The 57,671-nt window shown below is 45.1% G+C and carries 49 protein-coding genes and 1 riboswitch (1 of these 50 running past the window's edge); of the genes, 48 read left to right on the top strand and 1 reads right to left on the bottom strand.

Going from position 1 to position 57,671, the window contains the following annotated elements; translation table 11 throughout:
• The first annotated feature begins 319 nt into the window (after nt 1-319).
• Together J2T19_RS18910 and J2T19_RS18915 are read left to right on the top strand one after the other, a co-directional pair.
• A complete protein-coding gene (locus tag J2T19_RS18910; RefSeq protein WP_307218437.1) occupies nt 320-1,690 on the top strand; it encodes a transcriptional regulator in 1,371 nt (456 codons plus the stop codon).
• 238 nt (nt 1,691-1,928) lie between these two features.
• The gene (locus tag J2T19_RS18915; RefSeq protein WP_082560566.1) at nt 1,929-2,099 is read left to right on the top strand and encodes an aspartyl-phosphate phosphatase Spo0E family protein; all 171 of its coding nucleotides are present in this window, start codon (nt 1,929-1,931) and stop codon (nt 2,097-2,099) included.
• A 110-nt stretch (nt 2,100-2,209) separates the two neighbouring features.
• Here the strand turns inward: J2T19_RS18915 and J2T19_RS18920 are convergent, their stop codons facing one another.
• A complete protein-coding gene (locus tag J2T19_RS18920) occupies nt 2,210-2,641 on the bottom strand; it encodes a hypothetical protein (protein WP_307218440.1) in 432 nt (143 codons plus the stop codon).
• Nucleotides 2,642-2,818: 177 nt separating this feature from the next.
• On the opposite strand from J2T19_RS18920, the gene J2T19_RS18925 reads away from it, so the two are divergent.
• The 46 genes from J2T19_RS18925 to J2T19_RS19150 form a co-directional block, all read left to right on the top strand.
• Complete coding sequence (locus tag J2T19_RS18925) at nt 2,819-3,289, top strand: GNAT family N-acetyltransferase (protein ID WP_307218442.1); 471 nt, start codon at nt 2,819-2,821, stop codon at nt 3,287-3,289.
• Between the two features lie 109 nt (nt 3,290-3,398).
• The gene (ychF, locus tag J2T19_RS18930) at nt 3,399-4,499 is read left to right on the top strand and encodes a redox-regulated ATPase YchF (protein WP_056702168.1); all 1,101 of its coding nucleotides are present in this window, start codon (nt 3,399-3,401) and stop codon (nt 4,497-4,499) included.
• Nucleotides 4,500-4,683: 184 nt separating this feature from the next.
• Nucleotides 4,684-5,283: an SUKH-4 family immunity protein gene (locus J2T19_RS18935; RefSeq protein WP_307218445.1), complete on the top strand. Its 600-nt coding sequence runs from the start codon at nt 4,684-4,686 to the stop codon at nt 5,281-5,283.
• A 291-nt stretch (nt 5,284-5,574) separates the two neighbouring features.
• Nucleotides 5,575-5,982, top strand: a complete 408-nt coding sequence (locus J2T19_RS18940) for a hypothetical protein (RefSeq protein ID WP_307218447.1) — start codon at nt 5,575-5,577, stop codon at nt 5,980-5,982.
• A gap of 65 nt (nt 5,983-6,047) precedes the next feature.
• On the top strand, nt 6,048-6,452 hold the full coding sequence (locus tag J2T19_RS18945; RefSeq protein WP_307218449.1) for a VOC family protein: 405 nt from the start codon (nt 6,048-6,050) through the stop codon (nt 6,450-6,452).
• 471 nt (nt 6,453-6,923) lie between these two features.
• Nucleotides 6,924-7,991, top strand: coding sequence for a peptide chain release factor 1 (prfA, locus tag J2T19_RS18950; RefSeq protein WP_145406985.1), 1,068 nt, complete (start codon nt 6,924-6,926; stop codon nt 7,989-7,991).
• Nucleotides 7,992-8,015: 24 nt separating this feature from the next.
• A complete protein-coding gene (gene prmC, locus J2T19_RS18955) occupies nt 8,016-8,897 on the top strand; it encodes a peptide chain release factor N(5)-glutamine methyltransferase (protein ID WP_307218666.1) in 882 nt (293 codons plus the stop codon).
• 91 nt (nt 8,898-8,988) lie between these two features.
• Nucleotides 8,989-10,212, top strand: a complete 1,224-nt coding sequence (locus tag J2T19_RS18960) for an FtsW/RodA/SpoVE family cell cycle protein (protein WP_307218451.1) — start codon at nt 8,989-8,991, stop codon at nt 10,210-10,212.
• Nucleotides 10,213-10,451: 239 nt separating this feature from the next.
• Nucleotides 10,452-11,720, top strand: coding sequence for an FtsW/RodA/SpoVE family cell cycle protein (locus J2T19_RS18965; RefSeq protein ID WP_307218453.1), 1,269 nt, complete (start codon nt 10,452-10,454; stop codon nt 11,718-11,720).
• A gap of 1,199 nt (nt 11,721-12,919) precedes the next feature.
• Nucleotides 12,920-13,576, top strand: a complete 657-nt coding sequence (spoIIR, locus tag J2T19_RS18970) for a stage II sporulation protein R (protein WP_307218455.1) — start codon at nt 12,920-12,922, stop codon at nt 13,574-13,576.
• 560 nt (nt 13,577-14,136) lie between these two features.
• Nucleotides 14,137-15,408: an L-threonylcarbamoyladenylate synthase gene (locus J2T19_RS18975; RefSeq protein WP_370874904.1), complete on the top strand. Its 1,272-nt coding sequence runs from the start codon at nt 14,137-14,139 to the stop codon at nt 15,406-15,408.
• A gap of 218 nt (nt 15,409-15,626) precedes the next feature.
• The gene (locus tag J2T19_RS18980; RefSeq protein ID WP_145051569.1) at nt 15,627-16,187 is read left to right on the top strand and encodes a manganese efflux pump MntP; all 561 of its coding nucleotides are present in this window, start codon (nt 15,627-15,629) and stop codon (nt 16,185-16,187) included.
• 243 nt (nt 16,188-16,430) lie between these two features.
• Nucleotides 16,431-17,003 (top strand): low molecular weight protein arginine phosphatase, encoded by a 573-nt coding sequence (locus J2T19_RS18985; protein ID WP_307218458.1) that lies wholly within the window; start codon nt 16,431-16,433, stop codon nt 17,001-17,003.
• A gap of 234 nt (nt 17,004-17,237) precedes the next feature.
• Nucleotides 17,238-17,319: riboswitch (ZMP/ZTP riboswitch) on the top strand.
• Nucleotides 17,320-17,458: 139 nt separating this feature from the next.
• Nucleotides 17,459-18,052 carry a TIGR01440 family protein gene (locus J2T19_RS18990; RefSeq protein ID WP_307218460.1) on the top strand — a complete coding sequence of 198 codons (594 nt, stop codon included), beginning with the start codon at nt 17,459-17,461 and terminating at the stop codon, nt 18,050-18,052.
• Nucleotides 18,053-18,269: 217 nt separating this feature from the next.
• Nucleotides 18,270-19,517, top strand: a complete 1,248-nt coding sequence (gene glyA, locus J2T19_RS18995; protein WP_307218462.1) for a serine hydroxymethyltransferase — start codon at nt 18,270-18,272, stop codon at nt 19,515-19,517.
• 435 nt (nt 19,518-19,952) lie between these two features.
• Nucleotides 19,953-20,582 carry a uracil phosphoribosyltransferase gene (gene upp, locus J2T19_RS19000; protein WP_307218464.1) on the top strand — a complete coding sequence of 210 codons (630 nt, stop codon included), beginning with the start codon at nt 19,953-19,955 and terminating at the stop codon, nt 20,580-20,582.
• A 54-nt stretch (nt 20,583-20,636) separates the two neighbouring features.
• Nucleotides 20,637-21,794: a non-hydrolyzing UDP-N-acetylglucosamine 2-epimerase gene (gene wecB / locus J2T19_RS19005; RefSeq protein WP_307218466.1), complete on the top strand. Its 1,158-nt coding sequence runs from the start codon at nt 20,637-20,639 to the stop codon at nt 21,792-21,794.
• A 187-nt stretch (nt 21,795-21,981) separates the two neighbouring features.
• The gene (locus tag J2T19_RS19010) at nt 21,982-22,236 is read left to right on the top strand and encodes an AtpZ/AtpI family protein (RefSeq protein ID WP_145051553.1); all 255 of its coding nucleotides are present in this window, start codon (nt 21,982-21,984) and stop codon (nt 22,234-22,236) included.
• A complete protein-coding gene (locus tag J2T19_RS19015) occupies nt 22,229-22,606 on the top strand; it encodes an ATP synthase subunit I (RefSeq protein ID WP_145051550.1) in 378 nt (125 codons plus the stop codon). Before J2T19_RS19010 ends, J2T19_RS19015 begins: the two co-directional genes overlap by 8 nt.
• 45 nt (nt 22,607-22,651) lie before the next feature.
• Complete coding sequence (atpB, locus tag J2T19_RS19020) at nt 22,652-23,470, top strand: F0F1 ATP synthase subunit A (RefSeq protein WP_307218470.1); 819 nt, start codon at nt 22,652-22,654, stop codon at nt 23,468-23,470.
• A 77-nt stretch (nt 23,471-23,547) separates the two neighbouring features.
• Nucleotides 23,548-23,772 carry a F0F1 ATP synthase subunit C gene (atpE, locus tag J2T19_RS19025; protein WP_017691934.1) on the top strand — a complete coding sequence of 75 codons (225 nt, stop codon included), beginning with the start codon at nt 23,548-23,550 and terminating at the stop codon, nt 23,770-23,772.
• A 116-nt stretch (nt 23,773-23,888) separates the two neighbouring features.
• Nucleotides 23,889-24,377, top strand: coding sequence for a F0F1 ATP synthase subunit B (gene atpF / locus J2T19_RS19030; RefSeq protein WP_145051547.1), 489 nt, complete (start codon nt 23,889-23,891; stop codon nt 24,375-24,377).
• Nucleotides 24,374-24,922 carry a F0F1 ATP synthase subunit delta gene (locus J2T19_RS19035; RefSeq protein WP_145051544.1) on the top strand — a complete coding sequence of 183 codons (549 nt, stop codon included), beginning with the start codon at nt 24,374-24,376 and terminating at the stop codon, nt 24,920-24,922. Before atpF ends, J2T19_RS19035 begins: the two co-directional genes overlap by 4 nt.
• 16 nt (nt 24,923-24,938) lie before the next feature.
• Nucleotides 24,939-26,453 carry a F0F1 ATP synthase subunit alpha gene (gene atpA / locus J2T19_RS19040; RefSeq protein WP_145051541.1) on the top strand — a complete coding sequence of 505 codons (1,515 nt, stop codon included), beginning with the start codon at nt 24,939-24,941 and terminating at the stop codon, nt 26,451-26,453.
• 171 nt (nt 26,454-26,624) lie between these two features.
• Entirely contained in the window at nt 26,625-27,497 is an 873-nt protein-coding gene (gene atpG, locus J2T19_RS19045) for an ATP synthase F1 subunit gamma (protein WP_307218475.1), read from the top strand.
• Nucleotides 27,498-27,590: 93 nt separating this feature from the next.
• Entirely contained in the window at nt 27,591-28,994 is a 1,404-nt protein-coding gene (gene atpD / locus J2T19_RS19050; protein ID WP_095359962.1) for a F0F1 ATP synthase subunit beta, read from the top strand.
• Nucleotides 28,995-29,057: 63 nt separating this feature from the next.
• The gene (locus J2T19_RS19055) at nt 29,058-29,462 is read left to right on the top strand and encodes a F0F1 ATP synthase subunit epsilon (RefSeq protein WP_307218479.1); all 405 of its coding nucleotides are present in this window, start codon (nt 29,058-29,060) and stop codon (nt 29,460-29,462) included.
• Between the two features lie 631 nt (nt 29,463-30,093).
• On the top strand, nt 30,094-30,351 hold the full coding sequence (locus J2T19_RS19060; RefSeq protein WP_145051535.1) for a DUF1146 family protein: 258 nt from the start codon (nt 30,094-30,096) through the stop codon (nt 30,349-30,351).
• Nucleotides 30,352-30,871: 520 nt separating this feature from the next.
• Nucleotides 30,872-32,218: a UDP-N-acetylglucosamine 1-carboxyvinyltransferase gene (murA, locus tag J2T19_RS19065; RefSeq protein WP_145051586.1), complete on the top strand. Its 1,347-nt coding sequence runs from the start codon at nt 30,872-30,874 to the stop codon at nt 32,216-32,218.
• A gap of 489 nt (nt 32,219-32,707) precedes the next feature.
• Nucleotides 32,708-34,063 (top strand): stage II sporulation protein D, encoded by a 1,356-nt coding sequence (gene spoIID, locus J2T19_RS19070; RefSeq protein ID WP_307218483.1) that lies wholly within the window; start codon nt 32,708-32,710, stop codon nt 34,061-34,063.
• A gap of 1,123 nt (nt 34,064-35,186) precedes the next feature.
• Nucleotides 35,187-35,924 (top strand): M23 family metallopeptidase, encoded by a 738-nt coding sequence (locus J2T19_RS19075; protein ID WP_307218485.1) that lies wholly within the window; start codon nt 35,187-35,189, stop codon nt 35,922-35,924.
• 171 nt (nt 35,925-36,095) lie between these two features.
• Nucleotides 36,096-36,383, top strand: a complete 288-nt coding sequence (gene spoIIID, locus J2T19_RS19080; RefSeq protein WP_024632710.1) for a sporulation transcriptional regulator SpoIIID — start codon at nt 36,096-36,098, stop codon at nt 36,381-36,383.
• A 219-nt stretch (nt 36,384-36,602) separates the two neighbouring features.
• Nucleotides 36,603-37,601: a rod shape-determining protein gene (locus J2T19_RS19085; protein WP_056693831.1), complete on the top strand. Its 999-nt coding sequence runs from the start codon at nt 36,603-36,605 to the stop codon at nt 37,599-37,601.
• Nucleotides 37,602-37,703: 102 nt separating this feature from the next.
• Complete coding sequence (locus tag J2T19_RS19090; RefSeq protein WP_307218488.1) at nt 37,704-38,588, top strand: flagellar hook-basal body protein; 885 nt, start codon at nt 37,704-37,706, stop codon at nt 38,586-38,588.
• A 44-nt stretch (nt 38,589-38,632) separates the two neighbouring features.
• A complete protein-coding gene (locus J2T19_RS19095) occupies nt 38,633-39,472 on the top strand; it encodes a flagellar hook-basal body protein (protein ID WP_307218490.1) in 840 nt (279 codons plus the stop codon).
• Nucleotides 39,473-39,484: 12 nt separating this feature from the next.
• Complete coding sequence (locus J2T19_RS19100; protein WP_307218670.1) at nt 39,485-39,709, top strand: DNA-directed RNA polymerase subunit beta; 225 nt, start codon at nt 39,485-39,487, stop codon at nt 39,707-39,709.
• A 485-nt stretch (nt 39,710-40,194) separates the two neighbouring features.
• On the top strand, nt 40,195-40,626 hold the full coding sequence (gene fabZ, locus J2T19_RS19105) for a 3-hydroxyacyl-ACP dehydratase FabZ (protein ID WP_307218492.1): 432 nt from the start codon (nt 40,195-40,197) through the stop codon (nt 40,624-40,626).
• A gap of 146 nt (nt 40,627-40,772) precedes the next feature.
• Entirely contained in the window at nt 40,773-42,491 is a 1,719-nt protein-coding gene (locus tag J2T19_RS19110) for a phospho-sugar mutase (protein ID WP_307218494.1), read from the top strand.
• A 333-nt stretch (nt 42,492-42,824) separates the two neighbouring features.
• Nucleotides 42,825-44,846, top strand: coding sequence for a DUF5693 family protein (locus J2T19_RS19115; RefSeq protein WP_307218496.1), 2,022 nt, complete (start codon nt 42,825-42,827; stop codon nt 44,844-44,846).
• Nucleotides 44,822-46,012 carry a polysaccharide pyruvyl transferase CsaB gene (gene csaB, locus J2T19_RS19120; protein ID WP_307218672.1) on the top strand — a complete coding sequence of 397 codons (1,191 nt, stop codon included), beginning with the start codon at nt 44,822-44,824 and terminating at the stop codon, nt 46,010-46,012. The genes J2T19_RS19115 and csaB overlap by 25 nt, the downstream gene beginning before the upstream one ends.
• 7 nt (nt 46,013-46,019) lie before the next feature.
• On the top strand, nt 46,020-46,778 hold the full coding sequence (locus J2T19_RS19125) for a WecB/TagA/CpsF family glycosyltransferase (RefSeq protein ID WP_307218498.1): 759 nt from the start codon (nt 46,020-46,022) through the stop codon (nt 46,776-46,778).
• A gap of 394 nt (nt 46,779-47,172) precedes the next feature.
• Entirely contained in the window at nt 47,173-48,300 is a 1,128-nt protein-coding gene (locus J2T19_RS19130; RefSeq protein ID WP_145051510.1) for a glycosyltransferase family 4 protein, read from the top strand.
• Nucleotides 48,301-48,465: 165 nt separating this feature from the next.
• Nucleotides 48,466-52,428: an S-layer homology domain-containing protein gene (locus tag J2T19_RS19135; RefSeq protein WP_307218500.1), complete on the top strand. Its 3,963-nt coding sequence runs from the start codon at nt 48,466-48,468 to the stop codon at nt 52,426-52,428.
• 204 nt (nt 52,429-52,632) lie between these two features.
• Nucleotides 52,633-52,974, top strand: coding sequence for a hypothetical protein (locus tag J2T19_RS19140; protein WP_128103774.1), 342 nt, complete (start codon nt 52,633-52,635; stop codon nt 52,972-52,974).
• A gap of 526 nt (nt 52,975-53,500) precedes the next feature.
• On the top strand, nt 53,501-57,139 hold the full coding sequence (locus J2T19_RS19145; RefSeq protein WP_307218503.1) for an S-layer homology domain-containing protein: 3,639 nt from the start codon (nt 53,501-53,503) through the stop codon (nt 57,137-57,139).
• 489 nt (nt 57,140-57,628) lie between these two features.
• Nucleotides 57,629-57,671, top strand: the beginning of a protein-coding gene (locus tag J2T19_RS19150; protein ID WP_307218505.1) for a hypothetical protein. 2,573 nt of this gene lie beyond the right edge of the window; only the first 43 of its 2,616 coding nucleotides appear in the window; its start codon is at nt 57,629-57,631; the stop codon falls past the right edge of the window.

Raw genomic sequence — 57,671 nt, forward strand, 5'->3', positions numbered from 1 at the left:
CTTTCAAGCGAAACTCAAACAGCGCGCACCGATTGAATATCGATGCGCGCTGGCAGCATAGCTTTTTTCATCTGTCTACTTGACAGGGGTATGACCAGTAAATAGCATGGGGTTATTCCTGTTTTATAAACAATGGCAAGAACATTTCCTATGTGAGTCTCTCTTTATCTAAAAAGTGGTTCTACATAATATCTAATAAAGAGTTCAACTAGATTAAAAATATTGTAGGTATGGCATCAAATATTGGTTCGAAATGTAAATATAATGTATAATTTGTAGATTAAGTTGACCAAGTTTTAAGAGAAAAGGTGAGGTACTCTTGAAGATAAATACCACGATTCGTGATTATTTTGAGGACTATTTAAAAAGTAAACATATGACACTTCATCAGTTTTCACAGTTATCGGGTATTAATTCAGGCACGCTGAGTAGCACGTTAAGTGGACAGCGTCCTATAGGTGTGCAGCAGTTGGATCGACTGACAGAGGGTATGGGCTTAAACGAGGGACACTTCTATGATCTATACATAGTTGAAAGTTTCGCAAATGCAAATCCAGACTGGCGTAGACTAGGCCCATTCCTGTACCGCTGTGCTGAATTAAATAAAGTTGAAAATATAAAAGAAACGCTCAGTCTAGTAATGGATAATCTATCATATTCCCCTCATTTATTTGACTTGGCTGAACAGTTGTTTTCTGAAGAGAAGCTGGAGGCAGCTCGACCTCTCTATCACAGTGTAGCTGAGAGTGAGAAATTGCAACATTCGGAACGATTGGCTCTGAGTCAGTACCGTCTATTCACCATCGGACTTTCAAACGATCAGCAGAATAATCAATCACTTGCTAATCAATTTGAATTGTTTGTAGATCGTCTTGACGAGCCCTATCAGTTGGATGGGTTAAATGACTTAATTAATGTTTTTGGTTCATTACGAAGATGGGATAAGGTGGAGATCCTGGCTGAACAATTGAGAAAAAAAGCAACTATTCAGTACGAATTCAAGAAGATATCTAGGGAGACAGAGACTAGAACTAAAAAGCAGGTTATATTTTATGTTCTATACGCCTATTTGGTGCTTGGTGAAGTTTGTTTCAATAACAAAGAATATGAAGAGGGACTTGAGTATATCCTTTTGTACAAGGATCATAGTTGGGTAAAAAACCCGAGCGATGAAGAAATACGAGTCATCCGTCAGTTTGAGGAATGGGCTGAGGGTAACTACTATTTGTATCAGTTAATGTCTGGGAAGACAGATGTGCTGCCAAGCTATTTAAACTACATTTCAGAAAGAGAAAATGAAGTTTTCCCTGCTTTATGCGCAATAGTATCGGCAGCTAATCAATTTAAAATAAATATCCATTCCATCCTTGAACAGTATGACTCTTATTTTACGTACCGAGAGCAAGTCAGTCATATCGGGAAAATTAATGAACAATATACCAGTGATCAGTATGGATCCCTATTGGCTGGACTAGGAACATATTATTTAACAAATAAAAACTATGATAAAGGCATGGAATATCTTCAACGGGGCTTGGAATTTGCTATGAATAACGGGAATAAGGACGCGATGCTGGACTGTCTTGGGTTATTTGGTGAACTCCGTGATTCTCCTAATGGGGAAGGTAATAGCACCAAAGCAGCAATTCTTTTGGAGAAGATTAGTGAACGATTCTCGCACCCTAGTTAATTCCTTGAAAGCTAGTATCTAGAACAGAAATATGAGGTGTTCCCTATGTGGATGACTTCCTTTATTGAGGAAGCTAGATTATACGGAACGCCTCTTTGTGTTGATTTTTACAAATAAGAATGTAAGGTTTTACGGGGTGGTGCAGAACGGAGTGTAAAATTAAAATCAAGTTGGAGTATATATCCTTTCCCACTAAATAGCAGAATGCTCTAGAATATCACATCAGGGGAGGATGAATATGGAACGAAGTGACTTGATTAGACAGATTGAACTAGCGAGGCAGAAGCTGTATCAGACAAAGCTGAAATATGTAGATCTTCTGCATCCTGATGTCATTAAGCAATCGATGATTCTGGATGAGTTAATCAATGAATATAACCAGGCCAAAACAGAAAAGCCGATCAAGTAAACCATCGACTGTGGCTGAGCTCTTGGCGAGTCGCTCTTCCTATAATTTCATCATAAGTACAGTGTGGACAAGCTATTCATCCGTTGGATGAATGCTACGTACGTACTCGCTCAGGAGCATTCTTCTTTAACAGAGATCGTATCGTTAGTTACCGTTACACGGGTGTGACCAGTTAAGTGTTCGGTATAGCCGCAGACAGTCTCAGTGTAATTTTTCCCGCGGCTGTCCTTGAATTTTAGATATATACTTTCCTCTCCGGACAGCTTAAGCTGGGGAGTGAACTTAATCTTTTTCCCACTGGGCAGATCTAGACCCGGAATGTAGAGTGATTTGTCCTTGACGTTTGCAGTGTTATCAGGCCCGATGAGCCCCGCTTGGATGCCAGTAAGTTCGTAGGTGGACTGATTGTCTATGGTAATGCGGAAGTCTTTGAATCGATCTATTGCATTTTGATAACTGAGATATATGATTACTCCAACAAACATAGCTACAACGAGGCGAATAACAAATTTGGACGTGAACCGTCTGAGACGTTTGTTCATCAATGTTCTCTCCTTTTAGAAAATGGTTATCGTATTAAACGCAGTTCATTGTGTAAAAGTTATATTAGATTCCTACATAGTTAACATAAACAGCTTGTGAATTTTGGAACACCTACGTATGCTGTGATATAGAAGTTATAGCAGAGATTACGATGAAGTAGAAAGAAGGAGAATCGAATGAAACTTGTACCTATGAGTGACCAAGAGTTCGCGAGTTTTCGCGTTCGCTCCATTGAAGATTTTGCACAAGAGAAGGTAGAGGCAGGGACGTGGGCGTCAGAAGAAGCACAGCAACTTGCCGAAGCATCGTATGACAAATACTTACCAGAAGGGTTGAATACCCCTGGTGCTTATGTGTATAACCTCGTTCATGAGGTAGACGGGAACGTAGGTTACATCTGGTTCAATATTACGGATAACCGTCGAGGCAAAGAGGCGTTTCTTCTGGATATCGTGGTTGAAGAAGCGCATCGGGGCAAGGGTTATGGTACAGAAACGATGAAGGCGTTGGAACAGGCTGCTATAGGTCTGGGCGTAGATCGAATCGGTCTGCATGTGTTTGGACATAATGGTCGTGCAAGCAACTTGTATAAGAAGATGGGCTATGAGGTTACAGATCTAACAATGTATAAGGAATTGCGTAAATAATTCCGTTCATATCGAATTAGCGAACTTCCTTGATGCACTGGGGGTTGTCATATATAATGAATAGGATTATTCGAACCGAACAAGTAATGAATGAGGAGTTGTCATATACATGGCTTTGAAAGCTGGAATCGTGGGTCTGCCTAACGTTGGTAAATCTACATTGTTTAATGCAATTACACAAGCTGGTGCGGAGTCTGCTAACTATCCGTTCTGTACAATTGACCCTAACGTAGGGATTGTTGAAGTACCTGATGAGCGTTTGGACAAATTGACAGAACTCGTTGTACCGAAAAAGACAGTACCAACGGCGTTTGAATTCGTAGATATCGCAGGTCTGGTTCGTGGTGCGAGTAAAGGTGAAGGTCTTGGTAACAAGTTCCTTGCACACATCCGTGAAGTAGACGCAATTGTACACGTGGTACGTTGCTTTGTCGATGAGAACATCACACACGTGGATGGTAAAATTGATCCGGTAAGCGATATCCAGACGATTAATCTGGAGCTGATCCTGGCTGATATTGAGAGTGTCGAGAAAAAAATCGACCGTTCTAAGAAAAACATGAAGGGCGGTAACAAAACAGCTGCTCAAGAAGTGGAAGTACTGGAGAAAGTGAAGGCTGTTCTGTATGAAGACAAGCCGGCACGCAGTATGGAGCTTACGGATGAAGAGCGTCTGATTGTTCGCGACCTGCACTTGCTTACCCTCAAGCCTGTTCTGTATGCAGCCAATGTAGCTGAGGACGAAATCGGCGATGTAGCGAACAATGCTTATGTGCAAAAAGTAAGAGAATTCGCTGCTGCTGAAAATGCAGAAGTGGTGCCAATCAGTGCGAAGGTTGAAGAAGAGATCTCCGAGCTGGAAGGCGAAGATAAACAAATGTTCCTGGAGGAACTCGGCATCGAGGATTCCGGTCTGAACCTGTTGATCAAAGCAGCTTACAAATTGCTGGGACTGTACACGTACTTCACAGCAGGGGTACAGGAAGTTCGTGCATGGACAATCCGTAAAGGTACCAAAGCGCCTGGCGCAGCTGGTGTAATCCATACGGACTTTGAGCGCGGATTCATCCGTGCAGAGGTTGTTTCCTATGAGGATCTGGTTGCGGCTGGTTCCATGAATGGTGCCAAAGAACGCGGACAGCTTCGTCTGGAAGGTAAAGAGTATGTTGTTAATGACGGCGATGTTATGCACTTCCGTTTCAACGTATAAACCTCTGAATCACGTATCAAACTTTAAAAAACTGAACCTACCCACGTAGGTTTGTTAAAAATGGCTCTGTTACCTTCTTAAGAAGGTGGCAGGGCTTTTTTTTAACGATGATAGACACTCGAACTTACTGGATTGTCCAGAAGGGGTGGATATAATAAAAGAAAGAACGTTCTGGAGGTGGCCTATGGAACAACAGCTAACCCATGTTCGATACGATAAAGCTCTAGTCGAAGCTGCTCAATTACCGAATGAGATTCAGGAACTGTTGCTGCACTCGGGATTGCCGCAATTCCGTTTGGCAGGTAAGCATGTGCTCGGCGTTCATTTTACACCCCTCACTGATCAAGGACTGGTTCGGACGCCCGATGAACTCGTAACGTTGTTCCCAATCGGGTATGAGTGGGAGGACACATCGACCATATTGGGTCTGGAAACGAAGATCGGCACACTCTACAGGCTGGATGGGCAGACGGGTGAATATAGCGTCATTAACACCAATCTAAGCCTATTTCTGGAGTTCTTACATCAGTACATGACGTTCATTCATGATCATTCCAGAAGTTCCGAGCCGAGTATAATGACGCTGGAACAAGTGCAGGCGAAACTAGAAGCTTTCAGGCGAGGTGAGCTTAAGCCTATAGCACGACCATCTTCTGAATCAGTTAGAAAAAATGCTCTACACCAGCTCCGACAGTTCTATACGGAGAAAGACCCGCAGAGCGTCTCGAATGAAGAGAGTTGGTGGAGTGTTGTGCTCGAACAAATAGAGGACGACCTTCTGTAGGTCGCTCATAACCAAAACAAGTATGCTACTGAAGATACTACGACTTAGTTTCATGAATAGATGAAGGATGTTTTTCAGTTTCCGATACTTGATTGCCCATTACAATTCCTCGGGATTTGCAACTCTTATGTGGTGAATAACGTTCAGATAGTAACGTTACAATAACCATAAGGAGAGAATGTTATTTTAACAAAATTAAAATGGTTGTATGTTGTTGCATTGAGTGTGGTGGCACTTGTTTTCCTAACATCGGCTTGCGCAAATGATACGACTGACGAGAGCTCTCAGAATATGCGAATTGAACCTTACCGTGTTGCGCTAGAAAAATTGATATCGATAGACAAGGCTCTTAATGCAAATATGGAGTACATTTCTCTGGTGCTGAACGAAGCGATTCCTCTGGAAGATTCTGAGCGAGAAGTGATTGAATCCTACCTACAACAACAATATAATGTTCCCATCTATAACTATACTCATGAACAATTATTAGAGCAGAAATACGCTGAGCAGGATGGAACTACGCTTACAGGCATTCTCCTAACCATCGAGAAGTACAAACAGTCAGACGATCCAAATAAAATGACGCTTGAGGTCAGTAAATATCGTGCGAATGAAGGGGCGATTGCTCTGGAGATGATATTAACGTATAACGAAGGACAGTGGGGAGTTTCTGATTATGTTTCGGAGAGAGAAAGTTAGGAGAAAACTCGTTTCTGGTGTCAGAAATAGAGTATATTGTGCATAATTTATAGGAGGCTACGACCATGTCACAGGATATCTGGATTAACCTGCCGGTCAAAGATGTTGAGGAGTCTACACGCTTTTTCAATGAGATTGGATTCCATGCGGTGAATGTTGGTCACAAGAGAGCCAAACTTACTATAGGTCAAACGACAATTTTGCTGTTTCCGAATGCAGCGTTTGAGAAATTTACAGGTTCCAACGTTGCAGATACTTCCCATAGTGCGGAAGTGATTTTCTCTATCGGTGCAGAGAGCCGGGATGAAGTAGATACCTTTATTCAAAAAGTAGAGAGCGCCGGAGGCAGCGTCTTTGGTAAGCCCAGTGAAACCGACGGCTGGATGTACGGTGCAGGCTTTACCGATCTGGATGGTCACCGTTGGAACTTGCTGTATATGGACGAGAGCCAGATGCCAAAAGGCCGATAGAGGTCTTTCCATCCCAAAGTAAGCATGTGAACACGTATGAATATGAAGCGCCGGTTGCCTAATGAAGGTCATCGGCGTTTTTCCTACTCCGTTTAGACAGGCTTGTTATATGCATTGATGTTCAGACATACACAGTGGAAAATTTAGTTCATCCGGCAGCAGAATGGTTGCTATTCAGATTCATAAGAATATGCTATAATTAAGAGTCGTATACCTAGGTTAAGAATGTTACTTAACTCGATGAGTTGAAGCGGGTTTTGTAGCAAGGTACGCGATTTATTTATATCACTTTAAAAGTAAAGGATTTGATGACGTTGTAGCGATGTTATACGTCGATCATATATGAATATTAATTATTGCTAAAGTCAGGGGATTTCAAGGAAATCCAGTGCGCCTGAGAATTATAAATAGTACGAATGCCGGTATGCAAGAAACGACATGAATGAAAATAATACGTGAGGTGACGATATAATGTTGGATAAATTACAGGCTTTGGCCGACCGTTACGACAAGCTCAGCGAGCTGCTGTGTGACCCGGATGTAGCAAGCGATAACAAGAAGCTGCGTGAGTATTCCAAGGAGCAATCCGATCTGCAACCAACTTACGATGCGTACAATGAATACAAGCAAGTAAGTGAAGATCTCGAAGCTGCGAAGGAAATGCAAGGCGAGAAGTTAGATGATGAGATGCGTGAAATGGTCAAAATGGAAATTGAAGAGCTGAGCACGCGTCAGAAAGAATTGGAAGAACTGATTCGTGTGCTTATGTTGCCGAAAGATCCAAATGACGACAAAAACGTTATTGTGGAGATTCGCGGAGCAGCTGGTGGAGATGAAGCAGCATTGTTTGCAGCGGATCTATACCGGATGTATACACGCTATGCAGATGCACAAGGCTGGCGTGTTGAGCTGATGGACGTGAACACGAACGATCTCGGTGGTTTTAAAGAGGTTGTCTTCATGATCAATGGCCGCGGCGCTTATAGCAAAATGAAATACGAGAGCGGTGCACACCGTGTTCAACGTATTCCAACAACAGAATCCGGTGGACGTATTCATACGTCGACATCAACGGTTGCGGTTATGCCGGAAGCGGAAGATTTTGATATTGAAATTCATGACAAAGACATCCGTGTGGATACGTTCTGTTCCAGTGGTGCGGGTGGACAATCGGTTAATACAACGAAATCCGCTGTACGTGTAACACACGTGCCAACGGGTATTGTTGCAACGTGTCAGGATGGTAAATCCCAGAACTCCAACAAAGAAAAAGCGTTGCAGGTTCTGCGTACACGGATCTTCGATATGAAACGTATGGAAGAAGAAGCAAAGATCTCGGTTGAACGGAAGAGCAAAGTGGGAACAGGTGACCGTAGTGAACGGATTCGTACGTACAACTTCCCGCAAAGCCGTGTAACGGATCACCGTATTGGTCTGACTATGCATAAGCTGGATCAGATTATGAACGGAGAGATCGAAGATATCTTGTCTGCACTGACGATTGCTCAGCAGACTGAGATGATGGATAGAGGAGAATAATCTGTGACCCGCGCCCAGTTTGTGATGACGCAGGGACAGAGCTGTCGGGAAGCCTTCGTAGAGGCTTCCTCTTTTTTGGAGAAGTGCGGCGTGTATGAGCCGCACAATAACGCCCGGCTGCTGCTGGAACATGTACTTGGCGTCTATGGCGCCCAGTACTATATGATGCAGCCGGAGCCTTTCCCAAGCGAGTTTCGCAGCCGCTGGGAGGACGCCGTCACGCGCAAGGCTGCGGGTGAGCCGGCGCAATACATTATCGGCAGCCAGGAGTTCTACGGGCTGCCGTTCGAGGTCACGCCGGCCGTGCTGATCCCGCGGCCGGAGACCGAGCTGTTGGTCGAGGCTGTGCTGCGCGAAGCCGATCGCCTGTTTGCGGGCGGCGGTGCAGTGCACGCCGTCGACATTGGCACGGGCAGCGGTGCCATCGCGGTGACGATGGCTACGCTTCGCCCGCAGTGGCAGGTGGGCGCCGGGGACATCTCGGCGGCTGCCCTGCAAGTAGCCGCGCGGAACGCGGCTGCGAACGGCGTACAGATCGACTTCCGTGAAGGCGATCTGCTCGCTCCGTTCGCTGGGGCACGGGTGGACATCCTGGTGTCCAACCCGCCCTATATCCCGGCGGCAGATATCGCCGGGTTACAGCCTGAGGTGCGCGATCATGAGCCGCGCACTGCCCTGGACGGCGGCCCGGATGGGCTTGCGCCGTACCGGGTGATGCTGGAGCAGCTTACGCTCCTGCCAGCGCCGCCGCAGATTGTTGGTTTTGAACTGGGGCAAGGCCAGGCTCGTGACATTGCTGCCTTGCTTGAATCTGCCGGACATTGGCCAGAGATTATCATCGTGCCAGACCTTGCAGGCATCGAGCGGCATGTACTAGGTGTTCGCACTTCGGAACAGGTGACATAAATGTAAGATTCCGCAGGTTTTCTTTTTGCCGTGAAATCCTCTACAATGAGATATACCGAAGATTGCTGAATGCTTGGAGGAACATAATTACATGCTGCATAAATTCAAAAAAATTGACTACAACATCGTATTCATATTAGTTATCTTGATGGTTATCAGTATTTTATCCATTTATAGCACCACGTTTGGTCGTCCGAGGTGGGAATCCTATCCCCAGCGGGCTGGGATATTCTATATTATAGGGTTCATCGTATTCTTCGGAATGTCTATGATTAACTATAAAGTGATTATCAAAAACTATTTATACATTTACGGTGGCGGTCTACTGCTGCTCGTTATCGTTAACTTTTTTGGTGTGACTTATTACGGAGCACAGGGCTGGTTGTCCATCTTCGGTCTAAGTTTGCAACCGGCAGAGCTATTTAAGCTGTGTTTAATTGTCTTTTTGTCTGCCTTGCTGTCACGAAAGAAGAACAGACCGCTGTTATTCGGACGAGATGTCATTCCGATTTCACTGTGCGCGTTGCCGCCGCTATTACTCGTTTTGTTGCAAAATGACTTGGGGAATGCCCTTAGTTACGTCGTGATTCTTGTAGGATTGCTGTGGATTGGTAATGTGAAATTCAGCCACGCCTTGATTGGTTTTATCATCGCTGTTGCTGCTTTTATTGCGGGTACGCAGGCATACGTTCACTATCACGATCAGATCACCAAATTCCTTCAGGACATCGGCCGTGCCCACTGGGCAGATCGTTTCGATCCTTGGCTTGTGCCAGATCAGACTTCCCGAGATGTTCTATGGCAGACGTATAACGCTAAGCTGGCGATTGGCTCTGGAGGCATTAGTGGTAAAGGATATTTGGAAGGGACAACGATTCAATCCAACCGGGTACCGCTGGCGTATGCCGATTCCATTTTTGTTCAGATCGGGGAAGAGTTCGGTTTTGTAGGTGCCTCGGTGCTGCTACTGCTCTACTTTATTCTGATTCATCGGCTGGTGTTGATCGCGCTGGAATGTAAGGATCGAGCCGGGCCGTATCTGATTGTTGGTATCATATCGATGTTACTCTATCAGATTTTTGTTAACATTGGTCCGTTTATTGGTCTGATGCCACTGACGGGGATTACGCTGCCGTTTATCAGTTTCGGGGGTACCTCTCTTGTACTCAACATGCTGAGTATGGGGGTTGTCATGAGTATCAAGGTACACACGGAAGAGAACGAAGATATCCTGGGCTCGTCAGAGCAACTTAGCATTACGGAACTGATCATGAAATTGTTTAAACGCAAACCGTCACAGCAAGAACAATCCTGATTTTGTTTTAAGATGTGTAAAATGTGTAAGATATCAAACCTGAAAGCCATAGATTCGAGCAACTTGGATCTAAGGTTTTCAGGTTTTTTTGTTCCGGCATTGGTTTTGTGGTATCGGTTGTCTAGAAAGGGGTGCCTTCAGCTTATCCGTAAGTGTAAGGATTTCCATTTTTCATTCCAATTCTATACAATAAAGGGAGGAGAGATTGGCAAGAGCATCTTAGGGGGAAGAGTGAGCACATGCTGAGAATGTTGAAAAAGATGGATGGAATCATACTATTTGTACTGCTATTGCTTATGGGAATAAGCATAGCTGCCGTATATAGCGGGACGCAGACCGATTCTACATTGAGCAACCATCATATCAAAACCTTACAATTTTATATTGCCGGATTCATTGTCGTGATTGGAATGGGGCTTATTAATTATAAGCTCCTTGTAAAATATGCTTTCTATTTATATATCATCGGAAATATTTTGCTTCTCCTCGCCAATTTCGTGGGTGGATCGGTCAACAATGCCAATGGCTGGCTGAAGCTGGGAGATACGTTCTCATTTCAGCCTGCGGAACTGTTTAAAATGATCTTAATTCTATTTCTCGCCCACCTGCTTATGAAGCGAAAAGGAAGAGAGCTTGGTTTTTGGAGAGACATCGTGCCGATTGGGTGCTGGACCTTTATTCCCTTTGCACTTGTTATGATACAGAATGACTTGGGGAATGCCTTGGGGTATGTTGTTATTTTGGCAGCGGTGCTCTGGATCGGTAATATTAAGCTGAAACATGCCTTGATTGGTATTGCCATTATTGGTTTGGCTTTTTTTGGCTTCGTTAAATCGTATGTCACGTATCACGAAGAGATTTTCACTTTTCTAGAGAAGGTGGATCGAGAGCATTGGGCAGAACGGATCGATCCTTGGCTAGTACCAGAGAAAGCCACTGCTAAAGCAACCTGGCATACCAAAAATGCGGGTCTTGCTATAGGATCAGGTGGCATCATTGGGAAAGGGTACTTGCAAGGCACATCGGTGCAAAGTGGGCGTGTGCCTTATACGTATTCGGATTCTATTTTCGTCGTGATTGCTGAAGAGTTTGGCTTTGTGGGCGGTGCAGTGCTGTTATTGCTTTACTTCGTCTTGATCCATCGGATGGTGCTTATTGCACTGGAATGTAAAGACCGAGCCGGACCAGTGATTATTATTGGAATTATAGGGATGTTGCTGTATCAGGTATTTGAGAATATTGGTGCTTTTCTGGGGTTGATGCCGCTCACAGGTATTACTCTGCCGTTTATTAGCTACGGGGGAACGTCACTGCTTATCAATATGGCCTGCATCGCGATTGCCATGAGCATCAAACTGTATGGCCCTGAGGATGAAGATGTTATCGTGTCAGAGGAGCAGCCGCCGAGTTTGCCAGCAAGAGTATGGAGTTGGGTGAGTGGGCTGGATGTGCTGAACAAAATCAAGAACAAGAACAAGGAAAAGGAACAGGATCAAGTAGGGATGTAATCCCGAGCGTGGGTTTAGACGGGAGTGCAGATATAAAGTAGTCATAAATGAGAGCATAGGCATAAACAGGATCACAGGCATAAACGTAGGCATGGCTATAAACAGGTTGTGGACATAAAGCTGGAAAGGAAAGGGGTGAATGATCGTGTAAAGGTGCCCCGCCTTCCGAGTATGTTTCCCACTTCGTTATAGCGGCATTTAAATTAGGGTCGGTTATCACCATTAAAGGTGGGGTCGGCTCTTTTTGGTCTGAGTGTGTCTGGAACTTTTTGAAGGAAAGCAGAGCTTGAATTTTTCGATTCAAGCAAGGACGTTTTTCGCAGATATACCGGATCGTCAAGAGAAAGTGACACAGCGAGCGCGAAAAGACGTGGGCAGTGGAAGATGCCCCCAAGTGAGCGTGAGATGTGAAGTCACGACAGTTGATCATGTGTTTTCTCTAACGAACTCAGTTGGCCTTATTGGCGGGAAAATGGCACTCAGGAAATGCTAACGAATCGTGGACACGCTAATACGCCTTTGGGGTATAAAATTTAGACCTATTCAACGGTATTTCGTAATATAACGTTTCTCAGGTTCGTTACCAATTCCATTTACCGTGATAAGACCAAATAAGGTTTCTCAGATTCGTTAAAACCGAAGTTGTATGGAAAGAGGTTCGTTAGAGGTTCGTTTATGAATAACGTTTTACGGCTCCGTTCAAAATTAACCTTCATCTGCTCTAAACTCACTCCAAAGCTCGTTCTAAAACCTCTCCAAAACCCACTCTAAAAATCCAACTTTAAGCCTGCTCTAACATTCCTCTGGTACATTTCATCTTGCTACATCGTTGCCGGCGATCCAGTGAATGGCATGAAACAGAAGATTATTTCATTCGGACGAACACACTGGTGAGTAGGTGGAACACAACATGTCTCTTACTTGCCCCACGATCATCATTTATTTTTTACAATCTGTGAATCCTGCTCGTTGCCTCATTCGTTTTATTTCAAACGTTTTACTTCAAATCACTCGACATAATTGATTTGGTTTGAGACACATCCTAGCATATGTAGGAGAAAAAAATGAGAGGTATGGAGTTTAATAGGTTTAACTCTACTTCCTCTGGGCATACTGATAGACATGAGAGAGTTATAGTGAGAGTTGATAGCGAGAGCACTTATAAAATCATGATCACTGGAGCCAAGGGGGAGAAGGGCATGAGTAGACGAATTGTGAAACAAATTGGACTTATTCTGGTATGTCTTATGATGATTATTATGATGTGGGAAGGTCAGAAAACGGATGCGGCTGTAGCTGCTACAGCAATCCCAGAACAATCAATACGGCTGCGTATTCTAGCTAATTCAGACTCGGCTGGAGATCAGTTGGTGAAACGCGAGATTCGTGATGCGGTGGTTGCCCAGATGGATCAATGGGTGACGGAGCTGGCGAATCCTCAAGACCTGGATGAAGCCCGTGGGGTTATTCGTCAGCATTTGTCTGAGATTGAAGCGCGAGTTGGAGAGGAGCTTGCCAGTCGTGGACTGGATTATGACTACCAGGTGGAGCTGGGAGTAGTGCCTTTTCCGACCAAACTATATGGAGGTACTGTATATCCGGCTGGAGAATACGAAGCAGTGCGTATAACACTGGGAGGAGGTAATGGTCAGAACTGGTGGTGTGTATTGTTTCCTCCATTATGCTTCATTGATGCGGGTACAGGAGATGCAGTTACGAAGACGAATACAGATACGGCATCTGCTTCTGCGGGAGATGTGGAGGCGTCTGTACAAGTGGGGACACCGGAAACACGCTTCTTCCTCTGGGATATGGTTGTGAAATTTTGTGGCTGGGTAACGGGATTGTTTGCTTAATCAGAAAGGGAATAGATTGATATGGCGTTAGGGCGACTTCAGTACATGGAGTTGCCCTTTGTTGAAGGGACTCTGTTGTGAATGGTGGGGGTTCGGAGTTTCATCTTTGGCACAAAGAGATATGTTATAATTGTAGGTATTCAAAACCAAAATCAAATACGGACGTCGTTTAATCAAGCGTCAAAGGCATGTCTTACAACTCCGCAGGCGCAGGTAATGCTTAATTTTTGTTCATGGTAAAGATATTTTCGCGAGCGTACTAGGGTACGTCTAGAGAAAGTGATCCAGTAGGAGCGAGAAGACGGCGAAAGATGCTCTTAAGTTAGATGTAAGATACACCTAAATGTTTACTACCTTAATTGAAGCTTAGGAATGATGGATATATGAGAAATGAGCAAGAGGACAAACAGAATAAATTGCAGCAGAATGAACATACACCGTTAGATCGTGAGCAGATGGGGCGTAATGGACAGTCGGAGAGCCATGAGGTGCCTTCGGCGGCGAAGGTTCAAGGTGAGTTGCATACAAATGGACTCGACCAGCAAGCATCCCTTCAAGGTATGGAAGGCGAATCGGGTTTACGTATACAGGCGCAGGGATCGGTGAATGAGATGGTTACTCGTATGTGGGATGTTCATGTGCTGCTTCGTACCGCTGGGACGGACATGCATAATGGCAACGCTGGTGGCAATCAAGTGGAGCATGGGCAACAGGAGAACTTGTCTGTTGGACGCGGGTCTGTGCAGGCAACTACATCAAATGATGAGTCTGATATAAAAAGGGAGAGCACCTATGAACAGGCGCTCGCTGACTTGCAGGCTGCCGCTGACTGCATTCGTCAAGGTCAAACTGTAGCCTTCCCGACTGAGACGGTCTATGGTTTAGGGGCAGATGCCCGAAGCACAGCAGCGGTAGAAGCTGTGTTTGCAGCTAAAGGTCGCCCATCGGATAATCCGCTGATCGTGCATATCGCGCACCGAGACCAGTTGGATGCATTGGTCACCGAAGTGAATGCTACGGCCGAAGCGCTGATGACGGCCTTCTGGCCGGGGCCACTGACGCTGGTGTTGCCGGTTAGACCGGGGGCGGTATCTCCACGGGTCACCGCCGGGCTGGACACGGTGGCTGTGCGCATGCCGGATCACCCTGTGGCCTTGCAGTTGATTGCCGCGGCGGCATGCCCTGTGGCTGCGCCGAGCGCTAACCGCTCCGGGCGACCAAGCCCAACCCTCGCAGCACATGTGCGCGAGGACTTGGCTGGCCGCATCGGCGGCATCGTGGACGGCGGCCCCACCGGGGTGGGCGTCGAGTCCACGGTCGTGCAGGTCGGTGACGACGGTACTGTCACCATCCTGCGCCCTGGCGGCATCACAGCGGAACAATTGTCCGCTGTGGCCGCCCGTGTTGCCACGGACCCGGCGATCCTCGCCGAGGGGTCCGCTGGCGAAGCCAGCCCGGCGCCGCGCTCGCCGGGCATGAAGTATACGCACTATGCGCCCGAAGGTGCGCTGTGCGTGGTGGATGGGCCGCCCGCAGCGGTGGCGGCCTGGGTTAGCGCCGCGCTCGCAGAGGCGGCGCAGCGCGGAGAGCGCACCGCGGTGCTGGCGTTCGCCGAGCACGCGGAGCAGTACCGCGCCGATGCCGTATTCTCGCTGGGCGATGCCAGCGAGCTGGAAGAAGCAGCGCGCCGGCTATACGCCGCGCTGCGGAGCTGCGATGAGCAAGGCGCCACGTATATTGTGGCTGAAGCCTGCTCACGCGAAGGATTAGGTGCAGCCGTCATGAATCGGCTGCTCAAAGCGGCGGGTCACCGACTTATCCAGGTCGGTTAGCCCGCAACATATACATGTCCAGTCGCCTAGTGTTTCCCTTATATCAAGGCGAGTAGAACTCGCTAAATAAAGGGTCAAGCCAGGGTGTCTGGACTACTAAACTGTCTCACAGCATTCAAAATATCTGTGGTCCAGATGTTCAATCATATCCTCTGGTCATGTTTAGGTTCTTGTCCGCATATCGTGTACAAGAACCTTTACGTGATGGGGGTATGGGAATGTGGGATATATCTGCTCATGTAGGGCAGTTAGTAACCATTTTGATTATGGCTGTGGCTCTTGGTTTCGACGCCTTCTCGCTGGGAATCGGGATGGGGATGAAAGGCATTCGTCTACGGGATGTACTGCGGATCAGTACAATCACCGCCCTGTTCCATATCATCATGCCACTGATCGGTATGTACACGGGTAAGTATGTCAGCTCATTGCTTGGTGACATTACGACGTATGCAGCAGGTGGTTTGCTTGTTCTTTTGGGTGCGCATATGATTCTGAATGCCTTCCGTGAAGGAGAGACGAAGCTGGTGAATCACCGCTCACTGCTGGGTGTGACTTTATTTTCACTTAGTGTCAGCATAGATTCATTTTCCGTAGGGGTTTCTCTAGGGATGTTCAGTAGTGATTTGATCTTGACTGTGCTTGCTTTTGGCGTGTGCGGAGGCTTGATGTCGATGATGGGTCTGTTGCTTGGACGACGGGTGAGTCATAACCTGGGGGATTATGGTGAAGCTGTAGGTGGAGCGATTCTGCTCGCCTTTGGATTATTGTTTATTTTTTGAGCTGTAATCGACGTTTTCAGTAATTGCATTGGACTAGACTGGCTGGTTCTGAGCAGACAGTTGTATATCGTTCTGGTGTGAGTATAATCGTAGGAAAGAGATTTTGAAGAAAGTCCGCTTTTGATTAATCCCTTTTTTTTGAAAACGCACTTAAAGCAACTAATGCTGTTGCAATCTTAATTCAATTTCTTAAACTATGATGTATACATTTGATAGCATATATAAAATGGGGAGGCTACCACAATGAAACATATTTTGTTTGTATGTACAGGGAATACGTGCCGCAGCCCCATGGCAGAGGGGCTTTTACGTAAGTTTGCTTCGGAACGTGGCATTCAAGTCGAGGTGCGTTCAGCGGGTGTTGCCGCCACACAGGGAATGCCGATTTCGCGTCATGCCGAAGCGGTACTGAAGGATCATCGTGTAGAAGGGCCACCACACTCCACACAACTGAGTGCAGGGCTTGTTGGTTGGGCTGATCTGATACTTACACTGACTCGCAGTCATAAGCAGCATGTGCTGCAAGTTTTCCCAGACTCCGTCCACAAAACCTATACCCTCAAAGAATACGTGGAAGATGACGAGCAAGTGATGAATGACCTGCAGGAACTAGATAGCTTGTTTGCGACATTGGAGATGAAGCGTGCACTTGGTCAAGAAATATTAGCAACAGAGCGGGAACGTGTCATTGAGATTCGACAACGAATTCCAAGCTTCGACATCTCCGATCCGTTTGGCGGCAATCGAGATGACTACAACGTGACTGCTGCTGAGATTCGAACCGCGCTTGATCGGCTTTTGGACAAGTTGGAATAAAGCAAAGTACACAGGGGTAGTTTAAACAACGTATCCATAGTGTAAATCTCGGGAGCTGAGATCGGTGTACAGTTTGAACATACGAATAAAGTGCAGCTTGGCCATCCAAGGTTGAACCTTTATATTATGAATAGACATGCCTCATGTACTTGAAATGTCATCTAAAAACAGACATGGGATGTAAATTACCCGTTGATTTTAAACGCAGGTTGTTTTATGATGAAGGGGAAAACAGGGATCCGGTGTAACTGGCGACGAAGTGGGCACAACCACAATGGAGCACCGGAACAAACGGCCGGTCGCCTGGGCAAAAGAGCAATTCTGCGATACCCGCAGACTGCTCTTTTTTTCGTCTTTCATCTGTTTATTCGCTATAATAGTACCTGAAATGCCATGTTGGAATACGAAGGGCTGACATTTGGAAGCCGGGCATGATGATATCGGGAGGCGATAGGATGACTATTGAGTTAGATTCGGAACAACCCGGATTGCAGGAACAGACCGCATCCATTTTGCGTGAACTGGCCACTGCAGGGAAACTTGGTCCAGGGCATATCGTTGTCATTGGTACGAGCACTAGTGAAGTGGCAGGTAAACGGATTGGTACGAGTGGTGCGATTGAAGTGGCACAGCAACTTCTTACGGGTATTCGTGAGGTTCAGCAGGAATTCGGTTTTGAATCCGTCTTTCAATGCTGTGAGCATTTGAATCGTGCGCTGGTAATGGAGCGTTCTGTGTTAGTCCGTCTGGGATTGACTGAAGTAGGTGCGGTACCTGTACCTACAGCGGGTGGTTCAATGGCATCTGCAGCTTATCGATCACTTACCGATCCTTGTCTGGCAGAACATGTGCAAGCACATGCAGGACTGGATATCGGAGAGACGATGATTGGTATGCATTTGCGGCATGTGGCGGTTCCTTTCCGTACATCGCTTCGGTACATCGGAGATGCCCGCGTAACGACAGCGTTGACACGTCCGAAGTTGATTGGTGGGGAACGTGCAGTGTATCGTATGGAAGAACAGCCTGATTCGACATTTTGTGACTAACGTATAAAGTGAAACAATGGGGTTACACTTCTGACTTCGATTGCATCACCATCTTTCGATCGCTGTTATCCCCAGATTTCTTTAAATCCCTTTTACAAAGGGGAAATCTGGTGATAAACGCGAACGCTCTGCTTCTCCAGATTGGTGTTGCACTCTTCGTTTACGTGTAAACATAATTTCACTTTATAACTTCACTTATATTAGGAGGAATTTAATCATGGAACAATTGCGTAAGAATGACCCGGCGGTATTGGAAGCGATGAATCTGGAGTTGAAACGTCAGCAAAACAACATTGAGTTGATTGCATCTGAGAACATTGTAAGCGAAGCGGTTATTGAAGCGCTTGGTTCCGTTCTGACGAACAAATATGCTGAAGGATATCCAGGTAAACGTTACTATGGTGGTTGTGAGCACGTAGATATCGTGGAAGATATCGCACGTGATCGCGCTAAAGAATTGTTTGGAGCAGAGCATGTTAACGTTCAACCACACTCTGGTGCACAAGCGAACATGGCCGTTTACCTTGCAGCGCTTAAGCCTGGCGATACAGTATTGGGTATGAACCTCGCACATGGTGGTCACCTTACGCATGGTAGCCCAGTAAACGCATCTGGTTTACTCTACAACTTCGTAGCATATGGCGTACAAGAAGATACATTCCTGATCGATTATGATGAAGTTCGCAAAGCAGCGTTCAAACACCGTCCTCGTATGATCGTGGCAGGGGCAAGTGCATATCCACGTACTATTGATTTCGAAAAGTTGGCTTCCATTGCAAATGATGTAGGTGCATTGTTCATGGTAGACATGGCACACATCGCTGGATTGGTTGCTGCTGGTTTGCATCCAAGCCCAGTTCCACATGCACATTTCGTAACAACGACAACACACAAAACATTGCGTGGACCACGCGGTGGTATGATCCTGTGTACCAAAGCTTGGGCTGCTGCGATTGATAAAGCGGTATTCCCTGGTTCCCAAGGTGGACCATTGATGCACGTTATTGCTTCCAAAGCGGTAGCATTGGGTGAAGCATTGCAACCATCATTCAAAGAGTACGCGCAAAATGTGGTGAAAAATGCACAGGTTCTGGCTGAAACGTTGATCTCTGAAGGCTTGAACATTGTATCCGGTGGTACAGATAACCACTTGATGTTGATCGATACACGCAGTGTCAACATCACAGGTAAAGAAGCTGAGCACGTACTTGATTCCATCGGAATTACGGTTAACAAAAATGCAATTCCATTTGACCCAACAAGCCCATTCATCACTAGTGGTATCCGTATTGGTACTCCTGCGGCAACTTCCCGTGGCATGAACGAAGAAGCTATGGTTTCCATCGGTAAGATCATTGCTAAAACACTTAAAAACCCTAAAGATACAGCAACACTTGATCAAGCTCGTGCAGAAGTTACGGCACTGACAGATCAATTCCCGCTCTACACTGACCTTAAATACTAAAAAACGTTGCTCGCGCTGTTTGTATTTGAGTGTTCCTGATTTAATGTAAACATACAGACGGAGCAAACCGAAAGAACCTGAAGAAGCGTAGCGCTCGCCTTTATCGCCATATTTCAACAATTTATTAAATGGAATGATAGAAATCTGGCGATAACAGCGATCGGAAGGTCATTCGGTTTGTGGAGCTTCATTAATGTTTACATGCTTTTGAACGATCTCAACGACATAACAGCAAGAGTCAAAAGGACCGGAAGACACCATGTTTCCGGTCCTGTTTTTGTAGTATTCGGTATTCTGTAATGATTAGGTGCCCTTTAATGGTGTAATTCGGTGTGGGTGATGATATAATATACAGGATTTATCGAGCCTATGAATGATGATTAGGCATATTTGGAAATGCTGTAACATGATGAACTTACCGGAGGGACAAATTAGATGGGAAAATTAGTAATATGTGATCACCCTTTGATCCAACACAAACTGACGTTTATACGCGACATGCGTACGAATACGAAAGATTTTCGTGAATTAGTGGATGAAGTAGCGACGTTGATGGCTTATGAAATCACAAGAGATGTTGAACTGGAGACGATTGATGTACAGACTCCTGTAGCAGCGACACAAGGTAAAGTGATTTCTGGACGTATGCTCGGACTGGTGCCAATTCTGCGTGCAGGACTTGGAATGCTGGACGGCGTTGTTAAATTGTTGCCAGCGGCAAAAGTAGGACATGTTGGTCTGTTCCGTGACCCGGAAACACTTCAACCTGTTGAATATTATACCAAGCTGCCTACGGACGTAACAGAGCGCCAATTGATCGTGATTGATCCGATGCTCGCAACGGGTGGTTCGGCAATCGCGGCAATTGACGTGCTCAAAAAACGCGGATGCTCACAGATCAAAATGATGAACCTCGTAGCCGCTCCAGAAGGCGTAAAAGCCGTGCAAGATGCTCACCCAGATGTAGATATCTATGTAGCTGCGCTTGACGATCGTCTGGATGATCATGGTTACATCGTTCCAGGACTTGGAGATGCAGGAGACCGTCTATACGGCACTAAATAAGCAATCGACATACTTGTAGAGGTTCGGAACTTATAGAAAAGGGGCTTTGCACGAATGTCTAAAAAAATTAAAGTGATGACGATCTTCGGGGTGCGTCCAGAAGCAATCAAGATGGCTCCGCTTATTTTGGAGTTGCAGAAACATCCCGAGTCTATCGAATCTATTGTTTGCGTAACTGCGCAACATCGACAGATGTTGGATCAGGTACTTGAAGTATTCGACATCCATCCGGATTATGATCTGGATGTGATGAAGGATCGTCAGACATTAAATGAAATCACGATTCGTGTCCTTGGAGGGCTGGAGCCTGTACTACGTGAAGCGAAACCAGACATTGTGCTCGTTCACGGAGATACACTGACTACATTTGTAGCCAGCTATGCTGCATTCTTGCAACAGATCCAGGTAGGGCATGTCGAGGCAGGGCTTCGGACGTGGAACAAGCTGTCTCCATATCCAGAAGAGATGAATCGTCAATTGACAGGCGTACTGGCTGATTTACACTTTGCGCCAACAGATAGGTCCTTCGATAATCTTGCCAAAGAAAATAAACCTGAGTCTAGTACGTACGTCACAGGCAACACGGTTACAGATGTGTTTCAATATACAGTACAGGAGGGCTACAAACATCCGGTACTTGAATGGGCAGAAGGCAAACGCCTTGTGCTGCTGACAGCTCATCGTCGTGAATCTCAAGGCGAGCCTCACCGTAACATTTTCCAGGCAGTCAAACGAATTGCCGATGAGTTCGAAGATATCGCCATCGTGTACCCGGTACATCCAAGTCCTGCTGTGAAGGAGCCGGCTCACGCGATTTTGGGGAATCACCCACGGATTCAACTAATTGATCCACTAGACGTAGTGGATTTGCATAATTTTTACCCGCATACACACTTGATTTTGACCGATTCAGGCGGTTTGCAGGAAGAAGCGCCTTCGTTCGGTGTGCCTGTTCTTGTTCTGCGTGACACGACAGAGCGCCCAGAAGGAATCGAAGCTGGAACGCTTGAGCTTGTAGGTACCGATGAAGAACGTGTGTATGAACGGACAAAAGCGTTGCTTACAGACGAAACGTTGTATGCAAGCATGAGTCAAGCAGCCAATCCATATGGAGATGGACATGCTTCGGAAAGAATTGTCAATGCGATTTTGCACCATTTTGGTGTAAATAGCGAACGTCCGGAACCATTTCACAGAAAGTTCAAAAAATAATTCAAATTTTCTAGCGGATTTATTAAGGGCATAGCATACAGTTAAACTGTACGGTTTACGCGGGTTTATGGGCTCTTGAGGGCCTGTTTACCTGTCGTTTTACCCTTTAAAACGCTAAAATCATTCAATTGACAAAGGCTCTCATCATTCAGTAAAATTAACTGGGATTGCAAGGGTGGCGTGGAAAATGGCCGATTCGAACAAACCAAATTCATCCCGTAACCATGACGATAATGTGTGGAAAGCAATGGGACTCGTGACAGCTTTTGGGATCGAGATTGCCATACTCGCTGTAGTCGGATATTACGCTGGCTCCTGGTTGGACAAGACCATTGGAGGTAACGGAATATGGATCGCCGTAAGCGTTCTCTTTTTTCTGGCAGCAGGCGGGGTAAGCATCTACTTTATCGCGAAAAAATTCATGGGGGAAAGTGATGAGTGAACTAACCAGATACCGCAGAATGATGACTGTTTTCATCATGTACTTTCTTATGATTTGTTTTCTCGCAGCGGCCTTCATGCCACGTGTGGAGACAATTGCTTTGGGATTGGCTCTGGGTACGGTAATTAGCTGGATCAATGCATTTTACCTAGGCTACAAAGTAAGGAAAATGTCTGATGATGCGGCAGAAGGTAACTTGAAGCGTGTGAACCTAGGATTTTTGACAAGAGCGGCGCTCGCTGTGCTCGGTATATTTTTATCGATGCGCTTTCCGCAATACTTCAATACATATGCGGTTGCAGGCGGTCTGGTTATTGCACAATTTTCCTTACTGATTATAGGGATTGTCTATTCCCGCAGAGCAGAATGATGTTAGGTGCTGCAGCTTTCAAGTCGAGAAAGGGGTGAGAAAAATATGCATGAAGCTCCAATTATTATGCTTGGCGGATTTCGACTGGATCTATCGGTTGTGCTGATGCTAGTAGTTACAGGTGCCCTTGTTTTTATTTTCGCTGTACTAGCCACACGAAGACTATCCGTTGAAAACCCCGGCAAGCTGCAAAATTTTATGGAGTGGGCAGTAGAATTCGTCCGCAATCTGATTTCCAGTACAATGGATATGAAGAAAGGTAAACATTTTATCTCTCTCGCTCTTTCCATGATTATGTTCATTTTTGTGGGAAACATGCTCGGACTTCCGTTCCAAGCAGTAACCGCAGTGGACAGTGCAGAACACGCGCAGGTGTTTGGTAAGCCGATTGTAACTGCCGTGGAAGCGTTTGAAGAAGCGCATGCCAAAGATCCTGAAGCTCATCCGCACGTCGAACTGGCTTGGTGGAAATCACCAACAGCCGACTTGTCTGTAACGATGGGACTAGCTTTGGTAGCGTTCCTAGTATCTCATGGTCTCGGATTATTCCGGAACACTAGAGGATATCTCAAGCATTACCTTCAGCCATTTGCCTTGTTCTTACCGATCAACTTGATCGAGACGGCATCGAAGCTGTTGACACACGGTATGCGTCTATTCGCGAATATCTTCGCGGGTGAGGTGCTGATCACAACGATTCTGAAGCTGACCACATTTAAAGTGTTTGGTGCCATTGCAGCGATTCCGCTATTGATGGTGTGGCAAGGTTTTAGTATCTTTATCGGCGCGATCCAAGCATTTGTATTTGTTATCCTAATGATGGTGTACATTTCACAAAGCATTGAGACGCACGAGGAACATTAAGTTTCAAGCCTTCGAAGATTTCTTCATCAGGCTGAACAATAAAAAATTCGATTTAACATTTTAAGGAGGATATACAAATGGGAGCAATGGCATTAATCGCAGCAGCAATTGTTGCAGGACTGGGCGCATTTGGCGCAGGTATTGGTAACGGTATGGTAATCAGCAAAACGGTGGAAGGTATTGCCCGTCAACCGGAAGCTAAATCCACTCTTCAAACAACTATGTTTATCGGTGTAGGTTTGATCGAGGTATTGCCGATCATCGGTGTGGTACTCGCGTTCATGTTCTACGGTATGGCTTAATTAAATTGATAAAGGTTTGGCGGGGAAGGCCACAGCCGTCCGCGCCTTCTTTTTAGGTAATGTCCGTTACTTGCGGATGAACGTTTTAAGGATACCTCCAGGAAGGAGTGAACAGATTGAGTTTCATATGGGAAAATACGCTTCTTGCGATTGTTGCATTCGCAATCTTATATTGGCTGCTTAGCCGTTATGCTTTTGGTCCATTGTTCTCCATTATGGAAAAACGTCGTGAACTCGTGCTGTCGCAGATGAATGAGGCTGCTCAGACTCGTGAACAGGCGATCGCCTATGTGGAGGAGCAAAAACAAGCTCTTGAGCAAGCACGCAAAGATGCTTACGACATCATTGAACAATCCAAACAAACGGGTGGCAAACAAGCTGAATCGATTTTGGCTGATGCCAAAGCGGAAGCTAATCGTCTGAAAGACGATGCAGTACGCGAAATCGAGAGCGAGAAGAACAAAGCAGTCGCAGCGCTTCGCAGCGAACTGGGTACCGCTTCCGTTCAGATTGCATCCAAATTGATTAAAAAAGAAGTTGAGAACGGTCCTGCACAAGAAGAGCTTGTGAACCAATACCTCAATGAGGTAGGAGGCCGACAATGAGCCGCGATACGATTGTTGCCAAACGTTATGCGAAAGCATTGTTCGAAGTGGCTCTTCAGCAACAACAGGTGCTTGAGGTTGAACAAGAGCTGCGCGCCGTTGTCAGTGCATTGACTGGTGATTCCGATATCCAGAAGTTTATCGTATCTCCTAATATCTCTGATGAAGCTAAACGGAACGTGCTTCACTCAAGTCTTGATGGCAAGGTATCCGAGTCTGTCCTTCGCACAGTCTTACTGTTGATTGAACGCGGACGCGTTGAATTGCTGGAAGATTTGCTGAATGATTATCGGAAGATTCAGGGCGAGTCGCTCGGGATCGCTGATGCGCGTGTATACTCAACTTATGCATTGAATGATGAGGAAAAAGAAGCGGTTGCTCGTGAATTCGGTGGCCGTGTGAATAAAAAGATTCGTATCGAGAATTTTGTTGATCCGACTCTGCTGGGCGGATTGAAAGTCGCCATTGGCGATACGATCTATGACGGCAGCTTGGCTGGCAAGCTCGAACGTCTTGAGCAGTCTTTTAACAGACGAGTACAGTAGATTGGGGTGAGGACACTTGAGTATCAAACCAGAAGAAATCAGTACATTAATTAAGAGCCAAATCGAACAATACAAGACCGATATCGATGTAGTCGAAGTCGGAACGGTTATCGAGGTTGGTGATGGTATTGCTCGTGTATACGGACTTGAGAACGTAATGTCCAACGAGTTGGTTGAATTCCCAAGCGGTGTTATGGGACTCGCCATGAACGTAGAAGAAAGCAACGTCGGTGTCGTTATCCTGGGACCTTACTATGATATTCGTGAAGGCGACCAAGTTAAGCGTACTGGTCAAATCATGCAAGTGCCTGTAGGCGAAGCATTGATTGGACGCGTTGTGAACCCGCTCGGTATTCCAGTGGATGGCAAAGGGCCAATCGCTACAACGGAATTCCGTCCGGTTGAAGGTAAAGCACCAGGCGTAATGGATCGTAAATCCGTTCATGAGCCAATGCAGACAGGGATCAAAGCCATTGATGCAATGGTACCTATCGGTCGTGGACAACGTGAGTTGATCATCGGTGACCGTCAAACGGGTAAAACATCCATCGCGATCGATGCCATCTTGAACCAAAAAGGTAGCGGCATGAAGTGTATCTATGTGGCTATCGGTCAGAAACAATCTACAGTTGCACAAGTTGTGGAAACTCTTCGTCGTAAAGGCGCAATGGAATACACAATCGTTGTAACTGCAGCAGCTTCTGATCCATCACCACTCTTGTACATCGCACCGTATTCCGGTTGTTCGATGGGTGAGTACTTCATGTACAAAGGCGAGCACGTTCTAGTTATCTATGATGACTTGACTAAACAAGCTTCTGCTTATCGTGAGCTTTCCTTGTTGCTTCGTCGTCCACCGGGCCGTGAGGCTTATCCGGGTGACGTCTTCTATCTGCACTCCCGTTTGCTGGAGCGTGCTGCGAAGCTGAATGATGAACTGGGTGGTGGTTCTTTAACCGCACTGCCGTTCATTGAAACACAAGCTTCCGACGTATCTGCTTACATTCCAACGAACGTAATTTCCATCACAGACGGACAGATCTTCTTGGAAGCCGACTTGTTCAATGCTGGACAACGCCCGGCGATCAACGTTGGTATCTCCGTATCCCGTGTCGGTGGTTCTGCTCAGATCAAAGCGATGAAAAAGGTTGCAGGTTCCCTGCGTCTCGACCTCGCTCAATATCGTGAGCTTCAAGCGTTCTCCCAGTTCGGTTCCGATCTGGATAAAGCGACTCAGGCTCGTCTGAATCGTGGTGCACGCATGATGGAAATCCTGAAACAAGGTGTTAACCAGCCGTTGCCTGTAGAACAACAGGTTGTCAGCTTGTACACTGCTGTTAAAGGATTCCTGGATGAGATTCCAACAGGCGATGTTACTCGTTTTGAACATGAGTTCCTTGCATTCATGGAGAGCACACATCCAGAGATTCTCGGATCCATCCGTGATACAAAAGAATTGACTTCAGACAACGAAAACGCACTGAAAGGTGCAATCGAGAAGTTCAGAAAGAGCTTCGCTGTCTCTGTCTAAATAGATGATTGCAGTCTGCGGAGTTGTTAACCGATTCCGCATGTCTGCATGTAAAACTTTGACTCTGTCAAAGTAATATAATGCTTATGATCTAGTTTTGACTTGGTCAGAACGAGTGTTGAGGCTTACGAAGTAACTTTGGCTTTGCCAAAGTTTTGAGGTGGTGAAATCATGGCAAAAGGCATGCGCGAAATTAAGCGGCAAATTAAAAGCGTACAAAGCACCAAGCAGATCACCAAAGCAATGGAGATGGTTGCAGCTGCTAAACTGCGTAAAGCGCAGGAAAAAGCTGAGGCAGCCCGTCCTTATTCGGACAAGCTGAAAGAAGTTGTAGCTAGTATTGCATCCAGTACGCAGGGGATTCAGCATCCGATGCTGGAGAGCCGTCCGGTCAAAAAGACAGCTTATCTAATCATTACATCGGATCGTGGTCTTGCAGGTGGTTATAATGCGAACGTTCTGCGTCAGGTTAACCAGACGCTCAAGGAACGCCACACCTCTCAGGATGACTACGAATTGTTCGTCATTGGACGTAAAGGACGCGACTACTTCAGACGTCGTGAAATTGCGATGGCATCCACAACTACGGATCTGTCGGATTCACCTTCATTTGCAGATATCAAATCCATTGCACACGAAGCTGTTCATGGGTTTGAACTGGCTCAATTTGATGAATTGTACATTTGTTATAACCGCTTTGTGAATGCGTTGACCCAGATTCCTACGGTAGAGAAACTTCTTCCGATGGAAACACCTGAGGTGTCTGCTGCGGAAGGACCAACAGCAAGCTACGAATACGAGCCGTCTGCTGAAGCTGTACTTGAGGTTTTGCTACCGCGTTATGCGGAGACGCTGATCTATGGTGCACTTCTGAACGGTAAGGCGAGTGAGCTAGGCGCGAAAATGACGGCAATGGGTAATGCAACCAAAAATGCATCTAAACTCATTAATGACTTGTCATTGACTTATAACCGTGCCCGTCAAGCGGCGATTACGCAGGAGATTACGGAGATTGTGGCAGGTGCCAACGCAGCACAAGGATAATCGTTTTTTATTAATGAAGGCTTGCAGAGCAAAGATAAACGAACGGACATTATTTTTGCAAAAGTAGCAGGCTTGTAGGAGGGGAACGTTAAGATGAACAAAGGACGCGTTGTGAGCATCATGGGTCCGGTTGTTGACGTCGAGTTTGATCGCGGCGGTCTGCCGGAAATCCTCAATGCCATTACGATCACTACAGTAAGTGAGAGCGGCGTAAGTGTAAGCCTTACACTCGAAGCTTCGAAACATCTGGGTGACAACCGGGTACGTTGTATCGCGATGTCCTCTACGGACGGTCTCGTTCGTGGTATGGAAGCAGTAGATACTGGAGCTCCAATCTCTGTACCAGTCGGAGAAGCGACACTGGGTCGTGTATTTAACGTACTCGGCGAAGCAATCGATACTGGTGGTACAGTAGCTGCTGAACACAAGAACCCGATTCACCGTTCAGCTCCTGCATTTGATGAACTGACTACCCAAGCAGAGATGCTGGAGACAGGAATCAAAGTTATCGACTTGCTCGCACCTTATGCGAAAGGTGGTAAAATCGGTCTCTTCGGTGGTGCCGGTGTAGGTAAAACGGTAACGATTCAAGAGCTGATCAACAACATCGCACAAGAGCACGGCGGTATCTCCGTATTTGCCGGTGTTGGTGAGCGTACACGTGAAGGTAACGACTTGTATCACGAGATGAGTGATTCCGGCGTTATCAACAAAACAGCAATGGTCTTCGGACAAATGAACGAGCCTCCAGGCGCACGTCTTCGTGTAGCCCTCACAGGTCTGACGATGGCGGAATATTTCCGTGATGAAGAAGGCCGTGACGTGTTGCTCTTTATCGATAATATCTTCCGTTTCACTCAAGCGGGTTCAGAAGTATCTGCCTTGCTTGGACGTATGCCATCCGCGGTAGGTTACCAGCCTACGCTGGCTACAGAAATGGGTCAATTGCAAGAGCGTATCACTTCTACCAAAAAAGGATCGGTTACATCCATTCAGGCGATCTATGTACCTGCGGATGACTATACTGACCCGGCTCCTGCAACAACGTTTGCTCACTTGGACGCAACAACGAACTTGGAGCGTAAAATCTCCGAGATGGGTATCTACCCTGCGGTAGATCCACTTGCATCCAGCTCACGGATCTTAGCACCAGAAGTTGTAGGTGAAGAACACTACAGCGTTGCTCAAGGCGTTAAGCGTATCTTGGCTCGTTACAACGAGCTGCAAGATATCATTGCAATCTTGGGTATGGACGAGCTCAGCGAGGAAGATAGAGCGCTCGTTTATCGTGCGCGTAAAATTCAACGTTTCTTGTCCCAACCTTTCCACGTTGCTGAAGCATTCAACGGTATTCCGGGTAAATATGTTCCGGTTAAAGAAACGGTGCGCAGCTTTAAAGAAATTCTCGAAGGCAAGCATGACGATCTTCCGGAAGCAGCATTCCTCTTCGTGGGTACAATTGAAGAGGCAGTGGAGAAAGCCAAAACACTGGTATAATCTGAATCCAGGATTGTCCTTATGAAGCGAGCTATCCTTCGGATAGTTTCAGGAGGGATGGAATTGAGCACCTTTTTGTTGGAGATTGTAACCCCTGAGCGCCTGGTCTACTCCGAACAGGTTAATAGTATCAGCGCTCGTGGTGTTGAAGGGGAACTGGGTATTTTGCCAGGGCATATCCCTATGGTCACACCTTTGCAAATCGCACCAATCTTGATCAAGAACGGAAAAGAGATGAAACAAGTTGCTGTTGGCGGCGGTTTTATCGAAGTCCGTAAAGACAAGGTGGTTGTACTTGCAGAGAGTGCCGAGTTTCCGGAGAATATCGATGTGGATCGTGCGCGTGCGGCCAAAGAGCGGGCAGAACGCCGGCTTGCTAGCCAAAGCAACCAGGATCACTTTGATCACCGTCGTGCAGAGATTGCTCTGCAAAAAGCGGTTAACCGGATTAACGTATTCGGCAAATAAACAATTCATTAAGTCTGGCGGCTTGTTCCGCCAGGCTTTTTTGACGTGTACAGGTGAGACATAAGCCGATTATATTGAGGGGAATTAGGTTTTATGTCTGTTGTCCCTTTTGAAAAGTAAGAAGGATAAATTTGAAATTTTAATAGTTTAAATTATTGAAATGACAATCACCGTTTGGGTGGGCATGAATAGGATATAGGACTAAAGTAATGACGATAATGAAGCAGTAAGAACCATTTTTGTAGACCAAAAACCAAATTATTTCCGAGGAAATGACAAGCTTGATATCAAAATAGCGCTCTTTTATGTCGTTTTAGTACCAAAATCCCGAATAATTTCATTTAGAATATTTCCGAAGTGGAAATCAATGTAATTGACAATGTATGATGAAAGAGCCTATATTCCATAGAGTCAGCATTAGACGCAGTTGCAGGGATGAAATTCATAGTCATTCATAGCCAGTTTGTTGTTACTCAGTGATTGGGCAATCGAGAATCCGCTTAGCGGCTCTCTAACCAAATAGGCTCAGTGTATGCCGTGTTAATTATTAGATTATCCTTACAAGGCTACTTCAAAGGATGACAAGCAAATTTGCGCGGGTCGCTGCAACAAATGTGGAGGTAATGAATATATGGATACTGATCTGACGAATCAGGTAAACCAGGCTCTAAGTACAAATGGTCTTGTTTCGATTATCGTCTCGCTTATGTGCATAGCAGTGTCTTGGTGGGCTCTGCAGAACCTGAAGCTTGATCTTATAATCAGACAGCCTAGAGGAGCTCAGGGAAGATTGCTACACTTATTGCTCGCTATCATTCTGGGTCATGCCGTTTCAGGTTTCGTTATTGATTACCTGTCATGGACACAAATGTTGCGTCATTTGTTTTAATCTTGAGAGGGTTGGTTAATTTTCTCTTAGGCTCTTTCAAGTAGGGTCATTGTCGAATAACATCGATTAATTGTGTTAACAATTAGAGTATGGATTGTCGACGTGCTAATTACGAAAAAAATGTGACGTGAAATTGGATGATTTTGAGATGTTTTATGTAAAAATGCTTGTATCGAACAAATCAACAATGTTATGATGGAAGTTAGGGAAATCACAAATGTTCACTATTTATAAGGCTATAAACGGGATCTCCGGTTAAATCCGGCTGAAAATTATCCCAACCGTCAGTTTTTATTCTTTGCCGATCCATATGTCTTGTTTAACAGGGCTTTATGCAGTTGATTCGGCTATGTCATCATCAAATTTTTGAACTATAAACCAATTCTTTTCTGAGCAGACATCGATGGTAGATTTTGCCATGATATGTCGGAATTCCACACACAGCAACAGTCCTTCTGCAAGAAGGGCTACACGTATTCCGGAATGAAGAAAAGGGAATAAACGCGCGGAGGGAACCATGATGAGCAAATTTATCGTCCGCGGTGGCAAAAGGTTGACCGGAAGTGTCAAAGTTAGCGGCGCTAAAAATTCTGTTCTTCCGATCATCGCTGCCTCTCTCTTAGGGGAAGAAGGACAAAGCGTTATTATTGACGCACCTCCTCTAGACGATGTGATGACGATTAACAAGGTGTTGGAATCGCTGGGAGCGGGTGTTACATACCGGGACGAAGTGATTACCGTAAATGCGGAAAAACTTACTTCCTGTGAAGCTCCATATGAGTGGGTAAGTAAAATGCGGGCGTCATTTTTGGTGATGGGACCTCTACTTACACGTATGGGTCACACGAGAATTTCGCTTCCTGGTGGATGTGCCATCGGTACACGACCTATTGATCAACATCTGAAAGGCTTCGAAGCCATGGGTGCGGAGATCAGTTTGGGTCAAGGTTATATAGAGGCACGCAGTCAAGGTCGACTACGTGGTGCTAAAATTTATCTAGATGTGGCATCTGTGGGTGCTACTCAAAATATTATGATGGCTGCAACATTGGCTGAAGGCGTGACTGTTCTGGAGAACGCCGCTAAAGAGCCAGAAATCGTGGATCTTGCTAACTTCCTGAATGGAATGGGAGCCAAAGTACGCGGTGCTGGAACTGGTGTAATTCGGATCGAGGGTGTAGAGAAGCTTTCTGGTGTTAGACACACTGTTATTCCAGACCGCGTTGAAGCAGGAACGTACATGGCTGCTGCTGCAATCTCCGGTGGTGACGTCTACATTGAAGGTGCAATCTCTGACCACTTGGGATCGGTTATTGCGAAGATGGAAGAGATGGGTGTGACGATTCAACCTGACGAGAACGGCGTTCGAGTTATCGCAGATCGTCCACTCAAGGCGGTAGATGTGAAAACATTACCATACCCTGGCTTCCCGACGGATATGCAGTCTCAGATGATGGCACTATTGCTGGCTTCCGAAGGAACTAGCGTAGTAACCGAGACGGTATTTGAGAACCGCTTCATGCATGTGGATGAATTCCAACTGATGAATGCAGAGATCAAAGTAGAAGGACGTTCTTCTATTATTACTGGTAACGCCAAGCTGAAGGGTGCTAAAGTAACAGCTACCGATTTGCGTGCGGGTGCCGCACTTATTATCGCGGGTCTTGTTGCTGAAGGTACGACAGAAGTGGGCGGTGTTCATCACATCGATCGTGGTTATGTTCATTTGGCTGAGAAGCTGAATGGCCTTGGAGCCGATATTTATCGGATTTCCGTTGAAGAGCCTAAGCTCGATGCAGCGAAAGCATCCAATGATAAAGTTGAAGAAGAAGTGCCGTTGTTCAAGGTACAACCAACTTTGGCTTAACATTGAAGTATGCATAGTTGTTCGCTGTGCTGAACTGTTGTTGTGCGTGGTCATGCGAATTACGCATGAACTGTATTTGAGAAATGAACCAACCAAGCTAAGCCCACTGGGCTTGGCTTTTTTTTGTCCTTTTTTGGAGTGGAGTGCCGTGCATGGATGATGGTATAAGTACCTGATTCTATTAATAGCTGATCCTAATCTATGTGTAGCATAACATTGAATTCTGAACTGATTTTAAGCGAGAGAGAAGAGCTGGGAGTGCTGGGAACGGAGTAGGTAAATAGGGAGCTAGGAAGTGGAACATCGCGTCAGATCAATATTTATCGGTGATGCATACGCATTTAGATGCCCAAATGAAAGAATAGAAGAGAAGTGTGTTTCTCTTAAATGTTGTTCTATCAGATCAATTTAACTCATACCCTAAACTATGGAATTGAACAAAATAGGCCGGTGCATGGTCACTCGTGGACAACGGAGGGTTATGTCGAAATGAAAGAAGCGCGTGTTCAGGTTAAGGTACCTCTTGTTCCTCGCCCAGGTGCTACAGATTCAGAGGAGCCAACGTCTAATTCAACTATGGAAAAAGACAAGCTAGCCTCGGTGACACCTATTCGGTTAGCATCAGTAGGCTCAGCGACTACATCTGCCCCACGCAAAGCGAGGGTAGATACATCAGATGATGCAACAACAGGCCAGATGCACGTGCCTGTTATTGAACTGGATCATTTCCGCCCTGTGAAGCGGCGGCGAATGAGGACATTTGCACGTGGGCATCGCTGGGGCAGACGCAGACCTCCACGCTGGCAACCTGTTGCAGCGGCAACTACACTACTCACGCTCGCCTTGCTAATCCCTGTTATTCTGGTCTGGCCACGATCAGATGATCCAGTTAAGTCAGTTCCGGCAGCACCTACCGCCAATAGTACATCTACGCCAGCACCTACTCCTGCTGTACCTGTCACGTATCCAGAGCCCAATGTACGGGTATATCTGTCAGCAACAGGTACAACGATGGAGCTTCCGCTGGAGAAGTACGTATCTGGTGTGGTCGCCGCTGAGATGCCAGCTGAGTTCAGACTGGAAGCGTTGAAAGCTCAAGCCATTGCAGCTCGCACGTTTATCGTCAGAAGATTGGCGGCGAATGATACAAGTGGCGTGCCCTCGGGTGATGCGGACGTTACCGATACGGTAAGTCACCAAGTATTTATCCCACCAGATCAAGCGAAGGCCGAATGGACGCGGCTCGGCAAAGCGGAAGATTGGGAGAAGCTAGAGCAAGCCATTCGTGAGAGCCGCGATGCGGTCATGACATATCAGGGTAAAGCGATCACGGCTTCCTTTTTCTCAACCAGTAATGGGTATACCGAGAATGCAGAAGACGTATGGGGGAATGTTGTGCCTTATCTCAAAAGTGTAGACAGTCCGTGGGACAAGAAGATCGCCCCGAGATTTGAGGAGACTGTTACGATGAAGCGTAGCGAAGTGTTGCAAAAGTTAAATCTGAGTGCTAGTGCAATACCCGTCTCAGCTCAAAAGGGAAGTGCCTGGATGGAAGTGCTGTCCACAACGAAGGGACACCGGATTAAAGAAATGCAGATTGCCGGTCAGACGTTCAGCGGCCCTGAAGTTAGGAATTTACTTGGATTGCGATCGAGTCAATTCAGCTGGAAGAGTGACGGAGACAAGATCGAGTTCACAACCTATGGATACGGCCACGGTGTAGGCATGAGCCAGTGGGGAGCCAATGGGATGGCGCAAGAGGGACACACGGCAACGCAAATCCTCAAACACTACTATACGGGCATATCCTTTGGACAGGCATCCAAGATGCTGGCATCGAAGTAGATGAGATGAACTTGGATTGCTTTAGATGAAATGATATTGTATTGATTGATTTTGCAATGCGAGTTGATATGGAGATTTAACGAACCTGAGAGACCTTATTGGGCTCTATCTCAGTGATTGGAGATTCTAACGAACCTCAGAAGCGTTATATCACGATATACAAGGGAATTGATGCGATCTTAGCGCCTAAATGAGTAATTAGCGTGTCCACGGTTCGTTAGAAGTTCTCAGCTCTGATTTTCGTGCTTATAAGGCAGCCTGAGTTCGTTAGAAAAGTACATTATCTAGGATGTACCGACGACCAATAGCAAATTAGGAACTCAGCCAGAGCACTAACCACCAAGCTAGCGAATCTCCAACACAGCCGGTGCACCAATCACCCATCCTAGTGAATCTCCAACACAGCGGGTGCACCAATCATCAGCTAGCGAATTACCAACTCAACCGGTGCACCGATCACAAGCTAGCGAATCCCAACTCAGCTAGTACACCAATCTCAAGCCAGCCAATTGCCGATATACCGGCTAAAGCTAATCACCATCTATCTACTCCCGGCTAATCTACTTACCTACACACCCTGCCCCATGCTAAAACTTTCAAGCTTTGACTATATCGGCGGAGAATGCGAGGGTTGGGGAGCGTAGGGGACAGAAAAGGCCTGTAGAAGCGAAGCGTCTGCCTTTATCCCCGGATTTCTTCCTTAGGAGATTATAATCAGGAAATCCGGGGATAACAGTGAGTCGGAGGGTTCTCTATCCCTGGAGCGGAGCGCATATCAACCGCACATCTACGCCATCTTATTCCACCTGCCCGCCCCATCTTAAGACTTTCAGGCTTTGCCTATATCAGCTGAAAGTGCGAGTGTTGAGGAGCGTAGGAGACAGAAAAGGCCTGTAGAAGCGAAGCGTCCGCCTTTATCCCCGGATTTCTCCCTTAGGAGATTATAATCAGGAAATCTGGGGATAAGAGCGAGTCGAAAGGTTTTCTGTCACCGGAGCGGAGCGCATACCAACCGCGCATCTACTCCTTATATAGCACTCTCTGAAAGTTTTATGAAAATAATTAGAGTCGCGCGTGTATAAAAGAGTTGCACCCGGTAACACTTGTTACTGAGGTGATCAAGATGAATGAACAAAACAAAAAAACAGTCCAAGAAGAAACTCCTAAAACAACACAAGGAGTACCGGCTAGCCAGCCCTCTTCATGGAAAAGAGCAATGTCCAAACGTTGGGTGTTCCCAGCAGCCTACATCGCAGCAGCAGGTATTATACTAACATTAGTTTGGGTCTACCAGGGAACAAGCGAACAAGCGCTTAACTCGGATCCAGCAGGTGTAGTAGAAACCGGCACCAAGGGTACAGAAGAAACAGCAGTGGTGGATGGCGAACAGGAAAGTATGGAAGTTGTTGCGAAGTCGGAAAGTTTTGTATGGCCAGTAGCGAGCCCTTCGGAAGTATCGATTGTTAAGCCTTTCTATGAAAACGAAGGTTCGACGGAAGAGCATGAAGCTGCGATGGTACAGTATAACGATACGTTTATCCCGAATACCGGTGTAGATCTGGCAAGAGGAGATAACAAATCGTTTGAAGTTAAAGCAGCGCTTAGCGGAAAAGTAACCCGGGTTGAACAAAATCCGCTGACAGGTCAAGTTGTGGAAATTACTCACGACGAGAACCTCAAGACGGTATACCAGAGCTTGTCCGATGTGAAAGTAAAAGAAAATGACGAAGTGAAGCAAGGGGATGCCATTGCATCAGCTGGCGTGAATGAGTTGGGTAAAACGCTTGGCAACCATCTGCACTTCGAAGTTTATGAAGACGGACAGCCGGTTAACCCACAAGGATTTCTCCCGGAAAAATAATTGATTTTTTACCGCAGTACGCCGAAGGCAGAGGGAATGCTCCCTCTGCTTTTTTTACGTTTTCTGAAAATTATGGGACCTTCGAAGCTTGTCACACCTCTAAACCGCGAATATATAGGCATGCTCCTCATATAATGTACCAAACTATCCACACAGTAGGGAGGCGGGAGCGTGCACGATTACATCAAGGAACGGACCATCAAAATTGGTCGCTGCATTGTTGAGACAAGAAATACGGTCCGTACCATAGCCAAGGAATTCGGCGTGTCAAAGAGTACTGTGCATAAGGATCTGACGGAGCGTTTGCCGGAAATCAACCCTGATCTTGCTGACCAGGTAAAACACATTTTGGAGTACCACAAGTCGATCCGTCATTTGCGGGGCGGGGAAGCGACCAAGATCAAATACAAAAAAACGAGTGGAAAAAAGCGTGAAGTGTTGGCTTCTGCAAAATCGTAATCATCTTTGACAAGACATAGGCCAAAAAGCTCAAACTTGGATTGAATCCCTCCCCTGAAGTATGATATGTTAAAAGCTGGTACAGGATCGAATTATGACATCTTATCAGCCCGATTTTTACATATATATGTTGCACTTTGTCGAACAAGCGGTGACGTGATAAGGGACTCTTTTTCACAGGATACGCTGACCAAATAATATCACTTTGGGGGCTCTTTTATGTTAAGCAAGGATATCGGTATTGATCTTGGCACGGCGAACGTGCTAATTCACGTGAAAGGAAGCGGGGTTGTCCTCGATGAACCTTCCGTTGTGACCATTGAAAGCGATACGAAGCGGGTCCTTGCTGTTGGGGAAGAAGCGCGTCGTATGGTGGGGCGTACTCCAGGTAACATTGTTGCCATTAGACCGCTGCGTGACGGTGTTATTGCGGACTTCGAGATTACGGAAGCGATGCTCAGACATTTCATCAACCGTGTGGGGGCGAGAAGCTGGTACAGCCACCCACGGATTTTGATCTGCGCACCGACCAACATTACTTCCGTTGAGCAGAAGGCAATCCGTGAAGCTGCTGAGCGCAGCGGTGCCAAAGAAGTATTCCTAGAAGAAGAGCCGAAAGCGGCAGCGATCGGTGCAGGCATGGATATTTTTCAGCCGAGCGGCAATATGGTCGTAGATATCGGCGGCGGAACGACTGACGTTGCAGTCCTGTCTATGGGCGACGTAGTCACCGCCTCTTCTATTAAAGTTGCAGGGGACAAGTTCGACGAAGCAATAATCAAGTTTATCAAAGCCAAATATAAGCTCATGATCGGTGAACGTACAGCCGAGGATCTGAAGATTGCGATTGGTTCTGTACATCCAGGCGGACGTCAAACGGAGATGGATATTCGTGGTCGTGATATGGTAACAGGTCTGCCTATTACCGTAACGGTTTCTGGCCATGAAGTGCAAGAAGCCTTGTGGGATTCGGTACAATCCATCATTGTGGCAGCGAAGTCTGTATTAGAGCGGACACCACCTGAATTATCAGCGGACATTATTGACCGTGGTGTTGTGTTGACTGGTGGGGGTGCGCTATTGAACGGATTGGACGAGCTGTTATCAAATGAATTGCATGTACCGGTATGGGTAGCAGAGGATCCAATGCACTGTGTTGTAAAAGGAACAGGCATTATGTTGAATAATTTGGATCAAGTGGTTAAGAAAAAATTCTAATCTGCCGATATAATCATCAAAGGTTCGCCCATGCTCGGGTTAAGAACGGACAAGCCATAAGCCTGCCATGCAGGACAAGCGCTTGAGGAGAGGGGATCAACCATGCTAAGAGGTCTATATACGGCCACCGCGGGAATGCTTACGCAACAACGTCGCCATGACACAGCAACTCAGAATATCGTGAATATGAACACAACGGGATACAAACAGGTGAGCAGTGTTAGCCGATCCTTCCCGGAAATGCTCATTACTTTGGTGGGCGGAGATGCGAATACTCCAACAAAGCGGTTGGGTAGATTGAACTCAGGTGTATTTGCCGAAGAGAGCTTGTCCATGAATGTGCAAGGTGCGATTAGAGAGAGCGGGCAGAAGAGTGATTTTGCCATCTCATCTAATTTGGTGGTAAACGATCCACAGACGGGACAACCTGTATCATTTGATGCATCAGGCAAGTTTGTGAGAGAAGATGGTACCGTTACGTACCAACCACAGGCATATTTTACGGTGCAGGATGCCGATGGTAATACAAGATATACGCGTGATGGACATTTTACAGTTACAGGAACAGGACAATTGCTGAGCTCGACGGGCGCTCAAGTGTTGGATAATAATGGACAACCTGTTGTGTTGACAGGTTCAGTGGAGCAATTTAAAGTGGATGAGCAAGGTCGTCTCGTGAATGCAGCTACAGGTGCACCAACAGGCGTTACACTTGGAATTAGCGTGGTTGATCTGCCGAATCAGTTGGTACGTCAAGGTGACGGTAACTTCAGCTTGGACGAACAGGGCGGTGCAACGGCTAGAATGATGGCTGCTGGAGATAACGTTCAGATCCGTCAAGGATACTTAGAGGGCTCCAATGTGGATGCTTCTCAAGCGACAGTAGATCTGAATGCTGCGTTCCGTGCATATGAGGCCAATCAGAAGATCGTGCAATTCTATGACCGAAGTTTAGACAAAGCCGTTAATGAAGTTGGACGTGTATAACGTCAACCGTAGATATAACCACGTAGTGGGGAGGGTAACCACCGATGAATAATTCCATGATTAGTGCCAAGGTCTCCATGACTGGCATTCAGCAACGTCTGGAAGTCATTGCCGATAATATTGCCAACGTGAACACGGCAGGCTATAAGAGCAAGCAAGCAGCGTTTGAAGATGTTTTGACTCGTGTACAACAACAACCTGAGAAGTATAAACTAGACGGTCGTTCTACACCGATGGGATTTAACCTCGGGTTTGGAGTACGTTTATCAGATGTTACGAAGGATATGACGCAAGGATCGCTGAATGAGACGGGTAACCCGACGGATCTAGCGATTGAAGGCAATGCCATGTTTGCTGTGGAAGCGAATGGACAGAAAATGTGGACACGTCAAGGTGCATTTCATTTTGTACCTGATGCAAGACCGAAGCTGAACCCAAATGATCCTCAGATGATGGTGCTCATTAACGGTGAAGGACACTTTGCACTTGATCGTAATGGCAATCGGATTACCGCACAGGTGAATAGCAAGGTCGCATTTGATGAGAACGGAAATTTGCTGATTCGTCGTGGTAACGCGGCTAACGCAACCATAGGTGCTCAGTTGCAACTCGTTGATATTGAGCGTCCAGAAGGTCTGGTGCAATTTGCCGATAACCTGTTTGGGTTGGACGTTGGTTTAACCGAAGATGATGTATTTGGAGCTAATGCAGCGACGCGTCCAGCGGCGGCTACAATCCGTGCGGGTTATCTGGAGCAGTCCAATGTGGATCTGACTTCGGAGATGGCTTTGCTGATGCAAGGACAGCGTACGTATCAGTTGGCAGCTCGGGCACTGACATCCAGTGATTCAATGGCGGGTCTAGCCAACAATTTGAGAGCATAAAAGGTGAATGTGATGACAGATACAGAGCAGCAGAACAGTAAGCCGGATAAGACGAAAGTCAAGAAGAAGAAGAGTGGATGGCGTATCGCCAGATGGTTTCTGGTTCCGTTTCTGCTTGTTCTTGCCCTCGCTGGTGGTATGGTCGCTGGCTATGTAGTACTGGGTAAACAGGATATCGGCTCCGTATTCGAGTGGAGCACTTGGAAGCATGTGTATAATCTGGTGTTCGCTCCATAGGACGTGTAATGAGGAAAACTCCTGCGTAGGCAGGAGTTTTCTTTTTGGTGTTGAAAACAGTATAATGATGGATGACGTTTGACTTCTGACGTCTAACGCAAAAGAGGCCTCCCCTGCGAATGATATGCATCATCGCCAAGAGAGACCCCTTATCTCAACCTTCACTACTGCAGTCATGAAGGATATTTATAGTGTTGACCGAAAATGCGCTTTTTAAACAAAATAAAATAACTATATTTTATATGAGCCCTGTTTTTAAATGTTTGTCATATCAGCATACGTAGTGTAGGGGAAGGAATCGTTCTGGAGAAGCAGAGCGTTCGCCTTTGTCTTCTAATTTTAACCTTTTAAAGGGTGCAATCAGATAAAATTAGAAGACAACAGCGATCGAAAGAACGATCCGCACCCGGAGCGTCTACGAAGCAGATAACGTAAATCATTTAATCACGAGTCTCATATAAAACGCGACGAAAGGAGAATACAACGTGCTCGATAGCAAACAGATTCAAGCGATCATTCCGCACCGTCCCCCGTTCCTACTGGTGGATAAAATTGTAGAGATGGAGGAGGGCAAGCGTGCTGTTGGTTTGAAGAATGTAACGATCAACGAACCGTTCTTCCTGGGTCATTTTCCTGAGTATCCGGTAATGCCGGGTGTCTTGATTACAGAAGCGCTGGCTCAAGTTGGCGCAGTAGCTATGCTTAGCATCGAGAGCAATAAAGGCAAAATTGGATTTTTGGCGGGACTGGACAATTTCCGATTCCGTGGACAAGTTGTGCCTGGAGATACGCTGATGTTGGAAGTGGAGATCACTCGACTGAAGGGCTCGATCGGTAAAGGTAAAGCTACAGCTAGAGTGGAAGATAAAATTGTCGCTGAAGGCGAGATCATGTTTGCATTGTCTGACCCAAGCTAAGAGATAAGCTGAGTACATACGTGAGCATGTGGCACCTGAGAGAAGATGTTCGATCTGCTATGCATAAGACAATCTGGAATCAAGGGCAACATGCTGATGGAGTCAGCAATTATTTTGAATGGACATAGAGGAAGGGGTTTGCAGGAATGGAACAGTTAAGCGAAACAGCAGCATTGACGCTGCAGCAATGGTTGGAGGATGCTTCGATTGATGAAGCGACGAAACAGGAGCTTCGTGACTTGCAGGATCAGCCGAAAGAGCTGGAAGATCGTTTCTACCGTAATCTGGAGTTCGGTACGGGTGGATTGCGTGGTGTGATCGGCGCTGGAAGCAACCGAATGAACCGATACACGGTAGGTCGTGCTACACAAGGATTCGCGCGGTATTTGCTGGAACAGCATGGTGACAAGGAAGGTAGACCTTCTGTAGTCATTGCGCATGATTCCCGTCACTATTCACCAGAGTTCACATTGGACGCTGCACTTGTTCTAGCAGGTAACGGCATCGTAGCTAAGCTGTTCCCATCTCTGCGTTCAACACCACAGTTGTCATTTGCGGTACGTAATCAGAAGGCAACAGGCGGAATCGTTGTGACAGCGAGTCATAACCCTCCTGAATATAACGGATATAAAGTGTACAACCACCAAGGCGGTCAACTCGTACCGGGTGAAGCTGAAAAAGTAATTCAGTACATCCAGGAGGTTCCTTCTCTGGCCGATGTGAAAAAGCTGACGCAAGAAGAAGCCGAAGCACAGGGATTGCTCGTATGGCTTGGGGAAGAAGAGGATCAAGCATTTTTCGATACTGTAGCTAGCCAGAGCTTGAGTCGTGAATTGATTCAAGACGGTGTGGGCCGTGATTTCAAAATTGTATTCACGCCATTGCACGGAACAGGAAACGTGCCTGTACGTCGTGTATTGGAACAGATTGGATTCGAACAACTGCATATCGTAGCAGAACAAGAGCAGCCAGATGCAGAGTTCTCTACAGTGAAGTCGCCTAACCCGGAAGAGCGCGAAGCGTTCACACTTGCGATGAAGCTGGGCGAAGCAGTAGGTGCGGACATTTTGATCGGTACAGACCCAGATGCAGACCGTATGGGTGCTGTTGTTAAAGACAACGATGGCAAATATTTCGTCTTGTCCGGTAACCAGTCTGGTGCCATCATGATTCATTATGTACTCAGCCGCCTGCAAGAGACAGGTAAGCTGCCGAGCAACGGTGCAGTAGTTAAAACTATTGTAACAAGCGAGATGGGGGCTGTAATCGCGAAGCATTACGGTGCAGAAGTGATGAATACCCTAACAGGCTTCAAATATATTGGTGAGAAAATGGATCAATTCCAAGAGAGCGGTAGTCATACGTTCTTGTTTGGTTACGAAGAGAGCTATGGTTACCTAGCAGGTAACTATGCGCGTGATAAGGATGCAGTTCTGGCGTCCATGTTGATCGCTGAGGCAGCTGCATATTACAAGAGCCAAGGCAAAACATTGTACGATGTCCTGCAAGAACTCTACAAACAGTTCGGAACGTTCTTGGAGAAGCTGGAGTCCCGTACATTGAAAGGTAAAGATGGCGTCGCTCAGATTCAAGGCAAAATGACAGACTGGCGCTCTAACCCGCCACAAGAAGTCGCGGGAATCGCTGTACAAGACGTGCTAGACTACTCTCTCGGCCTAGATGGCTTGCCAAAAGAAAATGTACTCAAGTTCATTTTGGCGGATGGATCATGGTTCTGCTTGCGTCCATCAGGAACTGAGCCTAAGATCAAAATTTACTTTGCCGTACGTGGTGAGAGCACAGACGATGCTCAAAGCCGTATCGAGCGTTTGTCTAACGCAGTAATGACGCGCGTAGACGCGTAATTCAGTTACAGGTTTTAAAGAATGTAGCTTGAACATGAGAAAGCCTCTCCGCACCGAAAGGTTGGTTGGCGGAGGGGCTTTTATGTTAGGGTGAAGAGTTAAACTTAACGTTTACATGAGAACGAAGAGGACAGAAATAACATGAAGAAGCGAAGCGTTCGCCTTTATCCCCGGATTTTCCCTTTAGATAAAGGGATCAAAAAAATCTGGGGATAACAGTGATCGGAAGGTTATTCTGTCATCGGAGTGGATATTGTAAAAGTGGAATACATGATGGAATTACTTGAGCTGAACGTGGATTTTGGTTCCAACACTTGAGGAGGTACACGTATAGTGCGTCAAAAATGGCTTTATTGGAATACCGCTTCCCGGAAGTGGCTGTGGCTTGTTGTCATCATTGGATTGGTAGCCTCCATTCCCGTGATTAGTGATCGAGTGCAGACGGAGTCTTCTGCCAAGAAAGTAGAACTGGTCTTCAATTATCGAGGTCTGCTGGATATCTCAGCATATCAGGCCCATCCGCAAGATTTTATGAATGAACAATTAACACGTCTAAAAGGTGCTGGCGTAACAACCATGGCAGTGTTCGAAAGTACACTGGATGAGTTGAGAAAGACACGCCGTATTATGGTATATAACGGTCAGGATCTCGCGAATCTGACGAAGAATGTGATTCCTTCGAATGAGAACTTCACCTATGTGCTGTTCACGAATGAAGAGAATGCGCAGACGTATGCCCCTATCATTGAACAAACGTTCGCTGACCGCCAGATTCCTGTGGTTCCATGGGAATATGAAGGCCGTAGCGGCTTAATATTGCAGACTCCGCCGGAGAATGCCAACATGCAGCCATTGCAGCCTGACCCGGTTGCTGTGAAAATGCTGCGTGATCACGGCTTCCACATCTTACCGCGGATCTCGGATAGCGTACCTTACAACCAAGCTTCGATGGAGCGCCTATTGTCGTTCTTCAAAGAGAATGGCGTTACACGCATCTTGTTTGATGGGGATGCTGTGAAAGGGTACAATGATAATGCGGAGATGAAGAGTATTGATCAATTCGCACAATTGCTCAATAAATACGATATCGGACTCGCAGCGATTGAGAATCTGAAGAAGCCACAATCAGGCTTCCAGACACTCGCTTACAAAATTGATTATAATGTTGCACGCCTATATTCCCTGAGTGACGCCGATGCCAATCTGGACGTAGATACCATTGCAGACCGTTTTGTATTGGCGACGAAAGACCGTAACATTCGCATGCTCTACATGAATGCTTCACCAAGTCGGAATACGTCCAAAGCCATGATTACAGATCCAATTGAGAATCTGATCAACAGTCTGGGTGAACCAGGTCATGCGGTTGAACGTATGGGTAAATTCGGATTCGAGCTAGGACAAGCTGAAGCATTTACGGTGAAGGATTCGTCCATTCAACGTTATGCCAAGCTGGTTGCTCTAATTGGTGCGATTGCCCTGATTACGCTCATGGTATCATACTTTGTACCAATGCTAACTCTGCTTGTGTTCGCACTAAGTTTAGTGGGAAGTGCCGGATTGTTCTTGCTGAAACCGACACTGCTTGAGCAAGGGATTGCCTTGCTAGTAGCCATTGCGGCACCGACGATTGCCATGGTACTTGCCGTTCGTACGGTAAATTACCAACAGCAACGTCAGCCAGATGCGTCCGCAGGTCGTCGTTTAGGTCAGACTATCATTCTATATGTAAGAACGTCGATTCTTTCATTTATGGCCGTGCCATTTGTCATCGCTTTGCTGAACAGCATTACGTACAGTCTGGTCATTAACCAGTTCCGAGGCGTGAGTCTGTTGCACTTTGCACCAATTGCACTGGTTGCGATTTATGTTGTGTTTTATCGGGGTTCGGGCAGTTTCTCGATTAAGAAAATTAAAGAAATGCTTCGTATGCCAATTAACGTATTAATGGTTGTACTCGCTGTGATTGCAGCTGCTGCAGGTTATTATTATTTGACGCGTACAGGTAATTCAGGTTCGGTTACACCATTTGAAATGTTCCTGCGTACAGCGCTTGAAGATACCTTCGGCGTACGTCCAAGATTCAAAGAGTTCATGGGAGGACACCCACTGTTTATCGTTGGTGTGTTCGCTGCATTGAAATATCGTAAATTTGTTTTTGTTCTTATTCTTGCAACGATTGGACAGTTGTCCATGGTTGATACGTTTGCGCATATCCACACACCAGCTGTGTTGTCCCTCATTCGTGGTGTGATGGGATTGGGACTTGGCTTAATCTTCGGGATCATTGCTGTGGGTGTGTGGCAAGTCGCGGAAGGATGTTGGAAAAAATGGTCACCACTTCTCAAAAATTAGTCATCTCAGGATATTACGGTTTCCGTAACAGCGGAGACGAAGCGGTATTGAAGTCAATTCTAACCGCTCTGGAAGAGGAGAGTCACAGATCGGGTGTCAGCATTGAGCCTATTGTGCTCTCCGGTGATCCAGAATCGACAACTTCAATGTATGGTGTTCGTTCCGTTCATCGTATGAAGTTCAAGGAAGTTCGAGAAGCGATCAAGGAAAGTGATGGGTTAATTAGCGGTGGTGGAAGCCTGCTTCAAGATGCAACAGGGCTGAAGTCCATCCCGTATTACCTTGGCGTTATCAAGCTTGCCCAGTGGTTGAAGAAACCAACGTTTATATACGCACAAGGAATCGGTCCGGTGAACCGGAAGATTTTTAATCCGATGATCCGTTCCGTTTTCAAAGCATGTAAATATGTATCAGTTCGTGATGAGCAATCTGCCGAGCTGCTTCGCCAGTTAGGATTGCAGTGGAATCAGATTCACGTCGTGCCTGATCCAGTGATGGGATTGCCTTTGCCGGAGAATGTAGCAATAGGGAAGACTGCGGTGGCGGAATCCGGGGAAACGACTTCTGGCAAAGAGGGCTCCTCTAGTCATAACCATTCCCCGGGGAATACTAAACTTCCCGTTATCGGAATCTCGGTTCGCTTCTGGGAATCCGATCGCAAAGAGCTTACGGCTATTGCTGCTGGATTGAAGAAGCTCTGTGTGCACAAAGCCGTTCATTTGCGGTTTATGCCATTCCATTTGCCTAAGGATGAAGAGGCATCACGATTCGTGATGGAACTACTGGGCGATGTGAGTAGCAAAGGGAGCGAGGTCAGCATAACGGACAATCTGACCGATCCACAGCTCATGCTGCAAGAGGTAAGTCAGTGTGATATCGTCATTGGGATGCGACTGCACAGTCTGATCTATGCGGCTTCGCAATATGTACCCCCAGTGGGAATTTCTTACGATCCGAAGATCGATCAGTTCATGCTTCGCCTGCACAGCGATCCTGTAGGTAGCACAAGCACGCTTGATGCAGATCAACTAGCCAAGCATGTATCGAAGCTTCTCGATCAGCGGTCACAATGGCTGAAGGAGCATGAAGAACTAATTACGGAATTGAAGCAGGAGGCCAGAGTGCCTGCACAGCAGATTATTAACTATTTAGGCCGCAAAGGGTGAGAAGATAATGAGTCAGACCGGAACTATACCTACCGTTTCCATCTATGGTATTCCTTTTTCCAAATTGCCGATGAGCGAGACGGTAGAGGTTCTAAGGGAGGCGGTGCTGTCGAAGCAACCGCATCACGTAATTACAGCCAATCCAATCATGGTTATGGCGGCAATGGAAGATCCAGCCATCATGCGAGTGATGCAATCGGCTGAGATGGTCGTCCCAGACGGTACAGGCGTTGTATGGGCTGCAAATTATTGCGGAGATCCTGTAGCTGAGCGTGTTCCCGGATATGAACTTTTACATGAATTGCTGCGCGTTGGAGAAAACTATCGTTGGGGTGTATATTTACTCGGCTCTACCCCTGAGGTGATTCAAGAAACGGCAGTTCGGTTACAACAGCAGTATCCGGCGATTCGTATTGTAGGTTATCGTGACGGCTTCTTCGGTTCGGATGAAGATGAACAAGTCGTGGCTGCAATTCGTGAAACTGCTCCGGATCTATTGTTTGTTGCACGGGGTGCAGATACGCAAGAACCTTGGATTAACAAGCACAAGAACACACTCCAGATTCCGGTGATGATGGGTGTTGGAGGAAGCTTCGATGTCATATCAGGCAAAACGAAACGTGCGCCAAAACTGTTCCAGAAGTTAAGACTGGAATGGTTCTATCGCTTGCTTCGTGAGCCAAGTCGGGCTGGTCGCATGCTTGCGCTTCCGAAATTTGCACTTAAAGTCATAACGGACAAAGAAAACGTGACAAAAGCCCAATAAATATAGGCTAATACGAGAAAAATGCGTGTTTTTGCTAAAAATTGAGGTTGGCGTTTCGTTGGGGTTCAGCGTATAATTCGTTCTGGATTACATGTGTGCCACTGAAATGAGTAAAACGTTACACTTACCACTACAAGATCAAGGCAACCTTTCGATCGCCGTTATCTCCAGATTTCTTTTATCCCCTTATATAAGGGAGAAATCCGGTGATAAATGCGAACGCTTCGCTTCTCCAGGTTTTCCTTGCTCTTTCCGTTAACGTGTAACAGATATTCATCATTAAACATGTCTAACAAGTAATTTTTTATATATAGAAAAGAGGAATCAAACCTCAAACAGAGATCAGGGGATTTAACATTATGCACGGCATTATAATTGGGGGTCGAATGTTCAAATGGTAGCGATCTTTATCATTGGATTTATCGTGTCAATGGGACTGGCTCTTGCCCTGACACCGCTTGTCAAAAAGTTCGCAGTACGTATTGGCGCAATGGATACGCCGAATGCACGTAAAGTGCACACACGGATTATGCCACGTCTAGGTGGACTCGGAATTTTCTTGGCTTTTGTTATTACAGTTGCAGCCTTGCTTCCTTTTGTGTCGGCATGGTTTACAACAAGAGATATGAGTTTTGTTAGTGCATTTCTAATCGGTGGTTCGATTATCGTGCTGATTGGTGCACTGGATGATCGATTTGAATTGTCAGCTAAAGTGAAGCTGCTTGGACAGATCGTTGCTGCTTCGGTAGTTGTATTTGGCTTCAATATTCGTGTAGACTTCGTTAACATTCCATTTCAGGATGCGTATTCTTCACTAGAGGCTTGGGTAGCGATTCCGCTGACCATCTTCTGGATTGTTGGGGTAACGAATGCGATTAACCTGATTGATGGCTTAGACGGTCTGGCAGCAGGTGTATCCGGTATTGCCATTGGGACAATCGCCGTGATGTCCTTCTTGATGGGGAACATGATGATTGCCTTGATGTGTCTTGTGTTGCTCGGAAGTATTATCGGGTTCTTGTTCTTCAATTTCCATCCAGCGAAGATCTTCATGGGAGATACCGGGTCACTATTCCTAGGGTTCTCACTGGCGATGTTGTCTATGCTGGGGTTCAAGCAAATTGCAGTCGTGTCCTTCATTACGCCGCTGATCATCATCGGTGTGCCTCTCTCGGATACCTTCTTCGCGATCATTCGTCGTGCGGTACAACGGAAGCCGATTTTCTCACCGGATAAAGGTCACTTGCATCACTGCTTACGTGAGCTTGGATTCAGCCACCGCCAGACGGTGCTGATCATCTACGGTATTGCTGCATTCTTCGGTGTGCTTGCGATTATCCAATCGTCTGCTGCCATGTTCGAAGCCAACTGGGTTACGTTCGTCGTGATCTGTATCATGATGTTCTTCTTACAAGTCGGCGCAGAGGTCATTGGCTTAGTCAGCAAAACAAGAAGACCGGTTATTAATTTCCTGATGCGCATGCGCGTCAAACTAAGTCCAGAGACTCGCTCGAAATCATAACATAATAAACGATATGCCTAACGCTATATATACCATTTTCAAGCCCCAAGCCTTATTCCTCGTGGATAAGGTTTTTTGTTTTTTTTGCTGTTTTTACTAAATAATTGGAACCTTCTGACCGATATATAACACTAACTGACTTAAAAGAAGGAGAGATGATACTTAATGCAACAGAAAAAACGGCCATTAGTATGGGTCATGTTGGTCGCCATGGTATTCTCATTGTTCCCACAAGGACTGTTCGGTGGATTCGTTGCTTCCGCAGCGGATGATCCTGCTTCAACTGGGCCGAGTACAGCCTCTTATTTCATACCGGATTTGAAAACCTTGCGAGAGACATCTGATCTTTCAATTGATTCTACGATTGCGGGCAAGACGTTTCTTACCAGAGATAAAGCCTATGTAACCAAAGATTCGAAAATTACGGTTACGGGTACATTCTCGGGAGTTAGCACGGACAACTTGAAAGCTTCTGTAGAACAGCTAACTTTATCTAGTAACAACACTAAATGGACAGTGGATGCAGGAAGAACGAGAACAGGGAGTATCCTAGCTGATGCGGGTTCTCAAGCGGCTCCTAAGTTTACAGCTACATTAGATCTATATCCTGGATTTAACCGGGTTACCCTAACTGGAAGTGGATTAAATAATGTTGAACGGTCTAACACATTTTATATTTTATATGAGGAAACTCCGTTAATTGAAAAGTTGACTGTAACAACAGATTTCACCACAGGGAATGGGCAAGAATTTAACCTAAATGGTGTATCAGAGACGGTAGTAGACACAAAAGATGTTACTTTTGGTTTAACACTTCAAAATGCAAATAAGGTATCTCTTTCTATTAATGGTGGGGCAAAAGTAGATGCTTTTCCTACACAAAACAGTGAGATTAGTCAGAAGTTCTTTACTCCACCATTAGCACTTGCAAGTGGTAAAAACAAAGTTGTGTTTGACATTGTTGGTCCGTCAAGTTCAATGACTGTCGAAAGAACGTTATATTACTTTGACAAGAACCAGTCATTTGCAGACCTACAGATTACTATTGGTGGAAGTGCTGGAGAGAAGAAGTCTGTTCTTAATAACAAAGCTAACTTCTCAACACCAGGAACAACAGCTAAACTGTCTGGTCAAATCATAGTGCCTTACTCTACAACTCCATTTGATGGTGCAACAGGTATCGAAGTGAATGATAATGTCTATCCTGTACAAGTTGACGCCACTAAAGAAATTCTTATTACTGGGGCTAACGGGGTTGACTATCAGTACCGGATGATAACCTTCGAGGGTGTTGGTGAATATACTCTTGCAGCTACAGGTGGCACAGTTAACAAGAACCAACCGATTAAAGTTGTTGCAAAGTATGGATCATTCAATACGGGCTACACAGGTGAGTTTACATATTCACCAGACAGTAGAGATATCACGAATATTTACTATTTACCTGGTTATACAAGTGGGCCGGTGGATTCAAAAGTTCTTTTGAACAAAACCGATTATACGAAGGTTTCAGAAAATACGTTTTACATCTTGGTTGAGTCAACTCAAACAATCAAGGGTGAAGACATTAATGGTAAGTATCTGCCTTCATTGACATCAGCCCTTGATATAGATAAGGTGGACTCCAGTGATGCAGGTCTCAAAGATACTCAACAAATCTATAAGGTTAACAAAATGTCAGGTGGACAGCAGAAGATTAGTTTCTTTTATGGAGATGCAACCAAAGCACCTGAATTGCCTTTCGTAGGATGGGTAAGTTTTGCATCAAGCAGCTCGATCTATATTGAAAACCTTCAAGACGGACAGACATTCACATTCAATTCAGGCAATAACTCTGCCAAGTTAGAAGTGATTGGTAAATACCTTGATTTCCGCAACGTGAATAATAGTACTGGTCCAGCAACTGGTTTCAAATCGGAACTACAAGTAAATGGTAAGGTTGAAAAACCTACGACAGGGTTCCCATCTTCAGGTGGTAATAACTTCGAGTTCGATCTAGGGATTACAAAAGATGGCCCTCTAGGCTATGGACAGAATATCATTCGTATTACGGCTACAGATGAGGATGAGAAGGGTGCGCCAGTAATTATTACGAGAACAATTACGGTGTATATCATTGATGAGAATGTATCTACTATTGATTCATTTATGCCTACGGCAGTACCCAAATCTTCTAATGCACGTGCACCATTTTATGAGAAGGAAATAACCAGCTATACTCCCGAAGAGATGAGTAACATCTTTGCAGTAACAACTGATTTTGCGTTCAAAGAGAATAAATACGTAACAAGTGAGGACACCTATGATCTTGTGTTCCGAGGTGGAGGCGCACAGATTGCGAATGTTTATTTCGGATCTGAATTGATTTTCCGTCATGATCAGACGAGCACATTGACACTTGATTTAGATAAAGAAGGGCCAGCACCACATTCGAAGAAGTATGATTTCGCAGGAACGGAGAAACAGTTCATAGCTCGTATCAAAAACCTGAAATTTGATTCACCAGGAACTCAGGTATATACACTTGAGTTAATCAACAGCACTGGTGCAAGAACAACACAAAGGCTCGAAATTGTACGTGAACCATCTTCATTCCGTATTGTCGCTCCACAGCCGACAGTTGGGGATAAAATTGTTGTCAACAAAAACTATATCCGATTCGATATCGAAGCGGAGGGTGCATCCCGAGTATTAATTGACAAGAATGTGGCAACAAAACGTACAGATATGAACAATCGATATATCTATGATTACGTTGGCTTGAAACCAGATAAAGATAATAAGATCAAAATTTCTATTGAACGAGATGGTAGTACAATTAATGAAACCATTAATGTATTCTACACAGGCGCAGTAACCGTAGATAGTCAGTTTATGGCTCCTAAAGTAGCTAACAAGTACACCGTGTTTAATAAGGAATTAACGTTATCTTTCCCTAAGGGCACAATCCTTCAAGCGAAAGTGGATGGAGGCACCAAGTTCTACCCTGATAATAAAATTCTATTTGGTATTGCTGATCCACTAAACGGTGTACTAGAGCGTAAGAATGACTACGGAAATGTAATGAATATTGACCGTGACATGAGAACCGTTCGTGGAGAGAGTGCCATTGCCCTGCGCGAAGATTTGATTAGTGCATTTAGTTCAACCAATAATACAGGGAACTTTACGTTGATCTCGGATGTATATTGGATTAATGGTGGTCTTGGTGAGCTAAATAATCTACCTTATACAGATGGAATACCACCATACTCAATTTATGGTTATTATCCTGAATATCCAACTTCAAGAATTCTCACTCCATCACAACGAGGGAGTCTGACGCTGAAATATGATCCAAGTATTGTTGATGAAGTTGGTTCAACGATTACAGTATTCCGCTATACAGATGTAACCGACCAGAAACAATGGATACCAATCGGTGGAGTTGTTGACACTAAAGCACACACGATTACTGTACCTTTTGATGAATTTGGTTATTATAAAGTCATGAAGCAAAGTAGAAGCTTCCAAGATGTAACTAACCACCCTTGGGCTCGTAATATGCTGAATGCTCTGTATTCCAAAGGCATCATGAAAGCCCTACGTACAGGTGAGTTTGGTGCAGATGATCAAACCACACGTGGAGAATTTGCCACATTGCTGGTCAAAGGTCTGAACATCCCACTGAATTATGACGAAAATAAACAAACGTTTATTGATGTATCAAAAAGAGCAGAGAAGAACTCTTGGAGCTTTGCTGCCATTGAGACAGCGGCTCGTGCGGGTATTGTAACAGGATTAAGTGATGGATACTTTGGAGTGGAAGATCGGATTACACGCGAGCAGGCGGCTGTAATGATTGCGAGAGCAATGAGTAGCAAGCTTGCGATCAACGATAGCAAACTTGCATCTGCTCTTGCTAAGTCGTTCCAGGATTCCGGTTCTATTGAGTACTATGCTCGTCCAGCAGTACAAGCTGTAACCAAAGCTAAAATTATGGAGGGTAGTCCTGTAACAGTAACGGGTTCTACTAAGCAGCAATTCCAGTTCAATCCAAAGGGTAATCTGACACGTGCAGAGGCTGCTAAAATTGCAGTAGAATTACTGAAAAAGAGCACAAAGTTATTCCCTAAAAACTTGAGTTAATTCGGATAAGATATCAATGTATGTAGGAAGGACCTGTCCCTTACACTAAAGGGATAGGTCTTTTTATGACTGTTCATCATTCTGTAAAGAACACTTTTATAATAGAAGAAACAGATTTATTACCAATAACTAATTTTGTAATTTGCTAGAGTTTAAGATACAATAACGGTAAATACACAATGATCTAGAGGGTGAAGTTAGCTAATGAAACCGATTTATTCAAAAGCTCAGTTGGGCTACATGAAGGCAAAGACACAGTTCGAGAAGCAGGCAGTCATTCTGGAGAAAAAGTTGGAAGATACACGTAAGACACAAGAGATCTCTCAGGAAGTCATGGAAGGACTTGTACAGTCTACTGGATTCCATGATGCATACAATAATTTGGTCTTGGCTGAGAATGAACTAATTGAATGGTCTCATACAACAATGAAGCATGAGAAAACATATCGTGAGAACAGACTTCCGATCGATGATATGTATCTGAGATTGAATAGTGATCCACAAATGCGTGCCCAAATTATTGAACTTGCGATGAAAATTCGCTAACCAATATAGCCAAGATAGCGCAAAAGCATCCTCAAGAGGCTTCACGAGGATGCTTTTTTTATTTTTAAATTTGAGAAAAATGTCGGTTCACGGATAAAAATGGAGGGTATATTTAAACGTTAGCATTTGAGTGCAAACAAATACTAAGTGTTGGAAATGCTGATGTATCAATGGTTTGTGAAGGTTTTGAATTCTAAGAAGACCCGCACGGTAACAGTACATAAATAAATTCAAAACTTTTTTTGTGGAATCCGCAACTTTTCGAAATCTATTGCGTTTAAGATGTAGAGTCAAAAACATTGGGGAACTTACCAAGAATGACCTCGTGAAGAATCTTGTCTATTTATTAGAAAAAATTGCTTTACGACTCGCAAGACCCATTGTATAATACGTAGGTAGGATTAGGAAACTACTCTATTTATGTATGATTCTGCTTTACGAACTAGTTTACAAGTTTCTGTGATAGCTCACAGACATCATTTATATTAACTTGCTCAGAACTCTGGAAAGGGGGTGCCACAATAGAATGAGAAATACGAGCAACCCTATTAAAGAAAATTCCAATGTTATGAACACCCAAGGAGGAGAAAAAAAGGTTATGAAGAAAATTTTATCCGTCGCTTTGTCTACAGCAATGGCATTCTCAATGTTTGCATCTGTAGCATTCGGTGATACAGCAGTTTCACCACAACAGAAGTTTGATGCATTGAAAGCAAAAGGTATCTTCAATGGTTATCCAGATGGTACAGCAGGTCTTGAAAAAGACATGACTCGCGCTGAGTTCGCTAAAGTCATCACTAAATTGCTCGGCCTGAAAGAAATCACTGGTCAATTGTCTTACACAGACAAAAACTACACAGCTAAGAACTGGGCTGTACCTTACATTGAAGCAGTAACTGCTGCAGGTATCATGGAAGGTAAAAACGTTGAGAAGAAAATCTTCGACTTCAACGGCAAAGTGACTGTGTCCGAGATGGCTACAATCCTTACTCGTGCACTTGATCTTGAAATCCCAGCTGAAACTAACAACAATGCTCCTGAGTGGGCTAAAGGTTACGTTCAAGCAGCAATCAACGCTGGATTCTTGGATGCTAACGCTAACTTCGCAGGTAACGCTTCCCGTGAATTGCTTGTAGGCGCAGCTTACGTAATTGACGAAGCTCAAAACCTGAAAGTATCTTCTTACACAGTATCTGAAGCTGGTAAAGTAGTTGAGTTCAAAATCAGCGACGGCGAAACTGTAAAAGTAACTTTGGATAAAGCTCTTGAAGCTAACAAAGAAACTGAAGTGAAATTCACTTACAAAGATAAAGAGTTCACTGAGAAAGTTACTTATGTAGTAACTACTGCTACTAAAGTAGAAAAAGTATCTGCAGCTAACCTGAAAGAAGTAACTGTTAACTTCGATGGTACTGTTGACGAGGATACTGCTACAGACATCTCTAACTACTCTTTGAAATCAGGCAAAGCGATCGAAAGTGCTACATTGTCTGAAGATAAGAAATCAGTTACAGTTGAATTGGTTGGTACATTGAACAACAATAAAGTTGACTTCTTGAATGTATCTAACGTTAAAGCTGGTAATGTTGTAGTAAGTGCAAAAGATGTTGAATTCTCAATTTCGGACAATGAGCTTCCTGAAGTAGAATCAGTTAAATCTTTGGGTACTAAATCCGTTAAAGTAGTATTCAGTGAGCCAGTACAATTGCCAGCACAAGGTAACTTCGAACTTGATGGCAAAGCATACTTTGGTAAAATCACTCAACCTACTTTGAGAACAGTTGTGTTGACACCTTACAGCACTTCAGCTCTTACTGTTGGAGATCACAAACTGACTGTAGTTGGCGTTAAAGACTATGCTGGTTTTGTATCCCTGACTTCTTCACATGACATCACAGTTGTTGAAGATAAAGAAGCTCCAACAATTACTGCAGCAACTGCAACTTTGGAAAGTGTAACTCTTACATTCTCTGAAGAAGTTGATCCAGAAACGCTTGATTCAGGTAATGTTTACTGGAAATCCGGTACTGACAAAATCAAAGCTACTGGAACTCCAAAAGCATTGGCTGACAACAAATACAAATTCACTTTTGACAAAGCAAACGCTCTGCCAACAGGTGCTGTATTGATCTATGTTGAAGGAGTAAAAGATTACTCTGGAAATCAAATTGCTAAGGACACTTCAGTTACAGTTAACGCTGAAATTGACCAAACTCGTCCTGAAGTAAGAAAAGCAGAAGCACTTAATGCAAGACAAATTCAAGTTACATTCTCTAAAACACTCCTTCTTGATTCTGTTAAAGAAGTGAAAAACTACAATGTAACTGATAAAGATGGAAAAGTTGTTGCTGTTAAAGACGCTAATCTATCTGGAAAAGACAACAATGTGATTACAATTGATTTGTATACTGATTTGTCCACAGGTGATAACACAGTAACAATCAAAAACATCAAAGACAACACAAGACTTGGCAACACAATGCTTGATTACAGTGGTAAAGTGAGCAAGGCTGATGTAACGACTCCTAAATTGGATTCTAAATTGGTTAGCCTTACTAACAAAACTGTAATTGTAGGCTTTGATAAGAAAATGGATCCAGCAACGCTTGCTGATTACTCTAACTATCATGTCCAAATTAACGGAGAAAGAGTTACATTGACTCCTGAATTGGCTGACATCACTGTACTGAATGACAGCAAAGCTGTTTCTATCAAATTCGTTGAAACTTACAAAAATCAATCTGTTGTATTCGCAGCTGGTGACTCTACTACACAAAGAAATGTACAAAGCTTGTTTGTTCTTGGTGTGAAAGATACTGCTGGCAACTTGTTGAAACAATTTGTTGATAACAGTGGATTGAATGTAATTCCAACAACTGCTGATATCACTGTTGGATTGGCTACTTATGATACAGATTATGACGCTAATAAAAAAGCAGCTTTGACAGCTCAAAACACAATTCAAGTTAAGCTTTCTTCAAGCGTAACATCTGCTCCTAAAAATGCATTTTCAGTAAAATCCACTGTTGGTGGTGTAACTACTGATGTGGCTATTAAGGAAGTAGTACTTGATGGAACTTCTGTTGTGAAACTGGTTCTGGACAAAGACTATGGTACTGATGCAAGCACATTGAACGTAACAGTAGATGTTAACAGACTTGTTACATTGGCTGGTACTACTACAAGTGCTCCACAACAATCAACTGCTGTATTGGATAAAGTTGCTCCGGTTGTTAAACCTAATGTGACTGGTTACCAAAACTTGCAAGTAACAGGTACTAACATCAAAGTTGATTTCTCTGAGGTAATCAAATTAGATGCTGCTGCCAACGAAACTCTACTTGCTAAAGACTTTGAAGTTGTTCGTTACTTCGATAACAAGAAATTGGTTGCAGGTAATGACTATACAGTAGAAGTAGGAACTGATTTCGTAACTATTAAACTTACTGATGCAGCAAGCAGAACTGTTGATACTAAGTATACTGTGAACTTTACAGGATCTAAGTACCTGACAGACGACACTGATGTGAAGAACGAAGTTGCTTCTTTCACTGGTAAACAAACCAACATCAATGTTACAGAAGGTGCGACTGGTACAGCAGCAACTGCAGCAACAAATGCTGTAGTAAAAGCAGAAACTACTAGATTGCAAGCTGACGTAACTGCAGCGCAAACTCTTGTTACTGCATTGCCTGCTGGCACAGTAAAAGATGGCCTGCAAACACGTTTGACAACAGTTCAAAATGCTATTGATGCAGCGACAGCTGCTGATAAAGCTGTAGCTGATGCAACAGCTGCTGTAGTAAAAGCAGAAGCAAGCAAATTGCAAGCTGACGTAACTGCAGCGCAACCACTTGTTACAACATTGCCTGCTGGCACAGTAAAAGATGGTCTTCAAACTCGTTTGAGTGAAGTTTCTGCTGTAATTGCAGCAAAAGCTACAGCACAAACTGCAATCGATGCAGCTCAAGCTGAAGTTGATGGAGCAGTTGTAGGTACTGGATCAGGTCAATATGCTGCTGCTGATATTGCTGATTACCAAACTGCAATCGATACGGCTCAAGCTGTGGTAGATAACGTGAATTCCACATCAACTCAAGTAACTGCAGCAACTACTGCTTTGGCAACTGCTACTAGCACTTTTGCAGCAACAGTAAATCCTTAATTAATAAAGTTAGTAAAAAAGGTCAACCAACTTTGGTTGGCCTTTTTCTATTTGGAAATGAACCATTATAAATATTGATTCAACTACAATAGAAGGAACAAAAGAGAAGATAATAAAAATTATTGAGACCCATTAATTAAAGAAGAATATTGTTTTAAACTATTGCTTGCCTCTCTTGGTTGTGCTAGATGAAAATGCATAGATTAATTTATCTATACGGGAAGCTCAGCTATGAGTAAGCTTCTGAAAATTAAAGATAAGCTTGATGATGTTTGATTCGCGTTAATATTTTATGAAATAGTGTTATGGTAAAGTGAATTTGATGGATTAGAAATAGAGAGAAGGCTAGTAACTTTTACACGAAGGATTTAATAAAATAATTGATTCCTCAAACGTATTTATTCTTTTAAATCAAACAACATCGTAACTTTCTCACTCTCTCTAACGTTTATACTATAAAGCAACAAGCAACTTATGGGAGGTTTGGAAGTGGAGCAAAGGAAAGTTTTAGTGAGTCTTTTGGCGAGTGCCT

The sequence above is a fragment of the Paenibacillus tundrae genome, assembly GCF_030812775.1.
Taxonomy (GTDB): domain Bacteria; phylum Bacillota; class Bacilli; order Paenibacillales; family Paenibacillaceae; genus Paenibacillus; species Paenibacillus tundrae_A.

Bases quoted from the DNA above. Each gene is read 5' to 3' on its own strand.
- glyA (WP_307218462.1), top strand. From the start codon at position 18,270: ATGGAACAATTGCGTAAGAATGACCCGGCGGTATTGGAAGCGATGAAT.
- J2T19_RS19100 (WP_307218670.1), top strand. From the start codon at position 39,485: ATGACAGATACAGAGCAGCAGAACAGTAAGCCGGATAAGACGAAAGTC.
- J2T19_RS19145 (WP_307218503.1), top strand. From the start codon at position 53,501: ATGAGAAATACGAGCAACCCTATTAAAGAAAATTCCAATGTTATGAAC.
- J2T19_RS19060 (WP_145051535.1), top strand. From the start codon at position 30,094: ATGGATACTGATCTGACGAATCAGGTAAACCAGGCTCTAAGTACAAAT.
- wecB (WP_307218466.1), top strand. From the start codon at position 20,637: ATGTCTAAAAAAATTAAAGTGATGACGATCTTCGGGGTGCGTCCAGAA.
- J2T19_RS18960 (WP_307218451.1), top strand. From the start codon at position 8,989: ATGCTGCATAAATTCAAAAAAATTGACTACAACATCGTATTCATATTA.
- spoIID (WP_307218483.1), top strand. From the start codon at position 32,708: ATGAAAGAAGCGCGTGTTCAGGTTAAGGTACCTCTTGTTCCTCGCCCA.
- J2T19_RS19140 (WP_128103774.1), top strand. From the start codon at position 52,633: ATGAAACCGATTTATTCAAAAGCTCAGTTGGGCTACATGAAGGCAAAG.
- J2T19_RS18940 (WP_307218447.1), top strand. From the start codon at position 5,575: ATGCGAATTGAACCTTACCGTGTTGCGCTAGAAAAATTGATATCGATA.
- atpB (WP_307218470.1), top strand. From the start codon at position 22,652: ATGCATGAAGCTCCAATTATTATGCTTGGCGGATTTCGACTGGATCTA.
- J2T19_RS18965 (WP_307218453.1), top strand. From the start codon at position 10,452: ATGCTGAGAATGTTGAAAAAGATGGATGGAATCATACTATTTGTACTG.
- J2T19_RS19010 (WP_145051553.1), top strand. From the start codon at position 21,982: ATGGCCGATTCGAACAAACCAAATTCATCCCGTAACCATGACGATAAT.
- J2T19_RS19015 (WP_145051550.1), top strand. From the start codon at position 22,229: ATGAGTGAACTAACCAGATACCGCAGAATGATGACTGTTTTCATCATG.
- prmC (WP_307218666.1), top strand. From the start codon at position 8,016: ATGACGCAGGGACAGAGCTGTCGGGAAGCCTTCGTAGAGGCTTCCTCT.
- J2T19_RS19135 (WP_307218500.1), top strand. From the start codon at position 48,466: ATGCAACAGAAAAAACGGCCATTAGTATGGGTCATGTTGGTCGCCATG.
- J2T19_RS19085 (WP_056693831.1), top strand. From the start codon at position 36,603: ATGTTAAGCAAGGATATCGGTATTGATCTTGGCACGGCGAACGTGCTA.
- J2T19_RS19095 (WP_307218490.1), top strand. From the start codon at position 38,633: ATGAATAATTCCATGATTAGTGCCAAGGTCTCCATGACTGGCATTCAG.
- J2T19_RS18925 (WP_307218442.1), top strand. From the start codon at position 2,819: ATGAAACTTGTACCTATGAGTGACCAAGAGTTCGCGAGTTTTCGCGTT.
- J2T19_RS19075 (WP_307218485.1), top strand. From the start codon at position 35,187: ATGAATGAACAAAACAAAAAAACAGTCCAAGAAGAAACTCCTAAAACA.
- J2T19_RS18920 (WP_307218440.1), bottom strand. From the start codon at position 2,641: ATGAACAAACGTCTCAGACGGTTCACGTCCAAATTTGTTATTCGCCTC.
- prfA (WP_145406985.1), top strand. From the start codon at position 6,924: ATGTTGGATAAATTACAGGCTTTGGCCGACCGTTACGACAAGCTCAGC.
- J2T19_RS18975 (WP_370874904.1), top strand. From the start codon at position 14,137: ATGGAAGGCGAATCGGGTTTACGTATACAGGCGCAGGGATCGGTGAAT.
- J2T19_RS18985 (WP_307218458.1), top strand. From the start codon at position 16,431: ATGAAACATATTTTGTTTGTATGTACAGGGAATACGTGCCGCAGCCCC.
- J2T19_RS19125 (WP_307218498.1), top strand. From the start codon at position 46,020: ATGAGTCAGACCGGAACTATACCTACCGTTTCCATCTATGGTATTCCT.
- J2T19_RS19110 (WP_307218494.1), top strand. From the start codon at position 40,773: ATGGAACAGTTAAGCGAAACAGCAGCATTGACGCTGCAGCAATGGTTG.
- upp (WP_307218464.1), top strand. From the start codon at position 19,953: ATGGGAAAATTAGTAATATGTGATCACCCTTTGATCCAACACAAACTG.
- J2T19_RS18915 (WP_082560566.1), top strand. From the start codon at position 1,929: ATGGAACGAAGTGACTTGATTAGACAGATTGAACTAGCGAGGCAGAAG.
- J2T19_RS18980 (WP_145051569.1), top strand. From the start codon at position 15,627: ATGTGGGATATATCTGCTCATGTAGGGCAGTTAGTAACCATTTTGATT.
- J2T19_RS18990 (WP_307218460.1), top strand. From the start codon at position 17,459: ATGACTATTGAGTTAGATTCGGAACAACCCGGATTGCAGGAACAGACC.
- atpD (WP_095359962.1), top strand. From the start codon at position 27,591: ATGAACAAAGGACGCGTTGTGAGCATCATGGGTCCGGTTGTTGACGTC.
- atpG (WP_307218475.1), top strand. From the start codon at position 26,625: ATGGCAAAAGGCATGCGCGAAATTAAGCGGCAAATTAAAAGCGTACAA.
- J2T19_RS18935 (WP_307218445.1), top strand. From the start codon at position 4,684: ATGGAACAACAGCTAACCCATGTTCGATACGATAAAGCTCTAGTCGAA.
- atpE (WP_017691934.1), top strand. From the start codon at position 23,548: ATGGGAGCAATGGCATTAATCGCAGCAGCAATTGTTGCAGGACTGGGC.
- J2T19_RS19090 (WP_307218488.1), top strand. From the start codon at position 37,704: ATGCTAAGAGGTCTATATACGGCCACCGCGGGAATGCTTACGCAACAA.
- ychF (WP_056702168.1), top strand. From the start codon at position 3,399: ATGGCTTTGAAAGCTGGAATCGTGGGTCTGCCTAACGTTGGTAAATCT.
- csaB (WP_307218672.1), top strand. From the start codon at position 44,822: ATGGTCACCACTTCTCAAAAATTAGTCATCTCAGGATATTACGGTTTC.
- J2T19_RS18945 (WP_307218449.1), top strand. From the start codon at position 6,048: ATGTCACAGGATATCTGGATTAACCTGCCGGTCAAAGATGTTGAGGAG.
- spoIIR (WP_307218455.1), top strand. From the start codon at position 12,920: ATGAGTAGACGAATTGTGAAACAAATTGGACTTATTCTGGTATGTCTT.
- J2T19_RS19035 (WP_145051544.1), top strand. From the start codon at position 24,374: ATGAGCCGCGATACGATTGTTGCCAAACGTTATGCGAAAGCATTGTTC.
- murA (WP_145051586.1), top strand. From the start codon at position 30,872: ATGAGCAAATTTATCGTCCGCGGTGGCAAAAGGTTGACCGGAAGTGTC.
- J2T19_RS19130 (WP_145051510.1), top strand. From the start codon at position 47,173: ATGGTAGCGATCTTTATCATTGGATTTATCGTGTCAATGGGACTGGCT.